Annotated in this window: 51 protein-coding genes (1 of these 51 only partly in view); 33 read left to right on the forward strand and 18 right to left on the reverse strand. The window is 66.9% G+C overall.

The window, feature by feature from the left end:
• The first annotated feature begins 254 nt into the window (after positions 1-254).
• Entirely contained in the window at positions 255-1,265 is a 1,011-nt protein-coding gene (locus ADE01S_RS23595; RefSeq protein WP_062684177.1) for an aldo/keto reductase, read from the forward strand.
• Positions 1,266-1,305: 40 nt separating this feature from the next.
• Here the strand turns inward: ADE01S_RS23595 and ADE01S_RS23600 are convergent, their stop codons facing one another.
• Positions 1,306-2,640: an MFS transporter gene (locus ADE01S_RS23600; protein WP_062684178.1), complete on the reverse strand. Its 1,335-nt coding sequence runs from the start codon at positions 2,638-2,640 to the stop codon at positions 1,306-1,308.
• Between the two features lie 59 nt (positions 2,641-2,699).
• The gene (locus ADE01S_RS23605; RefSeq protein ID WP_062684179.1) at positions 2,700-4,337 is read right to left on the reverse strand and encodes a GMC family oxidoreductase; all 1,638 of its coding nucleotides are present in this window, start codon (positions 4,335-4,337) and stop codon (positions 2,700-2,702) included.
• A 201-nt stretch (positions 4,338-4,538) separates the two neighbouring features.
• Here ADE01S_RS23605 and ADE01S_RS23610 point away from each other — a divergent pair, with 201 nt between their 5' ends.
• Positions 4,539-5,390, forward strand: coding sequence for an IclR family transcriptional regulator (locus ADE01S_RS23610; protein ID WP_062684180.1), 852 nt, complete (start codon positions 4,539-4,541; stop codon positions 5,388-5,390).
• A 13-nt stretch (positions 5,391-5,403) separates the two neighbouring features.
• Here the strand turns inward: ADE01S_RS23610 and ADE01S_RS23615 are convergent, their stop codons facing one another.
• Complete coding sequence (locus ADE01S_RS23615; RefSeq protein WP_062684181.1) at positions 5,404-6,120, reverse strand: GntR family transcriptional regulator; 717 nt, start codon at positions 6,118-6,120, stop codon at positions 5,404-5,406.
• Positions 6,121-6,260: 140 nt separating this feature from the next.
• Between ADE01S_RS23615 and ADE01S_RS23620 the strand changes: the two genes are divergently transcribed.
• Entirely contained in the window at positions 6,261-7,355 is a 1,095-nt protein-coding gene (locus tag ADE01S_RS23620) for a Bug family tripartite tricarboxylate transporter substrate binding protein (RefSeq protein ID WP_242663432.1), read from the forward strand.
• 96 nt (positions 7,356-7,451) lie between these two features.
• Complete coding sequence (locus ADE01S_RS23625) at positions 7,452-8,648, forward strand: M20 aminoacylase family protein (RefSeq protein ID WP_062684182.1); 1,197 nt, start codon at positions 7,452-7,454, stop codon at positions 8,646-8,648.
• Between the two features lie 72 nt (positions 8,649-8,720).
• On the opposite strand, the gene ADE01S_RS23630 is transcribed toward ADE01S_RS23625, so the two are convergent.
• The 5 genes from ADE01S_RS23630 to ADE01S_RS23650 form a co-directional block, all read right to left on the reverse strand.
• Positions 8,721-11,204 carry a TonB-dependent siderophore receptor gene (locus ADE01S_RS23630; RefSeq protein WP_062684183.1) on the reverse strand — a complete coding sequence of 828 codons (2,484 nt, stop codon included), beginning with the start codon at positions 11,202-11,204 and terminating at the stop codon, positions 8,721-8,723.
• Between the two features lie 158 nt (positions 11,205-11,362).
• Positions 11,363-12,346 carry a FecR domain-containing protein gene (locus tag ADE01S_RS23635; RefSeq protein WP_062684184.1) on the reverse strand — a complete coding sequence of 328 codons (984 nt, stop codon included), beginning with the start codon at positions 12,344-12,346 and terminating at the stop codon, positions 11,363-11,365.
• Positions 12,343-12,855 carry a sigma-70 family RNA polymerase sigma factor gene (locus tag ADE01S_RS23640; protein ID WP_062684229.1) on the reverse strand — a complete coding sequence of 171 codons (513 nt, stop codon included), beginning with the start codon at positions 12,853-12,855 and terminating at the stop codon, positions 12,343-12,345. The genes ADE01S_RS23635 and ADE01S_RS23640 overlap by 4 nt, the downstream gene beginning before the upstream one ends.
• Before the next feature lie 169 nt (positions 12,856-13,024).
• The gene (locus ADE01S_RS23645; protein WP_062684185.1) at positions 13,025-14,470 is read right to left on the reverse strand and encodes an MFS transporter; all 1,446 of its coding nucleotides are present in this window, start codon (positions 14,468-14,470) and stop codon (positions 13,025-13,027) included.
• 34 nt (positions 14,471-14,504) lie between these two features.
• Positions 14,505-14,933, reverse strand: a complete 429-nt coding sequence (locus ADE01S_RS23650) for a VOC family protein (RefSeq protein ID WP_062684186.1) — start codon at positions 14,931-14,933, stop codon at positions 14,505-14,507.
• A gap of 94 nt (positions 14,934-15,027) precedes the next feature.
• Here ADE01S_RS23650 and ADE01S_RS23655 point away from each other — a divergent pair, with 94 nt between their 5' ends.
• The 11 genes from ADE01S_RS23655 (at position 15,028) to ADE01S_RS23705 (ending at position 24,920) form a co-directional block, all read left to right on the forward strand.
• Entirely contained in the window at positions 15,028-15,372 is a 345-nt protein-coding gene (locus tag ADE01S_RS23655; RefSeq protein WP_062684187.1) for a GFA family protein, read from the forward strand.
• Between the two features lie 251 nt (positions 15,373-15,623).
• Positions 15,624-16,508 (forward strand): nitrilase family protein, encoded by an 885-nt coding sequence (locus ADE01S_RS23660; protein WP_082775882.1) that lies wholly within the window; start codon positions 15,624-15,626, stop codon positions 16,506-16,508.
• A 35-nt stretch (positions 16,509-16,543) separates the two neighbouring features.
• Positions 16,544-17,713, forward strand: coding sequence for a substrate-binding protein (locus ADE01S_RS23665; RefSeq protein ID WP_062684188.1), 1,170 nt, complete (start codon positions 16,544-16,546; stop codon positions 17,711-17,713).
• Positions 17,714-17,756: 43 nt separating this feature from the next.
• Positions 17,757-18,590 carry a branched-chain amino acid ABC transporter permease gene (locus ADE01S_RS23670; protein WP_062684189.1) on the forward strand — a complete coding sequence of 278 codons (834 nt, stop codon included), beginning with the start codon at positions 17,757-17,759 and terminating at the stop codon, positions 18,588-18,590.
• The gene (locus tag ADE01S_RS23675; protein WP_062684190.1) at positions 18,583-20,400 is read left to right on the forward strand and encodes an ABC transporter permease subunit; all 1,818 of its coding nucleotides are present in this window, start codon (positions 18,583-18,585) and stop codon (positions 20,398-20,400) included. Before ADE01S_RS23670 ends, ADE01S_RS23675 begins: the two co-directional genes overlap by 8 nt.
• A complete protein-coding gene (locus ADE01S_RS23680; protein ID WP_062684191.1) occupies positions 20,397-21,110 on the forward strand; it encodes an ABC transporter ATP-binding protein in 714 nt (237 codons plus the stop codon). Before ADE01S_RS23675 ends, ADE01S_RS23680 begins: the two co-directional genes overlap by 4 nt.
• A gap of 23 nt (positions 21,111-21,133) precedes the next feature.
• A complete protein-coding gene (locus ADE01S_RS23685) occupies positions 21,134-22,297 on the forward strand; it encodes a transporter substrate-binding domain-containing protein (protein ID WP_062684192.1) in 1,164 nt (387 codons plus the stop codon).
• 2 nt (positions 22,298-22,299) lie between these two features.
• On the forward strand, positions 22,300-22,935 hold the full coding sequence (locus ADE01S_RS23690) for an ANTAR domain-containing response regulator (protein ID WP_062684193.1): 636 nt from the start codon (positions 22,300-22,302) through the stop codon (positions 22,933-22,935).
• 93 nt (positions 22,936-23,028) lie between these two features.
• Positions 23,029-23,436: a carboxymuconolactone decarboxylase family protein gene (locus tag ADE01S_RS23695; protein WP_062684194.1), complete on the forward strand. Its 408-nt coding sequence runs from the start codon at positions 23,029-23,031 to the stop codon at positions 23,434-23,436.
• A gap of 9 nt (positions 23,437-23,445) precedes the next feature.
• Entirely contained in the window at positions 23,446-24,057 is a 612-nt protein-coding gene (locus ADE01S_RS23700; protein WP_062684195.1) for an LON peptidase substrate-binding domain-containing protein, read from the forward strand.
• Positions 24,058-24,080: 23 nt separating this feature from the next.
• Positions 24,081-24,920: a ParB N-terminal domain-containing protein gene (locus ADE01S_RS23705; RefSeq protein ID WP_062684231.1), complete on the forward strand. Its 840-nt coding sequence runs from the start codon at positions 24,081-24,083 to the stop codon at positions 24,918-24,920.
• Between the two features lie 152 nt (positions 24,921-25,072).
• Here ADE01S_RS23705 and ADE01S_RS23710 read toward each other — a convergent pair whose 3' ends face one another.
• From ADE01S_RS23710 to ADE01S_RS23725, 4 genes are all read right to left on the reverse strand, one after another.
• Positions 25,073-26,272, reverse strand: a complete 1,200-nt coding sequence (locus ADE01S_RS23710) for a PepSY-associated TM helix domain-containing protein (protein WP_207554424.1) — start codon at positions 26,270-26,272, stop codon at positions 25,073-25,075.
• Entirely contained in the window at positions 26,272-28,803 is a 2,532-nt protein-coding gene (locus tag ADE01S_RS23715) for a TonB-dependent siderophore receptor (RefSeq protein ID WP_062684196.1), read from the reverse strand. Before ADE01S_RS23715 ends, ADE01S_RS23710 begins: the two co-directional genes overlap by 1 nt.
• Positions 28,804-28,906: 103 nt before the next feature.
• Complete coding sequence (locus ADE01S_RS23720) at positions 28,907-29,920, reverse strand: FecR domain-containing protein (protein ID WP_062684197.1); 1,014 nt, start codon at positions 29,918-29,920, stop codon at positions 28,907-28,909.
• 16 nt (positions 29,921-29,936) lie between these two features.
• On the reverse strand, positions 29,937-30,449 hold the full coding sequence (locus ADE01S_RS23725) for a sigma-70 family RNA polymerase sigma factor (protein ID WP_062684198.1): 513 nt from the start codon (positions 30,447-30,449) through the stop codon (positions 29,937-29,939).
• Positions 30,450-30,609: 160 nt separating this feature from the next.
• On the opposite strand from ADE01S_RS23725, the gene ADE01S_RS23730 reads away from it, so the two are divergent.
• Positions 30,610-31,113 (forward strand): CreA family protein, encoded by a 504-nt coding sequence (locus tag ADE01S_RS23730; protein ID WP_062684199.1) that lies wholly within the window; start codon positions 30,610-30,612, stop codon positions 31,111-31,113.
• Between the two features lie 163 nt (positions 31,114-31,276).
• On the opposite strand, the gene ADE01S_RS23735 is transcribed toward ADE01S_RS23730, so the two are convergent.
• From ADE01S_RS23735 to ADE01S_RS23745, 3 genes are read right to left on the reverse strand one after another with little or no spacing between them, the layout of a single operon-like run.
• A complete protein-coding gene (locus tag ADE01S_RS23735) occupies positions 31,277-32,488 on the reverse strand; it encodes an MFS transporter (RefSeq protein WP_062684200.1) in 1,212 nt (403 codons plus the stop codon).
• Positions 32,485-33,507, reverse strand: coding sequence for a class I SAM-dependent methyltransferase (locus ADE01S_RS23740; RefSeq protein ID WP_062684201.1), 1,023 nt, complete (start codon positions 33,505-33,507; stop codon positions 32,485-32,487). Before ADE01S_RS23740 ends, ADE01S_RS23735 begins: the two co-directional genes overlap by 4 nt.
• 41 nt (positions 33,508-33,548) lie before the next feature.
• Positions 33,549-35,540, reverse strand: a complete 1,992-nt coding sequence (locus ADE01S_RS23745; RefSeq protein ID WP_062684202.1) for a TonB-dependent receptor — start codon at positions 35,538-35,540, stop codon at positions 33,549-33,551.
• 164 nt (positions 35,541-35,704) lie between these two features.
• On the opposite strand from ADE01S_RS23745, the gene ADE01S_RS23750 reads away from it, so the two are divergent.
• The 5 genes from ADE01S_RS23750 (at position 35,705) to ADE01S_RS31655 (ending at position 41,443) form a co-directional block, all read left to right on the forward strand.
• Complete coding sequence (locus ADE01S_RS23750; protein ID WP_062684203.1) at positions 35,705-36,625, forward strand: helix-turn-helix domain-containing protein; 921 nt, start codon at positions 35,705-35,707, stop codon at positions 36,623-36,625.
• A 413-nt stretch (positions 36,626-37,038) separates the two neighbouring features.
• Positions 37,039-37,584: a sigma-70 family RNA polymerase sigma factor gene (locus ADE01S_RS23755; RefSeq protein ID WP_198317949.1), complete on the forward strand. Its 546-nt coding sequence runs from the start codon at positions 37,039-37,041 to the stop codon at positions 37,582-37,584.
• On the forward strand, positions 37,581-38,570 hold the full coding sequence (locus ADE01S_RS23760; protein ID WP_062684205.1) for a FecR domain-containing protein: 990 nt from the start codon (positions 37,581-37,583) through the stop codon (positions 38,568-38,570). The genes ADE01S_RS23755 and ADE01S_RS23760 overlap by 4 nt, the downstream gene beginning before the upstream one ends.
• 376 nt (positions 38,571-38,946) lie before the next feature.
• A complete protein-coding gene (locus ADE01S_RS23765) occupies positions 38,947-41,253 on the forward strand; it encodes a TonB-dependent siderophore receptor (protein ID WP_207554425.1) in 2,307 nt (768 codons plus the stop codon).
• A 25-nt stretch (positions 41,254-41,278) separates the two neighbouring features.
• Positions 41,279-41,443, forward strand: a complete 165-nt coding sequence (locus tag ADE01S_RS31655; protein WP_156494260.1) for a hypothetical protein — start codon at positions 41,279-41,281, stop codon at positions 41,441-41,443.
• A 139-nt stretch (positions 41,444-41,582) separates the two neighbouring features.
• On the opposite strand, the gene ADE01S_RS31355 is transcribed toward ADE01S_RS31655, so the two are convergent.
• The gene (locus ADE01S_RS31355) at positions 41,583-42,524 is read right to left on the reverse strand and encodes a LysR family transcriptional regulator (protein WP_075873361.1); all 942 of its coding nucleotides are present in this window, start codon (positions 42,522-42,524) and stop codon (positions 41,583-41,585) included.
• A 140-nt stretch (positions 42,525-42,664) separates the two neighbouring features.
• On the opposite strand from ADE01S_RS31355, the gene ADE01S_RS23775 reads away from it, so the two are divergent.
• Entirely contained in the window at positions 42,665-43,888 is a 1,224-nt protein-coding gene (locus tag ADE01S_RS23775) for an FAD-dependent monooxygenase (RefSeq protein WP_062684233.1), read from the forward strand.
• 170 nt (positions 43,889-44,058) lie between these two features.
• Here the strand turns inward: ADE01S_RS23775 and ADE01S_RS23780 are convergent, their stop codons facing one another.
• Entirely contained in the window at positions 44,059-45,054 is a 996-nt protein-coding gene (locus ADE01S_RS23780) for an alpha/beta fold hydrolase (protein WP_062684207.1), read from the reverse strand.
• A gap of 73 nt (positions 45,055-45,127) precedes the next feature.
• On the opposite strand from ADE01S_RS23780, the gene ADE01S_RS23785 reads away from it, so the two are divergent.
• The 4 genes from ADE01S_RS23785 (at position 45,128) to ADE01S_RS23800 (ending at position 50,042) form a co-directional block, all read left to right on the forward strand.
• Positions 45,128-45,544: an RrF2 family transcriptional regulator gene (locus tag ADE01S_RS23785; RefSeq protein ID WP_062684208.1), complete on the forward strand. Its 417-nt coding sequence runs from the start codon at positions 45,128-45,130 to the stop codon at positions 45,542-45,544.
• 307 nt (positions 45,545-45,851) lie between these two features.
• The gene (locus ADE01S_RS23790; protein WP_062684209.1) at positions 45,852-46,358 is read left to right on the forward strand and encodes an RNA polymerase sigma factor; all 507 of its coding nucleotides are present in this window, start codon (positions 45,852-45,854) and stop codon (positions 46,356-46,358) included.
• Positions 46,345-47,337: a FecR family protein gene (locus ADE01S_RS23795; protein ID WP_062684210.1), complete on the forward strand. Its 993-nt coding sequence runs from the start codon at positions 46,345-46,347 to the stop codon at positions 47,335-47,337. The genes ADE01S_RS23790 and ADE01S_RS23795 overlap by 14 nt, the downstream gene beginning before the upstream one ends.
• 248 nt (positions 47,338-47,585) lie before the next feature.
• The gene (locus ADE01S_RS23800) at positions 47,586-50,042 is read left to right on the forward strand and encodes a TonB-dependent siderophore receptor (protein ID WP_062684211.1); all 2,457 of its coding nucleotides are present in this window, start codon (positions 47,586-47,588) and stop codon (positions 50,040-50,042) included.
• 7 nt (positions 50,043-50,049) lie between these two features.
• On the opposite strand, the gene ADE01S_RS31660 is transcribed toward ADE01S_RS23800, so the two are convergent.
• Entirely contained in the window at positions 50,050-50,223 is a 174-nt protein-coding gene (locus ADE01S_RS31660) for an alpha/beta hydrolase family protein (protein WP_156494261.1), read from the reverse strand.
• Positions 50,224-50,630: 407 nt separating this feature from the next.
• On the opposite strand from ADE01S_RS31660, the gene ADE01S_RS23805 reads away from it, so the two are divergent.
• From ADE01S_RS23805 to ADE01S_RS23835, 7 genes are all read left to right on the forward strand, one after another.
• A complete protein-coding gene (locus ADE01S_RS23805) occupies positions 50,631-51,311 on the forward strand; it encodes an RraA family protein (protein ID WP_062684212.1) in 681 nt (226 codons plus the stop codon).
• Complete coding sequence (locus ADE01S_RS23810; RefSeq protein WP_062684213.1) at positions 51,308-52,531, forward strand: aminotransferase class I/II-fold pyridoxal phosphate-dependent enzyme; 1,224 nt, start codon at positions 51,308-51,310, stop codon at positions 52,529-52,531. Before ADE01S_RS23805 ends, ADE01S_RS23810 begins: the two co-directional genes overlap by 4 nt.
• Positions 52,532-52,612: 81 nt before the next feature.
• The gene (locus ADE01S_RS23815) at positions 52,613-53,434 is read left to right on the forward strand and encodes an ABC transporter substrate-binding protein (RefSeq protein WP_062684214.1); all 822 of its coding nucleotides are present in this window, start codon (positions 52,613-52,615) and stop codon (positions 53,432-53,434) included.
• Between the two features lie 121 nt (positions 53,435-53,555).
• Positions 53,556-54,245 (forward strand): amino acid ABC transporter permease, encoded by a 690-nt coding sequence (locus ADE01S_RS23820; RefSeq protein ID WP_062684215.1) that lies wholly within the window; start codon positions 53,556-53,558, stop codon positions 54,243-54,245.
• The gene (locus tag ADE01S_RS23825) at positions 54,238-54,927 is read left to right on the forward strand and encodes an amino acid ABC transporter permease (protein WP_062684216.1); all 690 of its coding nucleotides are present in this window, start codon (positions 54,238-54,240) and stop codon (positions 54,925-54,927) included. The genes ADE01S_RS23820 and ADE01S_RS23825 overlap by 8 nt, the downstream gene beginning before the upstream one ends.
• Before the next feature lie 32 nt (positions 54,928-54,959).
• Positions 54,960-55,694, forward strand: a complete 735-nt coding sequence (locus ADE01S_RS23830; RefSeq protein WP_062684217.1) for an amino acid ABC transporter ATP-binding protein — start codon at positions 54,960-54,962, stop codon at positions 55,692-55,694.
• Positions 55,695-55,738: 44 nt separating this feature from the next.
• A protein-coding gene (locus tag ADE01S_RS23835; RefSeq protein WP_087881421.1) for a LysR family transcriptional regulator crosses the window boundary here: on the forward strand, positions 55,739-56,229 show its 5' portion. It continues 475 nt past the right edge of the window; only the first 491 of its 966 coding nucleotides appear in the window; its start codon is at positions 55,739-55,741; the stop codon falls past the right edge of the window.

A 56,229-nucleotide genomic window follows, 5' to 3' on the forward strand; every position in this document is an offset into this window, starting at 1 on the left:
CCCAGGTGCTCAACGCGCGAAACCCATGCGGCCGTGTGCAGACTGTTTTCCGGCCGACACAGGGGCACTGTCTGCACACGGCCGCATGGGTTTCGCGCGCTGGATACTTGGGTTCTTCCTTAAGAACTCTCGCGCTTCACCCATCCTACGGCCGGCCCGGCGTCGGTGGAGCGCGCTAAGATCATGCGAAGGCCCGCCGCTGAAGGCGCGCCGCCCATCGCACCCCTAAAGCAACCCGCCATAAAGGACCACCCATGAACTACCGCCGCCTCGGCCGCAGCAATCTCCGTGTCTCCCCGCTCTGCCTGGGCACCATGATGTTCGGGGAGCAGACGCCCGACGAAGAGGCCGCCCGCATCGTCGCGTCGGCGCGCGACCATGGCCTGAATTTCATCGACACCGCCGACGTCTACAACGGCGGCCGTTCGGAAGAAGTGGTGGGCCGGCTTCTGAAAGGGCAGCGCCACGACTGGGTGCTGGCCAGCAAGATCGGCAACGCGGTCGGCAAGGGCCCGAACCAGTCGCACTACTCGCGCCAATGGCTGATCCGCGGCGTCGAGTCCAGCCTCGCCCGGCTGGACACCGACTTCATGGACATCCTCTACCTGCACCGCGACTACCACGAAGAGAACCTGGAAGAGGCGCTGTGGGCGCTGGGCGACCTGATCCGCGCCGGCAAGCTGCGCAGCTTCGGCCTGTCGAACTTTCGCGGCTGGCGCATCGCCGAAGTGATGCGCTTGTGCGAAAAAATGGGCGTGCCGCAGCCGGTGGTGTGCCAGCCTTACTACAACATGCTCAACCGCGGCCCCGAGGTGGAAATCCTGCCGGCCTGCCGTCACTACGGCCTGGGCGTGGTGCCCTACAGCCCGATCGCGCGGGGCGTGCTGACCGGCAAGTACCAGCCGGGCCAGGCGCCGGCGGCCGACACCCGCGCGGGGCGCGGCGATACCCGCATCCTCGCCACCGAATTCCGCGAAGAGTCGCTGCAGATCGCGCAGCGGCTGGTGGAGCACAGCGCCGCGCGCGGCGTGAAGCCGGGGCATTTCGCCACCGCCTGGGTGCTGGCCAACCCGGTCGTCACGGCCGTCATCGCCGGCCCGCGCACGCTGGCGCAGATGGACGACTACTACGGCGCGCTCGACGTTTCCATCACGGCCGAGGACGAAGCCCTGGTGAACGGCTGGGTCACGCCCGGCCATGCCTCCTCGCACGGCTACAACGACCCCAACTATCCCTTCTACGGCCGCCCGGTAGCGGCGGCCTGAGGGGCGCCGCGCCGCCTTTCCCGGCGGCGCGGACCCGGCGTCAGGCCTTGCGCAGGCTCGCGGGGGGCAGGGGCGCGGAAGCGTTGTCCTCCACGGGCTGCCTGCCGCGTCCGATCAGCCACGCGCAGATCGCCGACACCACGCCCGCGAACAGCACGTACAGGCAGATCAGCCACGGCTGGCCTCCGCCGGTCTTGAGCAGCGCGGTCGCGATGATGGGCGTGATGCCCGAGGCGAAGATCCCCGAGAACTGATATACGAACGAGATGCCGGTGTAGCGCACCTTGGCGTCGAACAGCTCGCAGAACAGGGCCGCCTCCGGCCCGTAGACGGCGGCGTAGAGAATGCCGAAGGGCACGATGATGGCCAGCCAGATCAGCATCACGCTGCCCTGGCTGTTGAGCATCAGCCAGAAGCCGGGGAACGATGCCGCGGCGGTGATGAGCGAGCCCCAGAAATACACCCGCGTGCGGCCGATGCGATCCGACAATCGCCCGAAGAAGGGGATGAAGAAGCACATCACCAGGGCCGCGGCCATCACGCCCATGAGCGCCTCGGTACGCGTGATCTGCACGGTCTGCGTGAGGTACGAGATCGAGAACACGCCGAACACGTTGAAGAACACCCCGTCGATGTAGCGCGCGCCCATGCCCTTGAAGACGTTGCCCGGGTAGCGCTTGAACATGTCGGCGAAGGGGATGCGGCTTTCGGCGTTGTTCTGCTTCACCGCGGCGAACTCCGGCGTTTCCTTGATGTTCAGCCGGATGTACATGCCCACCAGCACCATCGCGGCGGACGCCAGGAAGGCGATGCGCCAGCCCCAGGCCATGAACTGCGCGTCGGTCAGCAGGGTGGACAGCAGCGCCACCGTGCCCGAGGCCAGGCACAACCCGATCGCCAGCCCGATCTGCGGCAGCGAGGCGTAGAAGCCCTTCTTGCCGGGCGGGGCGTACTCGTAGGCCATCAGCACCGCGCCGCCCCATTCGCCGCCCAGCCCGATGCCCTGGAACACGCGCAACAGCAGCAGGAGGATGGGCGCCCAGATGCCGATGCTCTCGTAGGTGGGCACCAGGCCGATCAGGAAGGTGGCCACGCCCATGATCATCAGCGTCATCACCAGCATGCTCTTTCGGCCGATGCGGTCGCCGAAGTGGCCGAAGATCAAGCCGCCCAGCGGCCGCGTGACGAAGCCCACGGCGAAGGTGGTGTAGGCCAGCATGGTGGAGACCACGGGGTCGCCGGCGGGGAAGTAGAGTTTGTTGAATACGATGCCTGCGACCACGCCATACAAGAAAAAGTCGTACCACTCGATGGTGGCGCCGATCAGCGACGCGGCGACGACTCTGCGCACCGCGGCTTCGTTCTGCTTGGCCATGTCTAGTCTCCTTTGGGGGTGGCGGCCGGACACTCTGCGCTGTCCTGGCCGTTGGGGGTTCAGGCGGCGACCTGCAGCGTCTGCGGATGCGCCTGCCTGAGGTCCTGCAATATGAAATCGGCCGCGCGCTCGGCCAGCATCACCACGGGCACGTTGGTGTTCCCGGAAACCAGCGTGGGCATGATCGAGCAATCGACCACGCGCAGCCCGGCCACGCCGTGCACGCGAAGGCGCTCGTCCACGACCGCCATGGGATCGCTGCGCGGGCCCATCCTGGCGGTGCCGGACGGGTGGAAGATGGTGGCGCCGTACTCGCGGCAGAAGTGCAGGATCTCGTCGTCCGCGCGCACGTCGGGCCCGGGCCGGAACTCGCGCTTCATCATCGCGTCCAGCGGCGGGGTCGCGGCGATCCGGCGCGCATACTTGACGGCGGCCACCGCCATGCGGCGGTCCAGTTCGGTTGAGAGATAGTTGGGCTGCATGGAGGGCGCCTCGAACGGGTCCGCGCTGCGCAGCCGCACGCGCCCGCGCGACGAAGGCCGCAGCTGGCACACGGAATAGGTGCAGCCCGAAAAGGGATGCACCTTGCCGCCGGCCATGTCGGCGGACAGCGTGGCGAAATGGAATTGGGTGTCGGGCGTGCGGCTGGCGGGATCGACGCGGCAGAACAGCCCGCCCTGGTTGATGCCCACGGCCAGCGGGCCGCTGCGGAACAGCAGCCACTCCAGGCCCATGCGGGCGCGGCCGCGCAGCGTGCGCAGCTGGTCGTTGGTGGTGATGGGGCGGGCCGTTTCGTAGATCAGGCGGATCTGCAGGTGATCCTGCAGGTTCTCGCCCACGCCCGGCAGGTCGCGCACGATTCCGATGCCGAACTGGCGCAGCAGCCCGGCGGGCCCCACGCCCGAGAGCTGCAGCAGCTGGGGCGATTGCAGCGCGCCGGCGCACAGGATGACCTCGCGGCGGGCGCGCACGGTTCGCACCTGACCGTGCTGCCGGTAGCGCACGCCGCAGGCGCGGGTGCCTTCGAACAGGATGCCCATGGCGTGCGCGCCGGTTTCCACCCGCAGGTTGGCGCGCCCCTGGGCGGGTCGAAGATAGGCGACGGCGGTGGAGCAGCGGCGGCCGTTGCGCGTGGTGAGCTGGTAGTAGCCCACGCCTTCCTGGTCGCCGGTGTTGAAGTCGTCCACGCGGGGGATCCCCAGGCTTTGCGCGGCCGCGATCAGCCCCTCCACCAGCGGATGCGGCGTCTTGATCGAGGTGGCGTTGAGCGGGCCCTCGGTGCCGCGGGTCGGGCCCGGGCCCAGGTCATTGTTTTCCAGCTTGCGGAAGTAGGGCAGGCAATCGTCCCAGCTCCAGCCCGGGTTGCCGGCGGCGGCCCAGGCGTCGTAGTCGCGCCGCTGGCCGCGGATGTAGATCAGGCCGTTGACCGAGCTGGATCCGCCCAGCGTGCGGCCGCGCGGCCAGTAGATGCGCCGGTCCAGCATATTGGGATCGGGGTCGGTGTAGTAGCCCCAGTTCACGACCTTGTGGAACATGGTCTTGCCGTAGCCGATGGGGATGTGTATCCACGGGTAGCTGTCCCGGGGGCCGGCTTCCAGCAGACAGACGGAATGCGCGCCGCTGGCGCTCAGCCGGTTGGCCATCACGCAACCGGCCGAGCCGGCGCCCACCACGATGTAATCCACGGTATCGGACATGTCCGCAAGCTCTCCCTGAAGCGGGGCGCGGCGCGCCCAGGCCGGAGCCGGACGGCGCGTTTACCCTGCTTGTCGTTGTGGGGCGCACTTATATACTGGATCGATGACTCGGGTCCGACGCAGCGCGGACCTTCGTGCATTTGTGGCGATTCTAGGAAGCGGGCGCGAGGAACAAAGCACAACGCGCGCGGGGGCGGAAAAGTGGAACAGAATATGCAGATTCGGTTTCAAAATCGCAGTGCAGCATCGGCGCCGGCGACGGAAAGCGCCGCCGCGGGAGGCACGCGCGAGGCCTCGCGTTCGCTGCGCGCGCTGCTGGTGCTGGAGCACCTGGCGCGGGCCCAGCATCCGCCCACCCTGGCGCAGCTCGCGCAACGGCTCGATATGCCCAAGACGACCCTGATGCGCCTGCTGGCCGCCATGCAGCGCGCCGGCTTCGTGGCCGCCACGCCCACCGAAAACGGCTACGTGCCGGGGCCCCAGGCGTCCATGCTGGCGCTTTCCACCTTGCGAGCGTCCGCCTTCACGCGAGCCTGCCGCGCCGTGCTCGCGCAGCTGGTCGGCACGCTAGGCGAAACCTGCAATCTCACCGCGCCCGACGGCGACCGCGTGGTCTACATGGAACGCGTCGAAACCGAGGAACCGCTGCGGCTGTTCTTCGCGGTGGGCAGCCACGTGCCCATGCACTGCACCGCCAGCGGCAAGCTGTTTCTGGCTTCCATGAACCGCCTGGAACGCGGGCGGGTGCTGGCGCGCCTGCCGCTGACGCGCAACACGCCGCGCACGCTGACCGATCCTGTCCGCCTGGAAGAAGAGCTGGAGCGCCTGGCCGCGCGCGGCATCGGCATCGACAACGAAGAGTTCGTGCGCGGCATGAGCGCGGTGGCGGTGCCGGTGCGCGACGCGGACGATCGCGTCGTGGCGGCGGTGGCCTGCCATGCGCCCACGGCGCGGGTGATGCTGGATGATCTGCTGCGCGCCGTGCCCATCCTGGAACGCGCCGCGCAATCCATGCGCGAGGTGCTGGCGCAGCACCGGGCCGGCGCGGGCTGATCCCGGGGAGCCCTCAGGCCGATGGGGTGAAGAGTTCCGCGGGCAACTTGGCGACGGCGTCGTAGGTGAGGCGGATGTGGCTGGCGAGCAGCGCGCAGGCGCGGTCGGCGTCGCGGGCGAGCGTGGCGTCGAGAATGCCCTGGTGCTCGTCGTGCAGGTCGCGGGCGATGGGCCGGCGGGTGACGGTCAGGCGGCGGTAGCGCTCGGCCTGCTGGTACAGGATGCCCAGGAAATGGTGCATCCACCGCGACGGACAGGCGCGGATCAGTTCGCGGTGGAACTCGCGGTTGCGCTGCTCCCATTCTTCGAAGCGGGCGTCGGGGTCGGCGGCCAGGCGCTGCTCGGCCTTGCCGAGGCGATGGAAGGCGGCGAGCACGGCGCTTTCCCAGTCGTCGTCGCCGACGGCGATGGACTGGCGCAAGGCCTCGGTTTCGAGCAGCACGCGGTTTTCGGTGATGTCGCGGAAATCTTCCAGCGAGATGGGCGTGACGTGGAAGCCGCGCTGGCCGTGGGCGACGACGAGCGCATCGGACACGAGCAGGGCGAGGGCTTCGCGCAGCGTGCCGGCGCCCACGCCGTAGTCGTCCTTCAGGTGTTCGACCCGCAGGCGCGAGCCGGGCGGAAGCCTGCCCTGGATGATGTCGCGGCGCAGGCTGACGTAGGCCGCGCCCACCAGGGTGTTGGCGGAGGCGGAATGGGCGAGCGGGGGGAGGGTGGCGCCGTCTGACATAGGGAGTACTTTATCACTGCGCTTGAAAAATCTCGATAAAAATTATTGACGCCGAGATTTATGCTGCTTATCGTAGAAAAAAAGGCGTCGAGATGACGACCGGCATGCAGCCGGCGGCAGGCGCAACCAGGAGACAAGCAGTGATACGGCTACACGATGTCCGGCTGGCCCGGCTGCGCACCCGCAATCCGTCCGAAACGCCCGTCCGCCGCATCGTGCCGCGGTCGATGTCGTGGTCGATGTTGCGTCCGGCGGCGCGCTCGCTGTTGCGTCATATGGCGGCCTGCGTGGCCGCGTTCACGGCGCTGGCCGCCAGCCCGTCGGCCAGCGCCCAGGACTGGCCCGCGCGGCCCGTGACCATCCTGGTCAATGGCGGGCCCGGCAGCCTGCCGGACCTCTTCGCCCGGCCGCTGGCCGAACGCCTGCATCACGCCTTGGGCCAGCCGGTGGTGGTCGAGAACAAGCCTGGCGCCGGCGGCATGCTGGCAATGCAGCAGCTCAAGTCCGCGCCGGCCGACGGTCATACCCTGGCGCTGGTCACGAATGCGCATCTGGTGTGGAACCCCTATATTTTTCCGGCGCTGACCTACGATCCGGCGCGCGACCTGCAGCCCGTCAGCCCGCTGGCGGTCATTCCCATGGCGCTGACGGTCAACGACAAGCTGCCCGCGCAGTCGCTGGACCAGTTGCTGGCGCTGGCGCGCCAGAAGCCCGGCCGGTTGAACTATGCGTCCTCGGGCAACGGCAGTCCGCCCCACGTGCTGTTCGAAATGCTGCGCGAGCAGGCCGGGGTCGACATCATGCACGTGCCGTTCAAGACCGGCACCGGCGCGCTGAATTCCGTGCTTGCGGGCGATACGGAAATCTACTTTGCGGGCACTGCGCTGGTGGAGCCCATGGTCAAGGAAGGACGCCTGCGCGTGCTGGCCATGAGCGAAACCGTGCCCGACGCGGCCTTCGGCAATGCGCCCACGCTGGCGGCCAGCCATTTCCGCGGTTTTGAAGGCGCGGTGTGGCTGGGGGTGGCGGCGCGCGCCGGCACGCCGGAGGCCATCGTGCAACGGCTCAATGAAGAGATAGGCCGCGCGCAACAGGACGGCGCGCTCAAGCAGATGTACGCCAGCCACGGCTCCTTGCCGTACCATCTGGCGGCGCAGGCCTTCGCCCAGCGCGTCGCGGCGGAGCGGGATGCGTCCGGCCCCGTGTTGCGCAAGCTGGGCATCAAGCCCGATTGAATTCCCTCTTACCAACCCGGGCGCCTGTCCACACCTCGTTTCGGCGTGGACAGGCCCCACTATTCCGGGCTCCGCTTGCGGGGCCCGCAGCCGCTCATGAACCTGATCGAAGAGATTGTTGAAAACTCCCCGTCCATCCGCGAAATCCGCAGGGACATCCATGCGCATCCGGAGCTGGCGTTCGAAGAGAACCGCACCTCCGACCTGGTGGCCAAGCTGCTGGAAAGCTGGGGCATTCCAGTGCATCGCGGATTCGGCAAGACCGGCCTGGTGGGCGTGATCAAGAACGGCGATTCGCCGCGCACGGTGGGGCTGCGCGCCGACATGGACGCGCTGCCCATGCAGGAGGTCAACCAGTTCAACCACGCCAGCAGGCATCCCGGCGTGATGCACGCCTGCGGCCACGATGGCCATACCGCCATGCTGCTGGGCGCGGCGCAGCACCTGGCCCGCCATCGGAATTTCGACGGCACCGTGTACCTGATCTTCCAGCCCGCCGAAGAGCGCGGCGGCGGCGCGCGCGAAATGATGCGCGACGGCCTGTTCGAGAAATTCCCGATGGAGGCGGTGTTCGGCATGCACAACATGCCGGGCATCCCGGTCGGCTGCTTCGCCTCGTCGCCGGGGCCGGTGCTGGCGTCCAACAGCGAATTCCACGTCACCATCCGCGGCAAGGGCGGCCACGCGGCCATGCCGCACCTGGCCATCGATCCCATTCCCGCGGCAGCCCAGATGATCGAGGCCTTCCAGACCATCATCAGCCGCAACAAGAAGCCGCTGGAGACGGCGGTGATCTCGGTGACTACGGTGCAGGCGGGCGGGGTCGTCAACGTCATTCCCGACACCTGCGAACTGCGCGGCACGGTGCGCGCCTACACCCGCGAAACCCTGGACCTGATCGAGCGCCGCATGGGAGAGGTCGCGCAGCATGTGGCCGGCATGTTCGGCGCGCAATGCGATTTCGTCTTCACGCGGCACTATCCGTCGACGATCAACCACGAGGCCGAGACGGCGTTCATGCGCGACGTGCTGGCCGAGGTCGCGGGCCGGGAGCAGGTGCTGGCGCAGACGCCCATCATGGCGGCCGAGGATTTCTCCTTCATGCTGGAAGCGGTGCCGGGCAGCTACTGCTTCATCGGCAACGGCGACGGCGACCACCGCGAATCGGGCCACGGCGCGGGCCCTTGCCTGGTCCACAACACCAGCTACGACTTCAACGACGAACTGCTGCCCATCGGGTCCAGCGCGTTCGTGAGGCTGGCCGAAGACTGGCTGCGGCGGCCCGTCGCCTGAGCGGGGCCGGGCGCGGCGGGGATCGCGGCGGCGCCATGCCGCGCGCCGCCGCGATCCCGCTTCGTTCCGGCCTCAGAACCTGCCGCGCAGGGTCAGCGTCGCGTTGCGGGGATCGCCGTAGAAGCTGCCCCATCCCGGCGCGCCGATGGTCTGGTAATAGGTCTTGTCGAACACGTTGTTCACGTTCAACGCCGCCGACCAGTGCTTGTTGATGTCGTAGCCGATGCGCGCATTCCAGACGGCATACGGCGCTTGCGACACCCGCACCGACCGCGTTTCCGTATAGCTGCCGGTCTGGTAGTTCACCCCGCCGCCCAGCGTCCACGCGGACCACTCTCCCGGCAGCCGGTAATCCGACCACAAGCGCAGAATGTGCTTGGGCGTGACGGTGCGGCCGAAGTTGGTGCTCAATACGTTGGTATCGTCCAGGAACTTCAAGGTGTTGAACGTATAGCCGGCAAACAGTTGCCAGCCTGGAGCCACCTCGCCGCTGATCTCGGCATCCACGCCCTGGCTGCGGACCTTGCCGCTGGACACATAGCAGATGTCGCCCACGGTGCACGCGCCGACCAGGTCCTGCTGCGCCCAGTTCTTCTGGTCGACGCGGAACAGGGCCAGGGAGGCATTGACCCGGCCGTCGAGCAGTTCGCCCTTGATGCCCGCTTCGTAATTCTTGCCCAATATGGGGTCCAGCAGCTTGCCCGACGCGTCCAGGGCGTTCTGCGGGTCGAAGATTTCCGCGAAGCTGACGTAGGCGGACCATTGGGGGTTGAACGCGTAGATCAGGCCGCCGTAAGGCGTGACGACGCCGTTTTCCTTGTAGGGATCGGTGTACTGGTCGCCGCCGTCCCGGTAATTGCCGGTGCTCTCATACCAGCTGACGCGGGCGCCTGCGACGAGGGTCAGCGGGTCGGCCAATCGGAAGCGGCCGACGCCATAGACGCCGGTCTGCTTCATCTTGATGATGGTCGCATCGCCTCGGTAGGCATTCTCGCGCAGCCATTGGTCCGTAGGTTCGGGCACATGGTGATCAGGGTTCCAGACGTTCATGGCGCGGTTCAGGCGCGCCGTCGCGAAATCGTTCTTGCTGGTCAGCTCATTGAAGCTGGCGCCGACGCTCACCGAGTGCTTGCGGCCCAGCGCCTCGAAGGCGCCATCCACGTCCAGGTTGAGCGCCTTGTTGTGCGTCGAGAAATCGAAGATGCCGGCATACATCGTCGGCCCGAGCCCCGTGGCCGGATTGACCGCGCCTTCGGTGAAGGCGTACTTCGAATCGTTGGACTCCTGCGTCGAGGTGGCGGTGAGCTTCGTCGACCAATCCTGGTTGAAGCGATGCGCCAGTTCGGCGAACACCGTCGTCTGCTTGCCGTTCCACCGGTTCCAGTCCTGCGCCAGCGAGGTCGAGCGCTTCAGCCCGATGTCGTCGCCGTTGACGTAGTGGGGCAGGCCGTGGAAGAACGGCGTCGAGCGCAATTCCTCGTAGCTCACGCCGCCGGTCAGGGTGGTGGCGGGGCTGAAATCGTAGCTGAGCACGCCGTACAGCACGCCGTTGCGGCTCTTGGCGACGTCGTAGAAATAGTCGCGGTCGTTGTAGCTGGCCACGGCGCGGCCCCGCAAGGATCCGGATTCGTTCAACAGCCCGCTGGCGTCGATGTCGGCCCGATAGTTGTTCCACGAGCCGCCGCTGGCCATCAGCTGCACCTGGTTTTCGGCGAGCGGGCGCTTGCGCACCAGGTTGACCGCCGCGCTGGGCGAGCCTGCGCCTTGCAGCAGCCCGGTCGCGCCGCGGATGATCTCCACGCGGTCCAGGATCACGGTGCTGCTGGTGAAGCTGTTGGCCTGCGGATAGTAGAACGCGCGGTTGACGCCGTCGAACTGATAGCTGTCGACCCGGAAGCCCCGCGAGAACACGTAGTTGCCGCCCATGGGGCTCTTGTAGAGCGTCATGCCGGTGCTGTTGGCCAGCACGTCGTCCAGCGTGTTGGCATTCTGGTCGTCCATGCGCTGGCGCGTCACCACCGTGACCGACTGCGGGATTTCCTTCAGGCTCTGCTGGCCCTTGCCGATGGTCACGAACCCGCTGGTATAGCTGCCGCTGCCTTCGGTGACGGCGCTTTCGGGCGCGCCCGTGACCGTCACCGGCGCCAGCGTCGACACGCCCGGCGCTTCCTGCGGGGCGCGGCGCAGGTGGTAGCCCTCGCCATTGGCGTTGGCCACCGCCTGCAGGCCCGTGCCCGCCAGCAGCAAGGCCAGCCCTTGCTCGGCCGTATAGCGGCCCGACAGCCCCTGCGTCATCACGCCGCGCGTCAAGGCCGGCGACGCCGCCACCGTCACCCTGGCCGAGACGCCGAACTGGCCGAGCGCCTCGTCGAGCGTGGTGGGCGCGATGGCGAACGCGATGCCGCCCGCGGCGGCGGGCTGGGCCCATGACGCCGCGGGCGCGGCCAGCGCCGGCAAGGCGGCCAGGGCGAGGTGAACGGCGAGGCGCAGGCGCGTCGGCCGCGCCCGTCGCGTCGGGAATGCGGCAAGAGTAGGGAAGGACTGGCGTGGTGCCATGACTGGGTTTCCTGGTTCGTCGATTGGATGAGCAGGCCTCGGGCGCCTCGGGGTCTGTCTCTATGTCTAACGAACCAGAATCGATAATCTTCGCGGCCGTTACAAATTGGGCCGCGAGCCGCCGGGGCGGCGCGGTCCGCATAGGCGCCGCGGCGCCCTCAGGCCGCGCCGACGCTGACCCAGTAGCGCGTGCGATACCGCAGCGTCAGGTGCAGGACGTTGGCAAGCACGTCCAGCGTTTTGTCGGTGTCGTCGATGCGGAAGGCGCCGGTCACCTCGCGAGCGGCCACCGCCGGATCGCAGCGCAGGATGCCGGCGCGGTACCGGCCCAGCTCGGCGAGGAAGCGATCCAGCCGCATGCGGTTGGCCACCAGCATGCCCTCCGTCCAGGCGGGACCCTTGCCGTCCACGAGGGTTGCGGGCGAGAGCGAGCGGTCGTCGAATTCGGCCTGCTCGCCGGCATGCACCACCCGCGCCGCCTGCGCGCGGGCGGCGGGCTCGGCGCGCACGGCGCCTTCGAACACGGTGAGGCGCGTGGCGCCGTTGCCGTCCTCCAGCCGTCGCACCACGAAGCGGGTGCCCAGCGGCGTCAAGAGGCCGTTTGGCGTCTTTACGCTGAACGGGCGTCCGGCCGCATCGGCCGCCGTGGCGATCAGGATCTCCCCGTTGCGCAGGTCGATGCGGCGCTGCCCGGCGTCGTAGCGCAGCGCCACCACCGTATCGGTATTCATCGTCAGCACGGTGCCGTCGGGTAGCGTCACGGTCTGCTGCTCGCCGGTTGCCGTGCGGTAAGTGGCGGCCCCGTCGAACAATCCCTGGTGAGCGCCCAGCCAGCCCAGCGTGCCCAGGCCGATGCCGCCCGCCGCCCATTTGAGCGCGCTGCGGCGCGAGCGCTGCTCGCAATACCGCAGGATGGTCTGGCCCGCCGTCGCGCCGGACACCGGCCCGCCCGCGGCGCAATGCAGATCCCGGCTGATGCCCTGCAGGCGTTGCCAGGCGAGTTCGTGGCGCGCGTCGGCCAGGCGCCAGCGGGTACAGGCGGCCTCGGTGGCCGCGTCGGGCGCATCCCCGGTGCGCATCATCCACTCCGCCGCCTGCTCGATGATGTCGGGATGCAGCCGTTCGGTGCGTGCCGCACTCATGCGTACAGCACCGCGTAGCACTGCTGCCAGGCCTTGACCATGTCGCGTTGCACGGCCTGCACCGAAATGCCCAGCGCCTGCGCCACCTCCTGGTAGGGCAGCCCTTCCACCTGCGCCAGCACGAACACCCGGCGCACGCGCGGCGGCAGCTGTTCCATCATGCGGCAGATCGCGTCCAGCGCCTCCACCACCAGCGCATGCGTCTCGGGCCCGGGCTCGACGTCCTCGCTGCGCGCGGCCAGCGTTTCCAGGTACGCCTGCTCGATGGCCCGGCGGCGTGACTGATCGATCAACAGGCGCTTGGCGACCGTGGTCAGGAAGCCGCGCGGCTCGGCAAAGGCCGCGAGCGACTCGCTGCGCATGACGCGCTCGAAGGTGTCGTGCGCCAGATCGGCGGCATTATCGGCGTTGCCGTTGAGCCGGCGGCGCAACATCTGCACGAGCCAGCCGTGATGCTCTCGGTACAGGCTGACAAATTCGTCGGAGGACGCATAGTTGACAGGGGGCACGGGGGTCTTCTGCACAAACGCTAATGGGAATGATTTCTAATTGTAGATGATCATGGCCCCCACCGCCCATGCCCACTGTTGTTTTCGCAACGGGGCGGGCGACAAGCCCGCTCCCGGCTCGGGCCTGTTAACACTAAAAGGGGCCTCGCACAGGCCCTAGTCCGCGGTGTCAGGCTTCGCCCGCGGCGTCTCGCCCGACCGGCACCTCGCGATTCCGGGTGCGCAGGAACACCGCGCTCAGCAAGGCCGCCAAGGCGGCGATCGCCGCCCCGGCCAGGAACGTCACTTGATAGCCGCCATTGAGCGCCTGGACCGGGCTCGCGCCCGCCGCCGTCAGCCCCGCGCTGCGCATCGCCGCCAGGCTGGCCAGCACCGCCAGTCCGAGCGAGCCGCCCATCATGAAGGCCGTGTTCACCACGCCCGAGGCCAGGCCCGACTGGCTGGGCTCCACGTCGCTCATCGCCGCGAGCAGCATGGGGTTGAAGGCCACGCCCGCGCCCAGCCCCAGCAACAGCATGCCGGGCAGCACGTCCGCGGCGAAGGCGCCGTCCACCGGCGCCCGCGCGAACAGCGCCAGCCCCAGCGCCGCCATCGCCAGGCCGACCGCCAGCGGCGCGCGGATGCCGAAGCGCATCACCAGCTTGGCCGACAGCCCCAGTGAGAACGCCGCCATGATGAGGTTGGCGGGCAGGAAAGCCAGGCCGACCTCCATGGGGCTGTAGCCCAGCACCAGCTGCATGTACAGCGCCGACACGAAGAACCACGCGAACATGGCCGCGGCCCACAGCACGCCGACCACGTTCGCGGTGGCCACGTTGCGCAGCCGGAACAGCGACAGCGGCATCAGCGGGGCGGCCACCCGCGCCTCGATGGCCAGGAACAGCGCCATCAGCGCGGCGGCCGTGCCCAGCAGGACCAGCGATTGAACGGAAGTCCAGCCCGCCTCGTTGCCGTTGACCACGGCATACACCGCCAGCATGAGCGACGCCGTGACCGAGAGGGCGCCGGCCACGTCCAGCGGCGTATCGCCGGCGGCGGGCGCGGCGGGCGGGATCAGGCGCAGGCACAGGGCGTAGACGAGCAGGCCGATGGGCAGGTTCACCAGGAAGATCCAGTGCCACGACAGCGCGCTGGTCAGCAGGCCGCCCAGCAGCACGCCGATGCTGCCGCCGCCCGCGCACACGAAGCCGTACACGCCCATGGCGCGCGCCCGCTCGCCGGTCTCGGTGAAGAGATTCATGATGAGCGACAGCGACACCGCCGACACCACCGCGCCGCCCAGTCCCTGGGCCGCGCGCGCGCCGATCAGCAGGGCCTGGCTCTGGGCCAGCCCGCAGGCGAGCGAGGCGATCGTGAAGAGCGTCAGCCCCGCCAGGAACATGCGGCGATGGCCGAACAGGTCGCCCAGCCGCCCGCCCAGCAGCAGGAAGCCGCCGAAGGTCAGCATATAGGCGTTGACGACCCACACCAGCGAGGTCTCGGTGAAATGCAGATCCTGGCGGATCGAGGGAAGGGCGACGTTCACGATCGTGGTGTCGAGCACGATCATCAGCACGCCCAGGCAGAGCACCAGCAGCGCCCACCATCGTTGCTTGCCGTGGATTCCATGCGTCATCGGATAAGGGTTCCTTGGAGTGTAGGGGCCGGGATCACTGCGACAGGCGTCCGCCGCTGACCATCCAGCGGGTGCCGTATCGGTCGATCAGCGCGCCATAGGCTTCGGCCCAGAAGGTTTTCTGCAGCGGCATGGTAATGCTGCCGCCGTCGGCCAGCATGTCGAAGACGCGCTGCGCGTCCGACACGGTGGGATAGGCGAGCGAGAGCGCCACGCCCTGCTTGCCGGGGTAGGGATGGCCGGCGGTGGCGTCGCTGCCCATCAGCATCTGCTCGTCCAGCCCCAGGCGCGCGTGCATGATGCGCCCGGACTCCTCGGCGGACAGGGCGGGCATGGCGGCGTCGGGCGGGGCGTCCGCATAGCGGACCAGCGCCTCCAGCCGCCCGCCCAGCACGCGTTCGTAGAAGCGCATGGCCTCGGCGCAGTTGCCGTCAAAGCTGAGATAGGCGGATAGTTGGGGCATGATGTCTCCGGAAAAGTTTGGCGCAAGCGGCGCCAGGACGGCCGCCGCCGCTCTATGATGGAAGCCCGACCCAAGATACCGAAGGAGCCCGGCCATGCACAAAGGAAGTTGCCACTGCGGACGAATCGCATTCGAAGTCGACGGCGATGTGTCCCAGGTCCTGGAATGCAATTGCTCGCATTGCAGCCGCAAGGGCTACCTGCTGTGGTTCGTGCCGCGCGCGAACCTGCGCATCACCTCGTCCACGGACAGCCTGTCGACCTACAAATTCAACAAGCACGTGATCGCGCATCACTTCTGCGCCCACTGCGGCTGCGCGCCGTTCGGCTTCGGCGCCAGCCCCACGGGCGAAGAGACGGCGGCGGTGAACGCCCGCTGCCTGGAAACGGTGGACCTGAACGCGCTGACCCGGATTCCCTACGACGGGCGCAGCGCCTAGGACCTGTCGGCGCCTAGCGCTATTCTCGCATCCGGGCGCCGTCCGGGAAACCTCTTATTGTTCGGGGCGCCGTCGCATCCCTATTATTTGTGCTCGATCAGCATTGATCCCGGCGCGGCGCGTTCCGCGCCCCTGCCGCACCCCGCAGCAATGATTGCTGCCTGAACATTCCGTCTGGCTATAACAGCCCCCGACTTGCACGCACTGCGTGGTCGGGGGCTTTTTCGTTTGTTTTCCGAAAAGGAGATCGCATGCAACCCTTGGATCCGCAGCCTGTGCCCACGACTTGCGTGGCCAGCGTGCAGATGGCCCCGGCGATAGGCGAAGTCGCCGCCAACGTGGCGCGTTCCATCGAACTGGCGGAAGAAGCCGCCGGGCAGGGCGCGCGCCTGGTGGTGCTGCCCGAGCTGGCCAACACCGGCTACATGTTCGCCAGCCGCGAGGAAGCGTACGCGCTGGCCGAGCCCGTGCCGGAGGGGCCGTCCTCGCGCGCCTGGATCGCGCTGGCCGAGCGCCTGGGCATTTATCTGGTGGCGGGCATCGCGGAACGCTGCGGGGACCGCCTCTACAACTCGGCGCTGATCGCCGGCCCGCAAGGCTATATCGGCACCTACCGCAAGCTGCACCTGTGGGGCGACGAGAACCTGTATTTCGAGGCGGGCGACCTGGGGCTGCCGGTCTTCCATACCGAGCTGGGCCGGCTGGGCGTGGCGATCTGCTACGACGGCTGGTTTCCCGAGGTCTACCGTCTGCTCGCGCTGGGCGGCGCGGACCTGGTCGCGGTGCCCACGAACTGGGTGCCCATGCCGGGCCAGACGGCCGACGGCCCCGCCATGGCGCACGCGCTGACGATCGCGGGCGCGCACAGCAACGGCCTGACGGTGGTGTGCGCCGACCGGGTCGGCGTGGAGCGCGGGCAGCCCTTCGTCGGGCGCAGCCTGATCGTGGGTTCGCAGGGCTGGACCGCGGCCGGGCCGGCCAGCGCCGACCGGGAGGAGGTCCTGGTCGCCGAGGTCGACCTGAAGGCCGCGCGCCGCGGGCGGCAGTTGAATGCATTCAATCACGTGCTGCGCGACCGGCGCTGCGATGTCTACGACGAGCGGCTGGGCGCGGCGGATGCGCCGGCGCAGCGTTGAATAACGGCGGATAGCCGACCCCCAAGGAGAAAACCATGAAATTCCCCTCCCGCAGTTTTCTTACCCGTTTGTCCTTAGCGGCGCTGCTGTCCGGCGCGGCCGGCGCGCAAGCCGCCGAGCCCTTGCGGATCGGCGTGCCGGTCGGCCTCTCGGGCGCCAACAGCGTGGTGGCGCCCGGCGTCGTCCAGGCCTCGCAGCTGGCCGCCGACGAGATCAACGCCGCCGGCGGCATCCTGGGCCGCCGGATCGAGCTGGAGATCGCCGACGACGCCTCCGGCGCGGTCGGCGCGCAGAAGGCCTACGACACGCTGGTGTTCCAGAAGAAGGTGGATGCCGTCATCGCCATGGAGACCAGCGCCGCGCGCAACGCGGCGCTGCCCATCATCGCGCGCGGCAAGGTGCCGTACCTCTACACCTCCTTCTACGAAGGGCGCTCGTGCAACCGCTGGATGCACGTGAACGGCTGGGTTCCGGAGCAGCAGGTCGCGCCGGTGGTGGACCACTTCATGAAAACCCGCCAGGCCAAGACCTTCTTCCTGATCGGCAGCGACTACGCCTTCGGCCGCGGCATGCTGAAGTTCACGCGGGAATACATCGAGAAGCAGGGCGGCAAGGTGGTGGGCGAGGAATACCTGCCCATCGACGGCTCGGACTGGACCGCCGTGGTGTCCAAGGTGCGCTCGGCGCAGCCCGACGCGCTGATCAGCTCGACGGCGGGCGGCAGCCCCAACGTCAGCCTGGCCAAGCAGATCCAGGCCGCGGGCCTGACCATGCCCTACGGCAACCTGGCCATCGACGAAGGCACGGCCAAGACCATGGGCGACACCGCGGCGGGCATGTACCTGTCGTCGTCCTACCTGACCAGCATCCATACGCCGCAGAACCGCAAGTTCCTGGACGGCCTGAAGGCGAAGTTCGCCGGCCAGGCCAAGACGGCCAACGAATTCTCGGCCGCCCAGTACGAAGGGTTCTTCCTGTACAAGGCCGCGGTCGAGAAGGCCGGCGGAACAACCGACCCCGCGAAGGTGGTGCAGGCCTTGAGCGAGGTGTCGGTGGACGGCCCGCGCGGCCCGGTCCGGATGGACCGACAGCGGCACGCGGCGCTGACCATGCGCCTGGGCCAGGTGCAGCAGGACGGGTCCATCCGCATCCTGCAGACCTTCGACCAGGTGGACCCGGGCGCCCAGTGCCCCGACCTGAAGTAGCGCTTGCCCGCCGCCCGCCTAGCGGGCGGCAAAGGAGACCTCGATGGGATTGCTGCTGGACATCCTGAGCACCGCGGCCATGCTGTTCATCGTGACGGCCGGGCTGATGATCATCTTCGGCGTCATGAAGATCGTCAATTTCGCGCACGGCGCCATCATCACGCTGGGCAGCTACGCCAGCCTGGTCGTGACGCAACTGGGCCTGAACCCGTGGCTCGCACTGCCCCTGGCGCTGGCCGTCGGCGCGGCGGTGGGCGTGGGCGTGGAACGGCTGATCGTGCGGCCGCTGTACAAGCGGCCGCTGGACGCCATCCTGGCCACCTGGGGCCTGGGCATCGTGATCGGGCAACTGATCACCATGGCCTTCGGCCGCGAAGTGCAGTTCGCCGACGCGCCGGTCAAGGGCGCCGTGGCGTTCCTGGGAACCGACTACTCCGCCTATCGGCTGCTGCTCATCCCCGCGGCGCTGCTGGTGTACGGCGCCACGCTGCTGCTGCTCAACGGCACGCGCTTCGGCGTCAGGACGCGGGCGGTGATCATGAACGAGAACCTCGCGCGCGGCCTGGGCATCAACGCCGAGCGCATCCGCTTCGCCACCTTCGGCCTGGGCGCCGGCCTGGGCGCGCTGGCCGGCGCGCTGATCACGCCGCTGTCCAGCGTGGATCCGAACATGGGGCTGACCTGGCTGATCAGCGCCTTCATGCTCGTCATGGTGTCGGGGCATTCCATCACCGCGCTGCTGCTGACCTGCCTGGTCTACGGCGCGTGCCAGGTGCTGGTGAGCGTGCTGGTCAGCCCCATCCTGGGAGGCGTCACGATCGCCGTGCTGGCGGCGCTGACGCTGCGCCTGCGTCCGCAAGGATTCGCCCATGACTGATACCTTGCTCACCCAACCCGCGCCGCAAGCCGCCGCGGCGGCGCGCCGGGCCTCCCGCTCCCGCGACCTGCTGTGGCTGGCGGGCCTGTGCCTGGTCCTGACGGCCGCCGGCCCCTGGCTGTTCGACACCTACCTGCTCAACGTGCTGATCAAGGCGCTGTTCTTCGCGGTGGCCGCCGTCACGGTGGACATATTGTGGGGCTACACCGGCTACCTCACCTTCGGGCAGTCGGCGTTCTTCGGCGTGGGCGCCTACGCGGCGGGCCTGGCGTTCACGCACTACGGCTTCTCGCCGGCCACGGCGGGGCTGGCCGCGCTGGCGGCGGTCGCGGTGGCGGCGGCGCTGGCCCTGGTCACCGGCTGGCTGTCGTTCTATCGCGGCGCTTCGCCGTTCTTCGCCACGGTGATTTCGCTGGTGCTGCCCATCGTGCTCACCCAGCTCGTGCTGTCGGGCGGCACCTGGACGGGCTCGTCCTCGGGGCTCACGGGCTACGAGACCTTCGACCTCTCGCTGGAAGCCTGGTACGTGATCGCGGCGGGCGGGCTGTCCGTCGTGGCGCTGCTGGGATGGGTCGCGGCGCGCAGCGACGGCGGCCGCATCCTGGTGGCGCTGCGCGACAACGAAGCGCGCTGCAGCTACCTGGGCCTGAACACCGCGCGCTGGCGCATCCTGCTGCTTGCGATCTGCGGAGTCGTCGCCAGCCTGGCCGGCTTCGGCTACGGGGCCTTCAGCGGCGTCGTCGCCCCGGAGCTGACGGGATTCGTGTTCGGCACGGAGCTCATCATCTGGGTGGCGCTGGGCGGGCGCGGCACGATCTGGGGTCCGGTGCTCGGCGCCATCCTCATCAATGTGGCCGGCTCGTATCTCAGCGGCAACATGCCCTTCGTGTGGCAGCTGCTGCTGGGCATCACCTTCATCGTGGTGATCCTGCTGCTGCCGCGCGGCCTGCTGCCCCTGCTGCTGGCGCCCTGGCGGCGGCGCGAGGCCGCGGCGCCCGTGCCCGCGCTGACGGCCAGGGAAGGGCGGTCCGGCACGGCCGACGCCGGGGAGATGGCGCTGGAGCTGGAAGGCGTGGCCAAGCGCTTCGGCAGCCTGAAGGTGCTGGAAGGCATAGACCTGCGGGCCCGCGGCGGCGAACTGGTGGGCCTGATCGGGCCGAACGGCGCGGGCAAGACCACGCTGATGCGCTGCATCGCCGACGGCGCCGAGCGCTCGGAAGGGCGGGTCGAGCTGTGCGGCCACGCCGTGCGCCGCGACGACCCGGCGCGCTGCGTGCGCTACGGGCTGGGGCGCAAGTTCCAGAACGCCAACGTGTTCGACACCATGACGGTGGCGGAAAGCCTGCGCATCGCCACCACCCTGCGGGAGTGGCCCTCGTGGCGGCGCCGTGCGCCGTCCCTGGCGCTGCCGTCCTATGCGCTGGAGGTATTGCGCATGACCGGGCTGGACCAGCGGCTCGACAGCGTCGCCCGCGACCTGTCCCACGGCCAGCAGCAGGCCCTGGAACTGGCCATGGTGCTGGCGCTGGAGCCGCGCGTCATCCTGCTGGACGAACCCACTGCCGGCCTGAGCAAGGCCGAGCGCACCCAGATCGGCGTCGTGCTCTCGTCGCTCGCCCGCCGCCACGGCCTGTGCTGCCTGCTGGTGGAGCACGACCTGGATTTCGTGGCCGAGGTCGCGACGCGCATCGTCGTGCTGCACCAGGGGCGCATCGTCATGGACGGCAGCTTCCGCGAAGTGGCGGAATCCGAACTGGTGCGGACCATCTACGCGGGCGGCGCGCCGTCGGCGCAAGGAGCGGAACAATGAAAAGCGTCGCGCCGGCCTTGCGCCTGGAAGGCGTGTCCAGCGGCTACAAGGCCTCCATGGTGCTCAACGACGTGTCGCTGTCGCTTCCGCGGGGCGCCTGCGCGGCGCTGCTGGGCAAGAACGGCATGGGCAAGAGCACGTTGCTCAAGACCGTGATGGGTTACCTGCCCAAGCTGCGCGGCCGCGTCCGGGTGGGCGAGGTGGACGCCACGCACCTGCGGCCGCACGAAGTGGCGCGCTGCGGCGTGGCCTACGCGGCCCAGGAACAGCCGCTGTTCCCCGATCTCAGCATCCGCGACAATCTGCGCCTGGGCCTGGCCCGCGACAGCCTGTTCGACGAGCGCTTCGAAGAGATCGCCGAACTGTTCCCCGTGTTCGCGTCCCGCCTGCGCCAGCATGCGGGCACCCTCTCGGGCGGCGAGCAGAAAATGCTGCTGGTGGCGCGCGGCCTCATGCAGCGGCCCGCCTTGCTCATGCTCGACGAGATCACCGAAGGGTTGCAGCCCTCGGTGATCGAGCGGCTGGCCGGCGCCCTCAACTGGGAGCGCGAGCGGCGCGGCACCAGCATGTTCATCGTGGAGCAGAACGTGGCCTTCGCCCTGAGGGTGGCCGACAGATACCTGGTGCTCAAGCAGGGCGCCATCGTCGATGAAGGAGATGCTGGCGCGCCGGGGGCGGCGGGCCATATCATTGACCACTTGAAGGTATGAGCGCACCCTCCAGGACCCCATCCATGGCTTCATCCGTCTCCCCGCCCAGCCACGCCGGCGCTTCCGCCCCGGGGTGGCGCATCGGCGTGCTGTATTCGCGCAGCGGCGTCAGCGGCACCACCGAATCCCAGCATTTCTTCGGCACGGTGCTGGCCGTGGAAGAAATCAACGCGCTGGGCGGGGTGCTGGGCCGCCCGCTGGAGCCCATCGCCTACGACCCCCGCAGCGACTGCGAGGAATACCGCCGCCTGGCCGCGCGCCTGCTGCTGGACGACGAGGTCAACGTGATCTTCGGCGGCTGCACCTCGCATTGCCGCAAGGCCATGCTGCCGGTGGTGGAGCGCAGCAATTCGCTGCTCTGGTACGCCTCGGTCTACGAGGGCTTCGAATACTCGCCCAACGTCATCTACACCGGCGCCGCGCCCAACCAGGGCAGCATGCAGCTGGCCGCCTACCTCATCCAGCACTGCGGCTCGCGCATCTTCCTGGTGGGCGCCGACTACATCTACCCGCGCGAAACCAACCGCATCATGCGCGAAACCGTGGAGGAGCACGGCGGCGAAATCCTCGACGAAACCTATCTGCCGCTGGACTGCGATGAGAGCGACATCCTGGAAGTGGTGAAGGACATCGCCCGCATCCGGCCCGACGTGGTGTTCTCCACGCTGATCGGCTCGGACGCCCAGCGCTTCTACCAGCGCTACCACGAAGCCGGCCTGGCCGCGGCCAGCATCCCCATCGCCAGCCTCACCATGACCGAAGCCGAGGTAGCCGAAGTCGGGCCGGCGCTGTGCGCCGGGCACATCACCGCCGCCACCTATTTCAACACCGTGGCCACGCCCGGCAACGCGCACTTCCTGGCGCGCTGGCGCGAACGCTTCGGCGACCGTCCCGCCAACGTGTACGCCGAAACCTCCTACAGCCAGGTGCACCTGTTCGCGCGGGCCTTGCAGCGCGTGGGCGCGCTGGACACCCGCAAGCTGGTGCAGGCGGTGCACCAGGTGGGCTTCGACGCGCCGGACGGCCGCCTGTCCATCCTCGCCGAAAACAACCATTGCGTGCTGACGCCGCGCATTGGCGTGTGCAGGCCGGACGGCAGCTTCGACATCGTCTGGGAAAGCGGCGTGCCGGTAAAGCCGGACCCCTACCTGACGGCGTTCGGCCTGGACGAGTTCTGGTTGAAATGAGCATGGACCATAGCCTACGCCGCCTCTACGAGGACCTGCGCAGCGTGGCGGTCGCCGTGGTGTACCCGCCCGGCGAAGACCGCGACCTGCTGGTCGAGCAGCTCAAGCGCATCGGCTGCCGCATCCATCTGCATTGGCCGTTCCCCGAATGCCCGCCGGCCGGCGCCGACGTGGTGTTCTTCCAGGTTTCCCAATGCGGCCGCAACAGCGCCGCCTGGACCGCCAGCGAGGTCGAGGCCACCTTGATCGCGCTCTCCGAATACGAAACCCCCACCACCCTCAAGCAGCTCCTCAAAACCAATGCCCACGGCGTGCTCACGCGCCCGTTCCGCTCCGCCGGCATCCTCAGCACCCTGGTGCTGGCGCGCTCCGCCCGGATGTTCCAGCTGCGCCAGCAGAACAAGATCGACAAGCTGGAAAGCACCATCAAGTCCCGGCGCGTCATCGAAAAGGCCATCCGCGTCCTCATGGACCACCAGCGCCTGGACGAACGCGAAGCCTACGAGCACATGCGCGGGCGCGCCACCCGCCTGCGAGTCAGCGTGGCCGAGGTCGCCGCCATGATCGTCGACGCCAGCGAAGCCATGGAAAAACTGGGCCTGGGCGGCGGCCGCCCCGGGTCGTCCGGCGGCGCTTGAACCCGCGGCCGCTTTCCAGTCCAATGAGGGTCTGTGCGGACGGACCGTGCCGGTGCTTCCGCGTCCTCTCACACATGGATGGAGCGTAGTGCCATGACAACGGTGCGATTGCTGTCGGACGAGGAAATCCGCCGGAATCCGCGGGCCTGGGCGGTGTTCGAGGACATCCGCGCCACGCGCAAGGCGGATTTCGTCAACAACTTCTGGCGCGCCCTGGCCAATGACCCGCCCCAGCTGGAGCGGGTCTGGGGGCAGCTCAAGCAGGTCATGATGGCCGAAGGAGAGCTTTCGCCCCTGGTGCGCGAGCTGATCTACATCGCCGTGTCCACGGCCAACGGATGCACCTATTGCATCCATTCCCACACCGCCGCCGCCCGTGCCAAAGGCATGACCGACGGCCAGCATGCCGAACTGCTCTCCGTCATCGGCATGGCGGCGCAGACCAACGCGCTGGTGACCGCCATGCAGGTGCCGGTCGATGAGGCCTTCATCGTGAAATAGGAGGCGGCCATGTCGCTGATCCCACTGTTTCCGTTGTCCAACGCGCTGTTTCCCGCCGGAGTGCTGCACTTGCGCATCTTCGAAGTGCGCTATCTGGACATGATCCGACGATGTATCGCGGACGGCAGCGAATTCGGCGTGGTGGGCCTGCTGTCTGGCAGCGAGGTCCGCACGCCCGAAGGCGTCGAAACCCTGGCCCCCGTCGGCACGATGGCCCGCATCGACGCCTGGGACGCGCCCATGCCCGCGCTGCTGGAGCTGCGCTGCGTCGGAACGAGCCGTTTCCGGCTGCTTTCCAGCGAGGTGGCAAAATACGGCCTTTGGATGGGCCAGGCCGAGCCCATCCCCGACGATCCGCCCATGCCCGTGCCCGAAGCCATGCAGCCCAGCGCCGACGCCCTGGGACGCCTGATCGCCCAGTGGCAGCAAGATGGCGTGCCCGCCGAAAGAATGCCCCTGGGCCCGCCGTTCCGGCTGGACGACTGCGGCTGGGTCGCCGACCGCTGGTGCGAACTGCTGCCGCTGCCGCCCGACGACAAGGCCACCTTGCTCGCCATGACCGATCCGGTGGCGAGGCTGGCGGCGGTCCAGGACGTGCTGCGGGGGCAGGGGCTGGCGTAGGCGTAAAACCGTATTTGGACACCATGGAAATCAGGATAGACGAAGGCCTGCGTGCCTATATTGACCCCTTGACCGACGACGAGCGGGACGCGCTGGAGCGCAGCCTGCTGGCCGAAGGCTGCCGCGACGCCCTGGTGCTGTGGGGCGACCTGCTGGTCGACGGCCACAACCGCCACGCGCTCTGCATGAAGCACGGCATCCCCTTCGAAACCCGCCAGAACACCTCCTTCAAATCGATGGAGGACGTGCACCTCTGGATGATCGAAAACCACCTGGGCCGGCGCAGCGTGTCTGACTTCCAGCGTGGGGTGCTGGCGCTGCGCAAAAAGGAGATCCTGCAAGCGCGAACCGCCTCGGCGCCGGCGCCAGATGATCCGCCTTGGGACGAAGACTCCGGCGAACCGCCGCCGGTCGCCGCCGCGCCCGTGCCGCAGGCGCTGAGCCGCCAGGCCCTGGCCCGGGCTGCGCGTATCAGCAGCAATACGCTGGGCCAGATCGAGAAGATACAGAAGGCTGCGGCGCCGGAGCTGGTGCGGGCCGTGAAGGATGGCGCCATCTCCATCAACGCCGCGGCGGCGGTGGCGACGTTGCCGCCTGAACGTCAGGCCGCGGCCGTGGCTGGCGGCAGGAAGGAACTACAGCAGGCGGCTCGTGAAGTCCGCCAGGCCAAGGCGCCTCCGCCACGCGAGGCGGTGCCGGATATTCCCATCGAGAATATTGCGGATCTGCCGGCGGAGGTGGCGCGGTTGCGCGACCTGCTGACGCGGCTGACGGATGAGCGGGATCAGTTGAAGAAGAAGGTGATGCATTTGACGGTGGCGCTGGCGGAGGCGAGGAGTGAGGCGGGGGGAGGGGATGACTGAGTGCCTCGGAGAAAGGAACCTCGCACAGGCCCTGGTCGAATCGTCTGCCGGTGTCCACTTTCGGCTGTGCAGACGTTCTGAATCCCGCTACGGCGCCTTTACCATTTCCGCATGTTGCGCTCCAACCAAATAGTGGCAGCCAAACGACTAAGTCATACGGATTTTCCGGTTCGTGCCCGACGTTTGCGCAGCCAGATCAGCAGGCCGGTCACGCTCAGCGTCGCAACAAAAACTCCCATGAGCGATATCAGCACGCGCCCCGGCGTGCCCAGCAGCCGGCCGGAGTGCAGCGGCAACTGCGCCTGCATGAATACGTCGCCCCAGGTGCCTTGACCCGGCACCCTTTCGCCGATGATCGTACCCGTATCGCCGTCCAGGTAGAGTACGTTGTTCCCCATGCCGTTCTCATCACGGTCTTCTTCCGGCGTGTAGAACGTCACGCCATAAATACCGAAGCGCTGCGCATAGAAAAGAGACCCGGCGGGAGCAGTCCAGCCTCGGCGGCGGCCCTCGGCCTCGGCTGCCGCGATAGCCTGCTCTCGACGTAGCAGCGGGTCGGCCAGCTCCCGCTCGCGGCTGCCCTGGCGCGACTGAAATGGCGAGGGCGTGAGCGTCGAGAAGACCGACACCAGCGGCTGCATCACTTGCGTTCCCAGGTTCAGCGACACCGAGGTCACAGCCAGCATCAGCAACAGACCCCATACCCACACGCCACCCGAGCGATGTGCGTCGAAAGTGAGTTTGGCGCCGCCCTGGCGCAGCCGGAAGCTCAGCGATTTACGCCAGCTGCGCACATTGGGAAATGAGATACAGAGCGCCAGGAAACCGTCGACAATCCAGACCGCCGACACCACACCCATCAGCCACACCCCGAATTCGATTCCCCAGCCTTTGGGAATGTGCATGGTGTAGTGCAGCTTGTAGAGAAAGGGTAGCAAGTGCTCGCGCGACAGCGATATTTGGCCCCATTGCCGCTGCCCCTGGATCTGGCCGGTGGCGGGATCCACGGCCAGTTGATTAAAGCCGAGGACGTACGGCGTGCCGGTGGCGGGATCGATGCGCGCGGCAACACCCAGCATCGCCGTATGGCCCTGCTCCAGCGTTAGCGGCACAAAGCTGACCCGCAGGCGCGGATCAGCCGCCTCGACCCGGCGCGCCAACTCCAAAGGAGCAAGCGCACTGGCTGCAGCGCCGGAGGCGGCCACGTACAGCTTGGGATTGGCCCACTCATCGAGTTCGTGATTCCACGCGATCACGGCGCCGGTCAAGCCGGCGACGAACAGGAAACCCGCGATGAACAGGCCGCACCAGCGGTGCAGCACCACCATCGCGCCACGCATGCCGCCGCGCATCAGAACTGGTAGCGTGCCGACAGCGTCACGCTGCGCGGCTCGCCATAGACGTTGCTCGGAAAGCTCACATTGCCGGACAGCGCGTTGTAGTACTTCTTGTCGAAGATATTGTTGACGTTGAGCTGCACGTCCAGTTTCGGCGTCGCCTGCCAGCCCACCACCAAGTCGGCCAAGGTGTAGGCGTTCTGGGTGATGCGGAATGGCACGCCGCTCGTGGTGCCCTCGTTGTAAATGGAGCCCTGGCGGTAGACCGAGCCGCCGATGCGCCAGCCCTGCAGGGCGCCAGACAGCCGGTACATCGTCGATAGTTTGAACAGGTGTCGCGGCGTGTCAGTGTCGAACAGCTCGCCCACATTGTCGGGATTCGCATCCTTACGATAGCGCGCGATCGCCACCGTGTAGCCCAGGCTCACCTGCCAGTTGGGGGTGATGGCGCCCTGCAACTCAAACTCCACGCCCTGGCTGCGTACCTCGCCTGCGGCCGAATAGCAGGTGACAGTCGGGTAGCCGGCGCATTGGGTCTGATCGGTGCTGCGGAAGGCACGGTTTTTCTGATCCATGCGGAACAATGCCGCCGACGCATTCAGCGCGCCATCGAAGTATTCGCCTTTGATACCGACTTCATAGTTTTTCCCGATCACCGGATCCAACAGGTTGTTGCTGGCATCCATGTAATTTTGAGGCTTGAAAATGTCCGTGTAGCTGACGTAGACCGAATGCTGGTCGTTCAAGTCGTAGACGATGCCGGCGTACTTTGTCAGTTGGTTATTGATGCGGTAGCGGTTATGCGCACTGACGGATGGCGTATTGGCGGTAAAGCTCGGATACGTGTTGACGGTGTCGTTGTAGTCGAACCAGTCCAACCGTCCGCCCAATATCAGTTTCAGCCGATCGGCCAGGTTCAGGCGGGTCGTGGCGTATAAGCTCTGCTGGGTGATGTCGGCGTCCATCCAGTCCCGCAGCGGGATGTTGGGATTGGCGACGGCGCTCGGGTCGAAGTCGTAGAGATCGAGGTTGTCGTAGAGAACCACGCCTTGGCGGCTGTTGCCGTCGAAATCGACGTTACGGTAGCTGGCGCCCAGTACCAGTTCATGCGTGCGGCCCAGCAATTCAAAGGGACCGTTGGCATACAGGTCCACGCTGCTCTGCTTTTCCTTATGGGCGTTGCGCGCGCCTAATTGGCGGTATTTGTCGGTGGCGACGTTGTAATTTAGGTAATGGCCCAGCATGTCGACCTCGGCCTGCGCGTAATAGGCCGAGAGATGCGTCCGCCAGCCATTGCCGAATCGGTGGTCGAGCCCCACGAATGCCGAGGTGGTGTTCTTGTTCCAATGTTCCCAATCATTGGCATAGGATGTGGATCGAGGCAGATCCAGATCACTGCCGTCGCGGGCCACGGGCAAGCCGGTAAAGCCATTGCCATGCAGCCGGCTCTCTTGATGCAGCGCGCTGAGCGTGAGGGTTGTGGAGGCAGCCAGATCCTTTTCCAGGATCCCGTAAAAAGTCTGGCCACTGCTGTTTTCGCCGCGCTTGTAGCTTCCGTAATCCTGAGTGGCGATCACGGCGCGGCCGCGCAGGCTGCCGTCCTTGGATAGCGGCCCGGAGGCGTCCAACTCGGCTCTATAGTGGTCCCAACTGCCGGCGCTCACGTCGGCGGACACCTGCGGCACATCGGTCGGCCGCTTGCGCACCAGGTTGATGGCGGCCGACGGATTCCCTGCGCCCTGCACCAGCCCGGTGGCGCCACGCACGATCTCCACGCGGTCATAGATGGCCATATCGGTGGACAACAGGTCCTGCGACAGATTGGAGCTGTCCAGGCTCACGGGCAGGCCGTCGAACATGATGTTGTCCACATACATGCCGCGCGCATAAAAGGAAGCGCGCTCTGGCCCGAAGCGCCGGTAGGTCAGACCGGGGGCAGCCTGCACCACGTCGTTGATCGTCTGCAGGTTCTGATCCTTGATGAGCTCGCTGGTAATGACGGTGATCGACTGCGGCGTCTCGCGCATGGACAGGTTGAGCCGGGTGGCCGTGCTCATGCTGCTGGTGGTGTACGAATCGGTGCCCTCGGTGGTGCCGTCGGCCACCGTTGCGCCGGTTACCGTGACCATGGGCAGCGTGGCGGTGTCGGACGCGGCGGGCGCGAGCGTTTCGTCGACTCGCAGCACGAACGCGCCATTGTCCAGTTGCACGGCCCGCAAGCCGCTACCCGCGAGCAAAAGGCTCAGCGCGCCCGCGGTGGGATGGCGGCCGTTCACGCCGGCCGTGCGTTTGCCTTCGGTTTGCTCGGCGGTAAAGGTCAACATGATGTTGGCCGTGCTGGCCAACTGACGCAAAGCCGGTGCCAGTGGCCCGGCGGCAATCCTGAAGTCGACCACGGCGGCCCCTGCTGCAGCAGGCGCGGCGCCTTGCGCCAGCACGGCGGCCGGCGCGCCGGCCGCGAGGGCGACGGTCAGCGTCAGGGCGGCAAGCGCGGTAGACGATGGATAGGGGCGCTCCGAATCGTGGGCGCGGTGCAGGTTCGGCATGTTCTTCCTCTGGATTGGACCTCCGAAATTTCCGGTCCCTCTCAGATAGGTGCCCCGAACACGCCAATCGGGCAGTCAATTCGAGAAATTTTTTCGCCAGGCCTCAATCGGCCGGTACGATCGTCGCCCAGAAACGGGTGCGCCATTGCACGCGTACCGGCAGCACGCTGGGCAGCGTGGCCAGGATCCGGTCCGTGTCCGCCAGTGGAAAGACACCCGAAAGGCGCAGACTCGCGATTTGCGGATCGACGCGCAGCACGCCCGTCCGATAGCGATCCAGTTCGGCCGCGAACTCGGCCAGCCGCTGCTCGTCGGCCACCAGTTGCCCCCGCGCCCATGCGTCGGTCTGTTCATTGATCGAGCGCGGCTCCTCGACGGCATCGCGGCTGAACCGGGTCTGCTGGCCGGCGTGCAGCACGCTCGCACTGCCGGCCCCGGCCCAGGGAGCGACTTCCACTGCGCTTTCCAGAACCGCCACACTGGTTCGTCCAGCGTGCTGCCTTACGATGAACCGTGTACCCAGCGAACGGATGCTGCCTTCCGCGGTCACCACCGATAGTGGCCGCGGATCGGCCAGCCCCGGCCCGTGGCGAGTCGCAATCATGATCTCGCCCGCCACCAGCAGGATACGGCGCAGGTTCGCATCAAAGCGCACATTTGCCGCGCTATCCGTGTTCAGCGTCAGCCGCGTACCGTCCTCTAGCGTGAAGTCGCGTTGCTCGCCAGTGTTGCTGCGGTAGTCGGCCGTGCGGGCCTGCCAGGTGTCAGTGCGCGAAGCGAGCAGCCCGGCGCTGGTGGCTATCCCTCCCCACAGGAGCATTCGGGTGACCCGTCGGCGGGCGGTGGAGGGCGGCTGGTCGGCGTTGACGTAGGACGACAAGGCCGCGTAAGCCGGCGCACGCTCCAGCGATTTCATCCGGCCAGTGACAGATTCGACGTGCTGCCAGGCGGCCTCATGATCGGCGTGTGCCTGGCGCCATAGGCGCCATTGGCGTTGCTGTTCATCGCCAGCCTCTCCGGACATCAGCAGCGTAAGCCAGTCCGCCGCAGCATCCGCGGTGGCCCGGCTGATGATCCGGCCGCTAGGCAGGGTCAGCGTGTCTCTGTGAGAAGCCATGTGAGAGGCCCTGGGTTCAGGTCGCCAGCGCGAACATGCATTCGCGGTTGGCCCTGGTCAGATATTGCTTTACCGAACTGGTCGAAGTGCCCAAGCGCTCGGCAATCTCGGCATAGCTTAGTTCGACCAAGTGCGCCAACAGAAAAGCTTCTCGAACCTTGGGAGGCAGGCCATCGAGCACGCGGTCGATCTGTTGCAGGCTTTCGACGGCCATCAACTGTGCTTCAGGCGAGGGAGCGACTTCTTCCGGCAGGCAGGCGAGGGCCTCAAGATAAGCGGTTTCGAGCAGTTGCCGGCGGTGGCGGTGCGCGAGGAGCCGCCGCGCAACCGTCGCCAGAAACGGACGTGGCTCCCGAATATCGAGAGCCGCGGTCTTGCGGTCCAGCAGGCTTAGAAAAGTGTCTTGCGCCAGGTCGGCTGCTGCGAAAGTGTCGCCGACGCGCCTGCGCAGCCAGCCCTGGAGCCACTTGCCGTGCTCGACATACAGTCCTGCCAAATCATCGGTAATAGGTAGATCCTGGGCTGGCATGAGGACAGAATATGGAAACAGCGAATCAAATGAGAATTGATCGCATTATACATAGTGAACTAATGGCGCATCGCATGGATCACGTCCTCTTACGAACAGCCGCTTTCCTTGCTCGCGCACAAGCGCCATGTTGCATACTCGCAAACTTCAGACAACTCCGATGCGTACCGCCATGAAATTTCTCTCCATCGTCCTGGCCGCTGCAGCGGCAGCCGTGGGAACTCTAGCCCTTGTAGACGTCAGCCATGCTGAACAGATCGGCGCGGTGGATACCGTCTTCAAATTGATTGGCCCGGACCACAAGATCGTGGTCGACGCCTATGACGATCCCAAAGTGCAGGGCGTGACTTGCTACGTCTCGCGCGCCAAGACCGGCGGTATCAAGGGGGGGCTGGGTCTGGCCGAGGACCGCTCCGATGCCTCCATCGTCTGCCAGGTCACAGCTGCCATACAGATTACCGAGCCGCTCAAACAGCAGGAAGAAGTGTTTACCGAGCGCACCTCGCTGCTGTTCAAGCGTCTGCGCGTGGTGCGCATGGTGGATGCCAAGCGCAATACTCTGGTCTATATGACGTATTCCGACCGGATCATCGAAGGCTCGCCCCAGAACAGCGTGACGGCCGTGGCCGTGCCCCACGGCACGCCCATCCCGCTCAAGAAATGAAGACAGGGCCGATTCTCGGCCTGCTGGCCAGCGCTCTAGCGGCTCATGGTTCCATGCCCAGCCCTCTGACCGCACCCTCCCTGGCAATGCCTCGGAGCACGGCATCAAGGTCAGTCTGGTGAAGACTGGTGCCGTCATGAGCGAGCAGACGCCGCAATCCGGCCTAGGCCCGCAGTTCCGGCGCGGTTCGCAAGGCCAGCCACAGCACGCCCGCCGCGGCGGCGGCAAGCGCCGCCAGCATCCAGGCCGGCCCGGCCCAGTCCAGCATCATGCCGGCGGCGACCGGGACCAGGATCCGGGTCAGCGAGAACACACTGGACTGGATGCCGTAGTCCAGCGCCTGCAGGCCGGGGCGCGCATGCGACATCATCAGGCCGAAGGCGAGCGCGGCGGTCGCGCCCATAGCGGCGGCGATGCCCAGCGCGCAGGCGATCAGCACCACGGGCGGCGCCTGCAGCGCAACGGCAGCGGCCAGCGCGAGCAGCGCGGCAAAGCTCGCCGCCGCATGGGCGGGCACCGCAAGGCGGGGGCCGGCGCGCTTTAGTCCGCGGGCGCCGACGACGCTGGCGGCGGCTCCGACGGCGCCGCCCGCCACGCCCGCCAGCCATGCCACGCGGTCGGCGGGCAGGCCCTGGTCCAGCAGCAGCGGCTTCAGGTAGAACCAGCCCGAACCGATGAACGGAAACAGCAGCGCCAGCAAGGGCAGCCAGCGACGGCTGGCGTCCAGCCGGAAGTACGCGCGCAAGCGGGCGGACGTGGCCGGCATCCGGGCCGGTTCGTCCGGCTGGCCGGCCTCGCCCTCGTTCCGGACCAGCAGGGTCAGCGCCGCGCCCACGGCCAGCGCGCTTGCCATGATGAGAAAGGGCGCATGCCAGCCCCAGCGCGACTGGGCCAGCAGCATCAGCCCGCCGCCGGCGATGGCGCCCAGGCACAGCGCCATGGAGCGGATGCCGCCGGCCCAGGCGCGGCCGGAGGCGGGCAGGATGCGGATCGCCAGGGCATTGACGGGCACGTCGGCCCAGGTGCCGGCGAGCGCGGCCGCGGCGGCCAGCGCGAACAGCGTCCATTGCTCATCGAGCAGTTCGCGCCAGCCCAGCGCGCACAGGATCGCCGCATAGGCCAGCAGCAGGCCGGCCGCCCAGCCGCGATAGGCGCCGGGCCGCCGGCCGCGGCCGTCCAGCGGCATCGCGAGCAGGAACTTGAACACCGTCGGCAGGCTGGCCAACTGGAACAATCCGATGGCGGTGCCTGTCCAGCCGTGCTGGCGCAGCACCAGCGGCAAGCCCAGCCATAAATACACGCCGGGCGCGGTCAGCGCCAAGTTGAGCCAACCGAACAGCGCCTGCCGCAGCCCGTTGCGCAGGGCCGGCGTCATGGCGCCGCCTTGCGCGCGGACAGCACCCGCAGCGGCGCCAGCGGGAACGACGCGGAGTCGAAGCCTCGCACCTCGGTGTAGCCGCAGTCGGCCAAGGCCTGCCGCAGTTCGCCCGCGCGCGTCACGTTCCGGCCCAGCATCATCATGGGCAGATAGAAGGGCAGCACGCGAGCGGCCGCGCTCGCGTCCTCGGGGATTTCGGCGTGCGCCATGACCAGCGTGCCGCCGGGCGCCAGCGCGTCGCGCATCTTGCGCAGCGCGGCGGCCGGATCGGGCAGGAAATGCAGCACCGACGAGCACCAGATCAGGTCGTAGCCCTGGCCGATGTCGTCGCGCGCCAGATCTCCGCCCCGTACCGCCAGCCTGTCCGCCAGCCCGGCGCGAGCGATGTTCTCCTGCGCCACCGCGGCGGTTTCCGGCCAGTCGAACACGACGCCGCTGGCATCGGGACGGCTTTCCACGAGCGCGATGGCGATCAGGCCGGGACCGCCGCCCAGGTCCAGGATGCGCCGCGCCTGGCGAGCCTCGGGCACGCAGTCCAGCGCCTCCAGCGCCGCGGGCACGGCCACGGCGCGCTGTTCCTGGCCGATCTGCACGCGCGCAGCGTCGGCCCAGCCGGCGGCGTTCGTCTGCACGTAGGGCGCCGGCTGCGGGGCGTCGCGCCGCAGCAGCCTGGCCAACTGTCCGCCGAAGCGATTCAGCGCGCCCAGGCGATAGCGCCATGCGTCCGCGCAGCAGGCGGGCTGGCCCGTGCAGAAGTATTGGCGCGCGTGGGGCCGGCACAGGTAAAGGATAGGATCTCCCTCCACGCGCTGCACCAGGTCCATGCTCCAGAGCAGGTCCAGCAGGTGGCCGGTGCGCGCCGGGTCCAGTGCCAGCGCGGCGGCGACTTCTTCGGCGCTGGCGGGTTGCGTCAGCCGGTCCAGCACGCCGAGTTCCAGCGCGGCGTCCAGCGCCTGGCCCTGGACCGGCGCGGCGGCCAGGTCCCAATAGTGTTGCAGGGGATGAGGGATAGGCATGGAACGAAGCTCCTTGTTGTTCAGGCCGTGCTTGGACAGCGCTAGATGCGCCAGGTAAGGCGCAGGCCGATTTCACGCGGCGGGCTGTAGACCGTGACAATGCCGTTCTGGTAGCCGACGGCGTCGTAGCGGCGGTTGGCGAGGTTGTTGACGTAGGCGGAGATCTCGACCTGGCGCACGGTCGCGCCGGCGGCCAGGTTGACCAGCCCGTAGCCGTTGCGGCGGTAGCGGTTGGCGGCGTCCAGGTAGACGCGGCCCGTGCCGGCGAGGGACGCCTGCGCGTACCAGCCGGCGGGCGCGTCGTAGCGCGCGCTCAGGTAGCCGTTGATGCGCGGCGCGAACGGGTTGTCGTTGCCGGCGTAATCGGCGGCGCCGTCCCGGAAGCTGGAGAAGCGCGTGCGGTTCAGCCCCAGGCCCGCCTGTAGCGACCAGCCGTCACCCAGCAAGTATTCCAGTTCGAACTCCGCGCCGATGGAGCGCGCCGACGCGGCATTGGTCACGTAGACCAGCCCGGGCAGCGGCATCTGCTGCACCTGCATGTTCTTCACGGTCATCACATAGACCGCGCCCGAGTAGCGCAGGCGGTTGCCGGCCAGCCAGCCCTTGGCGCCGAGCTCGTAGGAGCGCAGGGTTTCGGGCTGGTAGGGCGCGTAGTCGGCGGCCGGAGAAAATACGTTGAAGCCGCCCGCGCGGAAACCGTCGGCCACCGAGGCATAGACCTGCTGGCGCGGCGCGTACGCATACTGCACGGCGATGCGCGGGGTGACGCGGGTCCAGTCGGAGCGGCGCCGCGTATCGCCTTGCGGGCTGAAGCGGATGTCGTCGCGCTCGACGCGCGCGCCGGCTTCCAGCGTCCAGCGCTCGGCAAGCGGCAGCGTCCAGTGGGTGAAGGCGGCCGCCGAGTTTCCACGCAGGTTCACCACGCTCTGTGTCAGGCCCAGGGGCATCTTCTGCGTGTTGCGCAGGTCGTGGTCGTCTCCGTCCGCATACACGCCCGCCAGCCAGCGCGCGCCGCCCCAATCGCCTTCCAGCCGGAACTCCTGCGACAGGTTGCGGAATCGGTGGTCGCGGGCGATGTGCAGCAGGTCGGCGGGCAGGAAATCCGTGTCCTGCTGCACGCGGTCGCGGAAGTCGTTCCAGGCGGTCACGGAAGACAGGCGCAGGCCCGACTCGAAATCGTGGCGCACGGCCAGCGATGCGCTTCGGCCGACGGAGCGGTTCCAGCTGGGCGTGCCCGAGGCGACGGTCGCGCGCGGCGCGCCCGGCGAGCCCCACAGCGCGGCGCCGTCGCGATAGTCCTGCTGCGCATAGCGCAAGGTGGCGTCGGTGTGCGCCGACGGCGTCCAGCGCAGGGCCAGCTTGCCGCTGCGCAATTCGCGGTCGTCCTCAAGCTTGCCGGTGTAGGTGTTGTCGATGAACCCGTCCTGGCTGCGCCAGGTGCCGGCGACGCTGGCGTAGAGCCGGTCTTCCACCAGCGGGCCGCTGACGTCGAAGCGCAGCGCGCGCAGGTCGCGGCTGCCGGCCTCCGCGCTGAACTGGCCGCGGACGGTGTTGTCGGGTTGGCGACTGTGGATGTTGATGACGCCGGCCTCGGCATTGCGGCCGTAGAGCGTGGATTGCGGCCCCCGCAGCACTTCGACGCGGTCGATGGCCAGCAGGGGATCGTCATACCCTTGCGCGGTCAGCGTGGGCACCCCGTCCACCACCAGCAGGGTCGACGTCGAGAACGAAAAGAAATTGGCGGACAGCCCGCGCATCACGGGAGAATTCACGCCAGCCTGCCCAAAAGGCTGGAAGCTCAGGCCCGGCGTGATCGTCTGCAACGCTTGCAGGTCGTGGATGCCCTGGGATTCCAGAATGTCGCCGTCGAACACGGACAGGCTGGCGGGCACCGATTCGAGCGCGCGTTCCTGCTTGTCGGCGGTGACGGTGATGGCGGACAGCTCGGCGGGAGCCTGCGCCTGGGCGGCCGGCGCCGCGGCCAGCCAGAGCAGGGCGCAGGCGGCTGGCGCGTAGGGGAGGGGCTTCATCATCGGGATTCCTGTGCGGCGTCGCGGCCGCCATCGTTGTGCGGCCGTCCCGGAAATGGTATTTCTTTATGCGAACGAATATCATTAGCATCCGTATGCGTTCCGGATCCATTCGTATGCAAATCGGAGCGGCCGGCAGGATCCGGGCGCCGTCTCAGGAAAAAACCATGTCCCTGCGCATTTCTTCCACGCTGGCCCAGCCCGCCGCGAGCCCCCGTCCGGGCTGGCTGCGCCAGGCCCTCCCGCAAGAGCTGGGCGCCTGCCACGCGGACCGGCTGGAACTGGACGACGGCCTGACGCTGGTGCATTCGCGCTACGCGCCGGCGCGCGACCTGATCGAGGAGAACGCGGCCGGCTATGGCGCGCGCACGCTGGTCATCACGCTGGCCATGCAGGGCGTGTCTGCCTACCAGGGGGCGGACGGCTCGGCGCTGGACTTCCGCGGCGGCTACACCACGGTCACGGCGTTTCAGCGCAGCAAGGGAGAACGCCGCTACCTGGGCGCCGGCGTCGTATCGCAATTGAGGCTGCTGGTGGGCGAGCAGACATTGCGCCGATACGCGGGCGAGGAGCGCGCCGACGCGCTGCTGGGCGAGGGCCGGCTGCGCTGCCTGGCGCGTATCCGGACCAGCGCCGAATCGGCTGCGGCGGCCGCCGCGCTGGCCTCGGGCGCGGACCCGCTGGACACGCACATCCGAGCCTTGACGCTGCTGTCGCGCCAGCTGCGCGACCTAGCGCCGGCGCCCGGACCGGGCCGACTCAGCCAGGCCGACATTGCGCGCGTGGAAGCAGCGCGCGCCCTCATGAGCGAGCAAATGGACCGCGACCTCACCGTGCAATACCTCTGCATCGCCGTGGGGCTGAACGAATTCAAACTGAAGGAAGGCTTCCGCAAGTTGTACGGCAGCAGCCCGCACCGGCTGCTGACCGCGTTGCGCATGCAGCGGGCCTGGGAACTACTGGAAACCGGCTGCCAGGTGGCGCAGGCCGCCTACCGGGTCGGCTATCGCCACCCGGCCAACTTCAGCGCGGCCTTCACGCGCTTTCACGGCCGCGCGCCCAAGTCCGTGTTCGGCAAGCGCCGCTGAGTTCCCGATTGGCGGTGGCGCGAGTCCCGGCGGCTTATGACAGCGTATCCGCCTGCATGGGCGAATCGCGGTTGCTAGAGCGCTGCGGCATCGCGCTCAATGCGGCTGGGAAATGGGTGTCTGACTACGATTTCGCCACCTTGGGGCTGAGAAGTTGTAATCGGGCACTTTTTAAAGGCTTGGTGGCGTAGATCGTTGATGGGCTTAGTCGGGGCGTTCGCTGACGTCCGCTTTCGGCCAGGAACGGCCATTCTCACCTTGGCTTGTAGTATCTCCTGACGGCACGGCCTGTGGGCGGGTCGAACTGGCGCATTACGGCCGGTCGGGCTTGTCCGCTTTCTCCTCTGATTGCCATTAGTCACGGTTTGCTTAATAATTGCGAGTAATTCGTATTCGCAAGCACCCCAACCATCGTGCCTCCCCCTTCGCCTTCAGACAGCCTGGGCACGCTCTACGTCGCGCACCACTCCTGGCTGCAGGACTGGCTGCGCCGGCGCCTGGGCAACGCCTGGGAAGCCGCCGACCTCGCTCAGGAAGCGTTCCTGCGGCTGCTGGTCAAGCCCCGCGCATTCGCGGATGCCGGTCATGCCCGCGCCTACCTGCGCGGCATGGCCAGCAACATGTGCGCGGACCTGTGGCGCCGCCGGGAAGTCGAGCAGGCATGGCTGGAAACGCTGGCGCAGCGTCCCGAGGCCTATGCGGCTTCGGCGGAAGATCAGCTCATCGTGCTGCAGGCATTGCAGGAAATCGACGCCATGCTGCGCGCTCTGCCCGAACGCGCCGCGCGCGCCTTCGTGCTGGCCGTCGGCTGCGAGATGACGCATCGCGAAGTTGCCGCGGAAATGGGCGTGTCCGAACGCATGGTGCGCAAGTACGTGGCGCAGGCCACGCTGCACTGCATTCTGCACGAGGCCCACCATCCCGCGCCGGCCCAGGCCCAGACCGGCAACACGCCATGAGCGTGACGGTCGCATCCGTGCAAGACGCGCTGCCCCCGCACGCGGCGATGGAGCAGGCCGCGCAATGGTTCGCGCTGCTGTCCTCCGGCGTCGCGACGCCCGCCGACCAAGCGTCGTGGCGCGGCTGGCTGGAGGGACACCAGGACCACCGACGCGCCTGGAGCTATGTCGAAAGCGTCAGCCGGCGCTTTGCCCCGATGCAGGAGCAGCCCGATCCCCGGACCGCCGCCGCCGTCTTGCAGCGCGCACGCACGCAGCACCGGCCTCGACGCCGCGCGCTGGCATTGCTGGCCGGCGTCGGCGTGCTGGGCTTGGTGGCATGGCGCGTGCCGGCCGTACGCGACACCGCGCTGGCGATGACGGCGGACTATTGCAGCCCCACGGGCGCGACGCGTCTGGTGCGCTTGGCCGACGGCACGCAGGTCTGGCTGAATTCGGCCAGCGCACTGGACGTCGACTACCGCGCGGGCTTGCGGCGGCTGACGCTGGTCGCCGGCGAGATTCTCGTCGATACCGCCAAGGATGATCGCCCGCTGGTGGTCGATACCCCGCAAGGCCGCCTGCGGGCGCTGGGCACGCGTTTCACCGTGCGCCAGGAGACGGACGCGACGCTGCTGGCCGTCTACCAGGGGGCCGTCGAGGTCCTGACCGGATCAGGAGAGGCCCTACAGGTGGTGGACGCCGGACGCCAACTGCGCTTCACGCACGATCGCATCGGCAACAGCGCATCCGCCGACCCCGCGCGCGAGGCCTGGACGCGCGGCATCCTGCTGGCGCGCGACATTGCCCTGGCCGACGTGATCCGCGAACTGGGCCGCCACCGCCGCGGCCATCTGAGCCTGGACCCTGCCGTGGCAGACCTGCGCGTGTATGGCGGCTTTCCGCTGCACGACACCGATCAGACGCTGGCGCTGCTGGCTGACGTCCTGCCGATCCGGATCCGCCATCCATTGCCGTGGTGGACCAGCATCGACGCCCGGCCCTGAACTCTCTTCACTGCGCAGTTCCGCTTTTTTCCGACCTATCCGACTTACAGGGAAAGGAAGCGAGTCTTGCTGTCCCCGCCCACCGGTTCGACCGGCGCGCGGGCCCGCGCCTCCTCAACCCACCGTCATCTGGAAGCCGGATTTCATGCGTCATCCTCACACCGCCCCGCGCCTGCGGGCGACCCCGAATCCCTTGCGCGGATCGCGTCTTACCCCGGTCCGACACGCCGCGTCGGTCACGGCACTGGCCGCCGCGCTGGCCGCGACGATCGCACCGCCCGCGTTTGCGCAATCGGCAGTGGCACCCGCCGCCGCGCCCTCCGCATCTGGCGCAACCCGCCAATACGACATCCCGGCCGGCCCCCTGTCAGAGGCATTGACGCATTTCTCCAACCAGTCGGGCATTTACGTCGCAGGCGCCAGCGCGCTGGCCGACGGCCGCCAAAGCGCCGGCCTGCAAGGCGCTTACGCTCCGCAGGCCGCGCTGGACGCGCTGCTGGCGGGCACGCAACTGCAGGCCGTGCGCCGTGAAGACGGCGGCTATGTCCTGCGCCGCGCGCCCGCCGGTCCGCAGGCCGCGGTGCTGCCCGCAGTGACGGTAAGCGCGACCGCGCTCACCGGCCTGACGGAGGGCACGGGCTCGTACACCACGCGCGCGATGGGCTCGGCCACCAAGCTCGAACTGTCGCCGCGCGAAACACCGCAGACGGTCTCGGTCATCACCCGCCAGCGCATCGAGGACCAGGACATCGCGACGCTGGGCGATGCCGTCAAAGCGACGCCCGGCCTCACGGTGACCAAATGGGGCGGCGAACGCGAGCGCTACACCTCGCGCGGCTTCCAGATCAACAACCTGATGGTCGACGGCCTGCCGATCGAGTACGAAGAGGCCGCCCTGTCCACCGGACCCATGTCGATGTACGACCGCGTCGAGATCGTGCGCGGCGTATCCGGCCTGATGGAGGGCGCGGGCACACCGGGCGGTTCCATCAACCTGATCCGCAAGCGCCCCACGCGCGACTTCCAGGGCTCGTTCACCGCCGCCGCCGGCAGCTGGGACAACTACCTGGCCGACCTGGACGCGGGCGGCCCCCTGAATGAAGCCGGCACCTTGCGCGCGCGCGGCGTCATGTCGTACCAGGACAAGCATTCGTACATCGACAGCTACCGCAACAAGCGCACGCTGCTGTACGGCATCCTGGAGGCAGACGTTACCGAGCGCACCACCGTCAGCCTTGGCGCCTCGTACAGCAAGGAAGACAATCCCGGCGTCGACTGGAACGGCATGGGCACCTACCCCGACGGCCGCTTCCTGCCGATTTCGCGCTCGACACGCATGAGCCCCGACTGGTCGTACTGGAACAAGCGCAGCGTCACGATCTTCGGCGGCATCGACCACGAGTTCGCCAACGGCTGGAGGGGCAAGCTCGCGGCCGCCGCGATCCGCAGCAAGATGGACATGCTGGGCACGTACATTGGCCAGTCGACGTGGGACGAGAACGGCGACCCGTCCATGACGCTGCGCGGCGGGGGCTACAACTATGACCGCGACCAGGAGACGTTCGACGCTTCGCTCTCCGGACCGTACTCACTGTTCGGCCGTCAGCACGACTTGGTGGTGGGCGCGAGCCATCGCCGCAGCAGCTGGCACGATGTCGGCGGCGGCGCCACCCAGGACGGCGACTTCACCCTGGCGACATTCAATCCGCTGAACTGGAATCCGGGCGCGATCCCGCTGCCCACCATCGGTGAATACGGCGAATGGCGCAAGGAGCAGGAGGTGAGGCAGAGCGGCCTGTATGCCATGACGCGGATGCGTCCGACCGACAGGCTTTCCGTCATTTTGGGCAGCCGCGTGGACTGGTATTCCATGGACACGGTGCAGTACGACGGCGACTATCCCTACGGCGAAGGCAAGTACGACGTGGTGCGCAAGTTCACGCCGTATGCCGGCGTGGTCTACGACCTGGACGCGGCGCATTCGGTCTACGCGAGCTGGACGCGGATCTTCAACCCGCAGAACTACGCCACCGCCAGCGGCGGACTGCTCGCACCGCAGGAGGGCACCAACTATGAACTGGGCATCAAGGGCGAGTATCTGGAGGGCCGCCTGAACACGAGCCTGGCCGTGTTCCGCATCGACCTGGACAACCTGCCTGACCAATTGCCCAACGCGCAATGCCAGGGCGGCCTGACGAGCTGCTACGCGCCGGCCGGCCAGGTGCGCAGCCAGGGCTTCGAAGCCGAGATCTCCGGCGAGATCTTGCCCGGCTGGCAATTGGCGGCCGGCTACACCTACGCCTCGGCCAAGCGCCGCGGCGAGTCCTCCAGCTACGATCCGACCGGCACGTTCTCGGTTGGCGACCGCTACGGCACCAACATCCCGCGTCACCTGTTCAAGCTCTTCACCACCTACCGCCTGCCTGGCGAATGGAACCGCTGGCGCGTGGGCGGATCGCTGCACGTGCAGAACCGCATCTATACGCCGTGGGGCGTGAGCCAGGGCGGCTATGCGGTCGTGGGGCTCAACGCGGGGCTGGACGTGAACAAGCAATTGAACTTCGCGCTGAACGTGAACAACGTGTTCGACCGCCGCTACTACGCCAGCGTGGGCTCGATGACGGACGCCAACTTCTTTGGTGAACCGCGCAGCGTCACATTGACCGCGCGCTATTCGTTCTGACTCGGCTCGGCAACCCAGCAAGCGAGTGACCAGCGCCATCTGTTCCGGCGTCTGGCACCGCACCGACAGCAGGGCGGCGCTGGCGACCAGGATCGCCAGCGCCTACGCGCGCGACACCGCCACGAGCGGGCGGTTCCTGCTGAACAGGCCCTCCATGTCGCACGGCATGGTCTCGCCGCTGCCGCCGTGATTCGACCGGCGGAAATGGGTCGGAAGCTACCGTTCGACTACGACAGCTTGCGGCCAGGAACTGACATCGAGAAAGTCATACCGAGGGACTGCTTGCGCTCCGAAGGACTCCACTTTGAGCCCGGTGCACCACTTCGATCCTAGACCGTCCCACAAGGTTTGCGGGCCATGGAAGGGTTAATCGATCCAGCCAACCGCACTTGTATCAATTCCAGCAGCGCTCGGACACGCGCAGTCACGGAATGGCGATGGCTGTATGCCCCCAGCAATTGCAGTGGCGCGGGACACAGGTCCAGTGGTACCTCCTGCAATCGGCCCGTAGCAAGGTCTTCCTGGCAGGGATAGGCCGCCACAATCGCGAAGCCGATGCCTTGCCTTGCGCCTGCCACGGCCAGTTCTCCGCTGTTGACGCGGTAGCGGCTGCGGACCGGCACCTTGACGATTTCGCCCGCAGCGTCCTGAAACTGCCAGGGCTGGCCCTTCAGCGCACTGAGGGTGGTGATGCAGGGCAGAGACTTCAGTTCGCGCACATGGCGTGGCATGCCGGTCTTGGCCAGCAAGGAGGGGGCGGCAACCACGATGCTGGGCAGTGTGGCGAGTTCGCGGGTGATGAAAGCACTGTCCTCTTGATGGCCCCGATGGAAGACGATGGAAAGGTCGACGTCCTCTCGAAGGACCTCCAGCCCGGTCATCCGGGTATCGCATTCGAGCTCGATGCCTGGATGGAGGCTACAGAATTCGGCGAGGATGGGAGCCAGCAGCCTTGGTGCCTCCCCGGGCATGCACATCTTCAAAGGACCGCGCAGTTCGCGCTGTACCGCGCCAAGCTCTTCCTGCGTGGAGAGCAGGGCGTCGAGCAAGGGCTTTGCTCGTTCGTAAAGCAGTCGGCCGGCTTCCGTCATGCGCAGGTGACGGGTGCTTCGCTCCAGCAGGCGTGTGCCGAGTTTGCGCTCCAGTGCGGCAACGTGGCGGCTGACGTTGGACGAAGGCATGGCCAATAGACGCGATGCGCCAGCAAAGCTCTGCTCATCAACAACTGCCGCATAGACACGGACAGTATTCAGATCGAGTGCATCGCGCATTGATTATCCTGCTTGAGGTATGAAAGCGTCCCATTTTTGCATGCTAGTTCCCTGTAGTGGCGAAATCTAAGATGCCCTTTTGTCCGATGCGACGCGGTGGGCCATGCACCGGGCACTGTATGAACAAGGAGAGCTTCAGCGTGGAAATTGGAATACTGGGCGGCGGCATTGCGGGCCTGAGCGTGGCGCTGGCATTGCGCAAGCAAGGTTACAACCCTCGGGTGTATGAGCGCCGTGCGGTGCCGGCAACCATGGGAGCCGGCGTGACGCTCTGGCCCAACGCCAGCTTTGTGCTGGAAGAACTGGGGCTGCTGCAAGACATCGAGGCCACTGGCGGTCGGCCGCAAGCAATGCGTCGCCAGGATGCTGCGGGAAATGCACTGGGGGGCCTCGATATTGGTTTGCTGGACCGGACGATGGGATACCCAACCTACACGGTGCTGCGCAGGCACTTGCAGGAGGTGTTGCTGGACCATGCGGCACGGGCGGGGATTCCGGTGGAGTTCGGGCGCCGGGCGGTGGTCATTGAGCTGGATGCTCATGGCAGAGCCGTGGCCCATTTCGAAAATGGCGCGAGCATCCGCCCGGATCTGCTCATTGGCGCCGACGGCCGCATGGAGTCAGTGGCGCGCAAGTTTGTCGCGGGTGACAACACACCAATCTATCAAGGCTTTGTGAACTGGATCGGCGTGGCGCAGGGGCCGCATGCGCTGGTGGACGATATTTCGATTCAGGATTTCTGGGGAGCGGGTGAGCGCTTTGGTTGCGTGGCGATTCGACCCGAACTGGTGTATTGGGCTGCGGCGCAGGCACGGCCCCTACATGAGGCCACGCCCACCGCAGATATGCGCAAGGAGGTCGAGGACCTGTTCGCGGGATGGCCCGAGCCGGTCTCAGGCATCATCCGTGCCACGCCCGAGAATGCCATCCGGCTGATTGCGGTGCATGACTTGGAGCCGCTGCATACATGGAGCCGGGCGAATGTGCTGCTGGTTGGCGATGCCGCGCATGCGCCGTTGCCGACTTCGGGGCAAGGTGCGTGCCAGGCGCTGGAAGATGCATGGCATTTGGCCCGGTGTCTGGATGCAAGGGGTGGCTTGGACGACGTCTTCCAGGCGTTTGCGAGAATCCGTGCCCCCAAGACCGCAAGGCTGGCGGAACAGGGCCGGGTCTTCGCACGCGGATTGTTCGCCACCGATCCCGAAATCTGTCGCATCCGCAACGAGCGGGCCAAGGCGTCCGATCCTGTGAGTGATGTGCAGGTCTTGGCCGCCGGATGGGGACAGGGCCTGCCTATGCCTGGTTACGCCGACGGCACGCCAGCGCAAGGGGGTGGCTTAGGCAGCCTGTACCGTATCGAATGACGTGCGTGGGATGTACTGCATCGGGGGCGGAGGCAGGTTGCCAGGCGCGGGCTTTGCGTAGTCCCATTTAAAGGCGTGGATACGGGGGGCGCTGATGCGTTTAATCGGCGCGTCCGCGGGTGTCTGCCGTTGGCCAGAAGCGGGCGGTCAAGCTGGAGGCATCCAAGCACTTACCGAAGCAAACCGCTCGATCCGCTCTTAAGAAATTCGATTAGCGCTTTGTTGACCTCTTGCGGAGCCTCCTGCTGCAGCCAGTGCCCGGCTCCGGGGATAATTTTGGTCGCACACAGATGCGGCACAATTTGCGGCATGGCTTCAATGATGCGATCCATCCCGGGAATCGCCAGCCCGGTGTCCCGTTCCCCCACGAGATACAACGCGGGGACTTCCACATTCTTGCCCTCCAGGGCCGCCTGCAAAGCCCAATTCCGGTCCAGGTTCCTGTAGTAGTTCAGCCCGCCACGAAAGCCGCTGGTTTTGAAGCCCAGGATAAAGGCATCCAGATCGCCCTGGGTAAGCCATGGCGGCAACGCATCGGGAATTGGAAGCGAGGCGAGCAGGCCTTCCCCTTTCGCCACCATGCCAAACGGATTTGGCGTTCCCGGGTCGTTGCGCGGGCCAGCCTGACCTGACGCCGCCCAGTAGATCGCGCGTAGCGTTGCGCTGATGTCCCGTTCGAATTCTTCCTCGGCAACGCCGGGCTCACTGAAGTAGTGCGTGTAAAACACTGCGGAGTCTGTCTTGGGAAACAGTCTGCTCGGCATGACCGGAGCCCTGCGCATCATTGGAACTCCCAAGGCGACAACCGCCCGAAAGACATCGGGTCGCAATTGCGCGGCCTGCCAGGCGATGCTGGCGCCCCAGTCTCCGCCTACGATCACCGCATCTTCTGCTTGCTCACTCGCGACCAACGCGACCAGATCGCCGATCACATCCATCGTCGTGAAGGCAGCCACGTCCGACGGACTTTCGCTGCCGCCATAACCTCGCAGGTCCGGGGCCACCGCCCGAAAGCCCGCCTGTGCAAGCGCCGGCAGCTGATGACGCCACACATGGGAGGTTTCTGGAAAGCCGTGGCACAGCAGAACGAGGGGCCCTTTACCGAGCGCAGTCACGTGGATCTTGATGCCGTTAACGTTTACATCGCGCGTTTCGAGCTCAGTCATGGTGCCATCTGATAGGGAAGCTTACGGAGCGTCTATAATATCGTAACTCACACTGTTATGGAATCTGGCCTTCATGAGTTGCGACACTCGCTTTGCTCGCTTGTTGCACGTCCTGGTACACATGGACTTGCGCGGCGGCACGACGACATCGGGTACGCTCGCCAAGATGCTGCACACGAATGAGGTCGTTGTGCGGCGGACCATGGCGGCACTGCGCACAGCCGGCATGGTGAGCTCCGCAGGAGGTCGCAATGGAGGGTGGACGCTCGCCAAATCGTTGAACACGATTACCGCGCAAGATGTCTATGAAGCAATTTCCCACGGCGCCGTGTTTACCATGGGGCCTGCCAACGACAATCCCGCTTGCCCTGTCGAACTCGCTGCCAATCAATTGATTGTTGACGCCATGCGAGTAGGCGAAAGGGCGCTGCTGCAATACCTGGGCACTCGCTTGCTTTCCGATTTCGCTGCGCAGATTCGGGCAAGGTAGAAGCGCTTGGGACTCGCGATGATCATCCGCTGGGGCGGGGCACCCGGGTCGGCTACGATGGCATGCGGCCTGGAGCGGTCGTCGAGAAATTCCTGCGCTGAAAAAAATAGGCGTCGGAATACAAATTCGCTATCCAGGACTGCGAATTTGTAGTCTGACTCCTTTATTGCTGATGGGGAACCGGCTCTCGAAATCGAAATCCGTCGCGCGGACTAGTGCCACGGATCGTCGGCCATGTTATTGCCGTAATGAGAATCATGATTGATAATTCCGGCCTGTTCCCCCTGCAACCGCCTCCTGCCGTTCCATGCCCCGTCATCCGCCATCCGAAAAAGGTTGGCTCGCGCATTATCGCGAGCTGATCGGGACGTGGACGCGGCGCAGCGCCAGCCGGCACGATGCGGAAGACGCCGCGCACGACGTGGTGACGAACATGTTGCGCAACGGCGACGCCGCCGTGTTGGATCCGAAGGCCTACCTCTATGGCGCCAGCCAGAATCGATTGAATGGGGAATTCCGGCGCCAGTCGCGGCGCGAGGTGATCAGCCTTGAGGGGCTGCCGGACGCCGAGCATCCCGTGCAGACAGACCCCGAGTCCGCGATCCGGACCGCGCAACTGGCCGATGCGCTAAAGTCTGCGCTGGCCGAATTGCCGCTGAAATGCCAGCAAGTGTTCCTGTGGAACAAGCTTGAGGGCTACACGCAGGCCGAGATTGCACAGAAACTCGGGTTGACGCAAAGCACCGTCGAAAAGCACATGAAGCGCGCGTTAACCCACATCCACGACCGGTTGCAAGATCATGCCCCGCACTGATTCCCGCCCGGATCCTTCCAGCACGGTCCGCGACCAGGCCACACACTGGTTCGCGCGCGAACGCCTGGGCGCGTTGGATGCGGATGAACGCCAGGCGCGCGACGCCTGGCTGGCCGCCGACCCCGAACACCTGCGGCAGTACCAGTCGATGCAGGCCCTGTGGCGCGTGGCGGATGGACTGCCGGACGATGAGATGCGCGGCATCCTGGCGCAGTCCGATGGTATGCCTGCGTACCCGCGTCGCCGCCGATTCGCCATGGGGTTGACGGCCGCCTGTGCCTTGACGCTTGCCGCTGGCGTACTAGGCCCCCGGCTATGGTCGCCCACGCCGGAATTCAGCCAGACGCTGACGACGGCTCGCGGCGAACGCAAGCGCGTCGCCTTGCCGGACGGGTCCCTGCTGGAGCTGAACACGGATACGCAGGTCCGCGTCGTGCTGTACACGGACCGCCGCCAGGTGGAACTGCTGGCGGGCGAAGCCCTGTTCACCGTCGACCCCGACGCCGCTCGGCCTTTCACGGTGCAAGCGGGGGACGCGCAGGTCGTGGTGACGGGCACGCGCTTCAACGTCCGGCGCGACGGCGATACCGTGGCGCTGGCGGTGGACGAGGGCAGCGTGGCGTTTTCCGCCGGGTCTTGGTGGAACAGGACGACCCGCCACCTAACTGCCGGCTATGTGGCGCAGTACACACCCGGGGTCGCGCTGGCCGCGCCGCACCAGGAAAACGTGGCGGCAGTCACCGCCTGGCAGCGTGGCCGGCTGGTGTTCCGCGATACGCCCCTGGCGCAGGTGGCGGCGGAACTGAACCGCTACCTGCGCAACCCGCTGCGGATACGCGACCGGAAGCTCGCGCAGTTGCGCGTGGCGGGCACCTTGCCCATCGATGAGCCAGAATCCGTGCTAAACGTGCTGCCTCAGATCGCGCCGGTGACCGTGCTCTACCTCGGCGACGGCAGCGCCGTCCTGGTCCCGCGCTGAGCGCCGCTCCTCCTTATTCCTTTCAGGCATTCGTTCCGGCGGCCGCATTGCATGCCCGTTCACTGCGCGTCGGGTATGAATTATTTTGTTTCAAATTATCTATCGAGAATCATTCCGGTTTTCCCCCGTCTGCGGCGTCTAGGCATTGAAGGGGGACGTCGCAAGCCGATCTCGACCCTGAAAGCAACCTTAGGCCAAGGGTATCGGGCGCTAAATGCGCGGGCAGTTGAACGGGATTTTCTCTACTGATGATGAACAAGCAAGACAAGCAGCGCGCCTCGGCGCACGGCGCATGCGGCGCCCTGGCGATTTCCTTGGCGCTAGCGTGGGGCGGGATGCCTCGCGACGCGGTGGCGCAGACGGCGCCCGTGCAGATCAGCATCACGGCGCAGCCGCTGGGCGATGCGCTGCTCCAGCTGGGCGAACAGGCGTCGCTGGTGATCTTCTACCTACCCGAAACCGTGCGCGGCCGCTACGCGCCGGCGGTGTCGGGCCGCCTGACCCCGGACGATGCGCTGCGCCGCCTGCTGGCCGGCACCCAGCTGACTTTCCAGATCAGCGGCAACAGCGTCACGATCGTTCCGGCCGCGGCGCCGGGCGGCGTCACGACGTTATCGCCGATCTCGGTGACGGGCCGCGGGGAATCAGCCACCGGTCCGGTGGACGGCATGGTCGCCCGACGCAGCGCCACGGGCACCAAGTCGGACGTCAGCGTGCTTGAAACGCCGCAATCCCTGAGCATCATCACCCCCGACCAGATGGACGTGCAGGGGGCCACCAACCTCGAACAAACCGTGCGTTACACGCCCGGCATCCGCAGCGAAATCCTGGGCGCGGGCACCGAACGCGACAAGATCTACATCCGCGGCTTCGAGCCGAACTACTACCTGGACGGCATGATGCTGCCCTATGGCGCCGCCGGACAGGGGTCGCGCATCGAGCCCTACGGCCTGGAGCGCATCGAAGTGCTGCGGGGCCCGTCGTCCGTGCTGTATGGGCAGAACCCGCCCGGGGGCATCATCAACATGGTCAGCAAGCGCCCGACCGCGGAGCCGCTGCGCGAAATCGCCCTCGAAGGCGGGAATTTCGATCGTCGCCAGGTGGCCGCGGACTTCAGCGGCCCGATCGACGAGGAAGGCAAGTTCCTCTACCGCCTGACCGCGCTCAAGCGCAACAGCGACACGCAGGTGGACTACGCGCGCGACGACCGCGATTACGTGGCGCCCAGCTTCACCTGGAAGCCTTCCGCCGCCACCAGCCTGACCGTGCTGGGGCAGTACCAGCGCGACGACGCGGACGTGTCGGTGATGTACCTGCCGGCCTGGGGCACGCTGTACAAGAACCCGTACGGCGACATCCCGCGCGACCGCAATGTCGACGAGCCCGACCACGACAAGTTCAAGCGCTACTACCGGTCGATCGGCTATCTCTTCGAGCATCACTTCAACGACAAGCTCACCGTCAGGCAGAACCTGCGCTATGCCGACGTGGACGTCACGGCCTATTCCGTCTACGGCACGGGCCTGATCATGAACCCCGTCACGCAGCTTCCCAGCGACTACCGCACGCTGGCGCGCTACCAGTGGGACGTGGACCGCTATCAGTCGTTCTTCACACTGGACAATCAGGCGCAGGCCAAATTCCAGACCGGCGCGCTCAGCCACGACCTGCTACTGGGCCTGGACTACAAGCGCGCAACGCTGGACCAGACGGTGCACGGCGGCGTCGGGCCCACCATCGACATCTACAACCCGGTCTATCACGACATCGGCCGCGGCGCGAAGGTGGTCGACGGCTACGAAGAGCAGCACCAGATCGGCCTGTACCTGCAGGACCAGGTCAAGCTCGATCGCTGGCTGCTGACGATGGGCGGTCGCTATGACTGGACCGACAAGACCAACCGCAACCGCATGACCAACGTCAAGACCACCTCCGACGACAACGTCTTCACCGGCCGGGTGGGCCTGACGTACCTGGCGGAGTCCGGCCTGGCGCCGTACGCCAGCTATTCAACGTCGTTCGAGCCCGTCTCCGGCACCGGCTATGGCGGAACGCCGTTCGAGCCCACCAAGGGCCGCCAGTACGAAGTGGGCGTGAAGTACCTGCCGCACAACTCCAACAGCCTGGTCACGGTGTCGGCCTTCCATCTGACGCAGGAAAACGTGCTGACGCCGGACATCGAGCACCGCGACTGCGCGCTCTATCCCGGCACCTGCGGCAACTTCAACGAGCAGACCGGCGAAGTCGAGGTCAAGGGCCTGGAATTCGAGGGCCGCGCAAGCCTGACCGACAGCCTGAACCTGATCACGACCTACGCCTACACCACGTCGGAAATCACGCGCAGCAACACGGCCACCCTGGGCAAGCAGCAGCCGCTGATTCCGCGCCACCAGGCGTCGGCGTGGGCGGACTACACGATCGGCGGCGGGCCGCTCGCCGGCCTGCGCATCGGCGGCGGGGTCCGCTACGTGGGCACGTCCTATGGCGACAGCACCAACACCCTGAAAACGCCGTCGTACACGCTGGTGGACGCCGCCCTGCAATACGACCTGGGAATGCTGAACTCGCAGCTCAAGGGCGCGCGGGTGTCGCTGAACGTAAACAACCTGTTCGACCGCCGTTATCTGACGACGTGCGCCGCCGTCAGCGCGTGCTTCTTCGGCCCAGGCCGCGTGGTCGTGGCGCAGGTGCGCTACCGCTGGTAGCCGCCCGTCAGGCGCGCATCGCCCGGGCCAGCTCCCCGGCTATGCGCGCACAGGCCTCGCCGGCCTCGGCCACCATGTTCCCCATGCCCAGGAACTCGTGGATCATGCCGGCATACACACACAGCGACACCGGTACGTCCGTGTCTTCGGGCCTTGCCGCATATTGCCGTCCTTCGTCCATTAGAAACCTCAGTGTCAGACTACAAATTCGCTAGCCAGGGCTGCGAATTTGTAGTCTGACACCTCGTATCCCTGCATGGCGAGGACGATGCAGGTGCGGGCGGCGCGACGCACGAGGCGCCAGCGTCGATCCAGTAGCACCGATGAATGGTGTCAGCCTGAGGTTTCGACACCGAAGCGCAGGCTGCCACCACTTTCCCAAGCTGATGGTGACGTTGGCGAGACGGGCAGCACCAATGGCGGCGCTAGAAGTCCGAAGCACGAATAAGGGATAACCCTTAATGATGGAATGTACGAATAAAATTCCTGGATGAGTGGGAATTTATATCGTTTTGAGGAATGCACCGCAGGGCCTTGTAATGCGAGTTCGCTTAACGCCGTTCACGCATTTACCCAGCAGGCTTCCTCATGAATCCCATCGGATACCGCATTCTTCCTCGTTCCGCTCCGGCCGTCTCCCCCGAGGTGCTGGCCGGCTTCGCCGCCATTGGCTCGGCCCAGATCAGCGACTGCATGAATCGCCTATACGGCGTGGACGGGCTCCGTCCGCTGCACGCGGGCAACCAGCGCACGGTCGGTCTGGCGCTCACCGTCAAGACTCGTCCGGGCGATAACCTGATGATCCACAAGGCGATTTCGCTGGGCGGGGCGGGCGACGTGATTGTGGTGGACGGCGCAGGCGATACCAGTAATGCGCTGGTGGGCGAGCTGATGATGATGGATGCGCAGGCGCGCGGAATCGAAGGTTTTGTGATCGATGGCGCGGTGCGTGACCTGGATGTATTTGCGCAAGGGCAGTTCGGCTGTTTCGCGCGTGCCGTGTCGCACAAGGGGCCGTACAAGGATGGCCCGGGCGAGATCAATGTGCCGGTGTCGGTGGGCGGCCAGGTGGTGAACCCGGGCGACGTGGTGGTGGGCGATGCCGACGGCGTGGTGGTGATTCCCGCCGAGCATGCCGCGGCGGTGCTCGCCCTGGCGACGAAGAAGGAAGCCGACGAGGCGGTGGCGAAGGAAAAGCTGCGCGCCGGCACCTACACCAAGCCCTGGCTGGAGAAGACTCTGGCCGAGAAGACGGGAGCCGCGAAATGAGCCAGGCTTCGCAATCGACCGGCATCGTCGCCGACCGCATCAAGCGTATCAAACTGTCGCCCAGCGTGGCGGCGCGCGCCATCATTGCTGAGCTGCGCGAGCAGGGCCGACGCATTATCGATCTGACGATCGGGGAGCCGGATTTCTCCACGCCGGTGCACATCCGGCAGGCGGCCACGGCCGCCATGAACCGGGGTGAGACCAAGTATCCGCCGGCGCAGGGCACGGTGGCACTGCGCCGCGCCGCCGCGCAGCATTTGCTGGAAGCGACGGGGGTGGAGTATCCGGTGGGGCGCATCATCGTCAGCACGGGTGCGAAGCAGGTGATTTTCAATGGGTTGGCGGCCACGCTGAACGATGGGGATGAGGTGTTGATCCCGGCGCCGTTCTGGGTGTCGTACCCGGACATGGTGCTGGTCAACGGCGGCGTGCCGGTGGCGGTGGAGACTTCGCCGGCGACGGGCTACAAGGTGACGCCGGAGGCGCTGGAGCGGGCGATCACGGCGCGCACGAAGTGGCTGATGATGAACGCGCCCAGCAATCCGACGGGGTCGGTCTACACTGCCGACGAGCTGCGCGGGCTGGCGGCGGTGCTCAAGCGCCATCCGCAGGTCTGGCTGATGACGGACGATATCTACGCGCGCCTGAATTTCACCGATGAGCCGACTGTGCATCCGTTGCAGGTCGCGCCGGAGCTGGCCAGCCGCACGCTGGTGGTCAATGGCGTGTCCAAGGCCTATGCGATGACGGGCTGGCGCATCGGTTACGGCGCCGGGCCGGACGAGCTGATCAAGGCGATGGCCATTCTGCAGTCGCAGAGCACGTCGGGCGCCTCGTCAGTGAGCCAGGCAGCTGCGCTGGAGGCGTTGTCGGGCCCGCAGGATTGCGTGGCGGAGTTCGCCAAGGTGTTCCGCCAGCGCCGCGATCTGGCGATTGCGGAGCTGTCGGGCACGCCGGGCCTGGATATCGTCGTGCCGCAGGGCGCGTTCTATGTGTTCCCGGATTGCACCGGCCTGCTGGGCAAGAAGACGCCGGCGGGCGACGTGATCGCGACCGACACCGACCTGACGCATTACCTGCTGCGCGAGGCGGGGGTTGCCGTCATCGACGGCCATGCCTACGGCGCGCCGGGTACGTTCCGGCTGTCGTTCGCCGCCTCGCTGGATGATATCCGGCAGGGATGCTCCGCCATACGGGAAGCCTGCGCCAAGCTGGCCTGAGGCCAGCCGCGCATTCCATGAAGACGCCCCTTTCGGGGGCACCATTCCAGTCTGTTCACAACACAACAAGGGGAATCAACCATGAAACGCCAATCTCTATTCGCCGCCTGCATGGGCCTGGCCTCGCTGGTCATGGGCGGTGCCGCCCACGCCGACCAGTTGGACGACATCAAGGCGCGCGGCGAACTGGTCTGCGGCACGCTGGGCACCTCGCAGCCGTTCAGTTTCCAGGACGGCGCCACGCGGCAGCTGGTGGGCTATGACGTGGACGTCTGCAAGCTGGTGGCGGACAAGCTGGGGGTGAAGGTCAACTACAAGCTGCTGTCGGTGGCGGCGCGCGTGCCGGAACTGAACGAAGGGCGCGTGGACATCCTGGCTGCGAACCTGGGCTATTCGCCCGACCGCGCGCAGCAGATCGCGTTCAGCCACGCTTATTACGTCAGCCCGCAGAAACTGCTGGTCCGCAAGGATTCGGGCCTGGACTCGATCGAGTCCCTGAACGGCCGTCGAGTCGGCGCGACCAAGGGTTCCAGCTCGGAGCGCGAGATCAAGCGCATCCTGGACAAGTCGCAGGTCATCGGCTACGGCGACAGCTCGGCCACCTATCTGGCCTTGCAGCAGAAGAAGGTGGACGCGCAGTTCGCTTCCGAGCTGGTGCTGGTGCGCCTGGTGCTGCAAAGCCCGCCCACCGCGCCCGTCAGCGTGATCGCCAAGTCGGTGTTCGACGAGCCCTGGGGCCTGGGCGTGCGCAAGTCGGAGCCGCGCTTCCTGGAAGTGGTGAACCAGGCGCTGGACGAGGCGGAGAGCTCCGGCGCGGCGGCCAAGCTGTTCGAGAAATGGTTCGGCCCCGCAACGCCGTACAAGCTGGAGCGCGGCTTCAAGATCGGCCCCATCGCCGGCTGATCACCAGGGCCACGGCGCGGCCCGAGTTTCCCCGTCACGGTTGCCGGCGCCGCGCGCAGCGGTTCGCCGGCAACCGTGACGTTGGCCGTGGGCCGCGCGCACGCAGGAGATTTATCGTTCTATGAACTTACTTGACGCTACCCAATACCAGCAGCTGTTGAGCGGCATGGTGGTCACGGTGCAGCTGTTCCTGGTCGCGTGGGTCATGGCGTTCGCCATCGCGGTGACGCTGGTGGTGGTGCGCGCCACCAATCTGGCGCCTTGCCGCTGGCTGGTCGACGCCTATGTGGAATACCACCGCAACGTGCCGCTGCTGGTACAGGTGCTGTTCTGGTACTTCGGCATGCCCGAGCTGCTGCCGGAAGGTTTCCGCATGTGGCTGTACCAGCACAACGCCGAGATGTCGCTGGCGGCGATCGCGCTGGCGCTGGGGTCGGCCGCCTATATCGCGGAAGACATCCGCAGCGGCCTGCGCGCCATTCCCTTCACGCAGTTCGAGGCGGCGCGGGCGCTGGGCGCCAGCTACCTGCAATGCATGCGCTTCGTGATCGTGCCGCAGGCCGTGCGCATCTCCATCCCGCCGCTCGTCGGCCGCGCGCTGCTGCTGTTCAAGAACACCAGCGTGGCGATGGCGATCGGCGTGATGGAGCTGACTTACCAGGCCCGCGAAATCGAAAACGAGACCTACCGCACCTTCGCCACCTTCGGCGCCGCCACGATCATGTATCTGTTGGGATCCTTCCTGATCATGTTCATCGGATCGCGCATCTATGACCGTTACCGCCTGAGCCGGGGAGGCCGCAATGCTTGACGTCCTCTCGCAATACTGGCCCACGCTGCTGGTGGGCCAATATCCCAACGGCCCGCTGGGCGGGCTGGCGCTCACCCTGATCCTGGCCGCCTGCGGCCTGGCGCTGTCCTTGCCGCTGGCGCTGCTCATCGCGCTGGCCCGGGTGAGCCCCTACGGCTGGCTGCGCGCGGCGAGCAAGGTCCTGGTCAACGTGGTTCGCGGCATGCCGTTGCTGATGCTGATCTTCTGGGCCTACTTTGTGGTGCCCAAGCTGACGGGGCAGGTGGTCAGCGGCTTCTGGACGCTGATCGCCGCCCTGGTGGTCTATGAAAGCGCCTATCTGTCGGAAGTGATCCGTTCGGGGATCGAAGCGGTGCCGCGCGGCCAGATCGAGGCCTCGCGCTCGCTGGGCGTGGGCTATTGGACGACGATGCGCCGCGTGGTGCTGCCGCAGGCGCTGTTCAACGTGCTGCCCAGCATGACGAGCCAGTTCGTGTCCACGATCAAGGAAACCTCGCTGGGCTACGTGATCAGCGTCAACGAGCTGACCTTCGCGGCCAACCAGGTCAACAACCTGGTGTTGACCAAGCCGCTTCAGGTTTTCGGCATCCTGGCCATCATCTATTTCCTGGTGTGCTTCAGCCTGAGCCGCGGCCTGAGCTGGCTGGACCTGCGCATCCGCCGTTCGCGCGCCATGGCCTAGGGTGAACAGGCCCTGGCCTCAAGGAACAAAACATGATCAATCTAGAAAAAGTGAACAAGTGGTACGGCGAGCACCATGTGCTGAAGGACGTGGATCTTTCGGTGGCGCGCGGCGAAGTGCTGGTGGTGTGCGGCCCGTCGGGCTCGGGCAAGTCCACCATGATCCGGACGATCAACCGGCTGGAGCCCATCGAGAAGGGGCGCATCCGGATCGACGGCGCGGACATCTACGCCAAGGGCTCGAACCTGAACGCGCTGCGCCAGAAGATCGGCTTCGTGTTCCAGCAGTTCAACCTGTTTCCGCACATGAGCGTGCTGGATAACGTCATCTTCGCGCCGGTCAATATCCGCAAACAGTCGCGCAAGCAGGCCACGGAGCTTGCGCGCGGCCTGCTTGCGCGCGTCGGTCTGGAGCACAAGATAGACGCCTATCCGGGATCGTTGTCCGGTGGGCAGCAGCAGCGCGTGGCGATTGCGCGGGCGCTGGCTTTGCAGCCGCCGGTGATGCTGTTCGACGAGCCCACCAGCGCGCTCGATCCGGAAATGGTGGGCGAGGTGCTGCAGGTGATGAAGGGCCTGGCCAAGGACGGCATGACGATGGTGTGCGTGACCCACGAGATGGGCTTCGCGCGCGATGTCTGCGACCGGGTCGTGTTCATGGACGGCGGCGAGATCCTGGAGGCGGACACCCCTGAACGCTTCTTCAGCGCGCCGTCACATCCGCGCGCGCAGCGCTTCCTGGCCGACATCCTGCATCCGCGCGGCTGAACCGCCACGGATGATGCGGCGGCGATGGTAAGGTGAGGGTTTCCATGCGTTTCGCATCGACCGCCGCGATGTACACCCTCAAACAGCTAGAGGCCTTTTACTGGAGCTCCGAACTGGGCAGCTTCAGCGCGTCTTCCCGCAAGCTGCACACCACCCAGTCGGCCGTGGCCAAGCGGGTGGGGGAACTGGAGGCCTTCGCGGGCTCGCCGCTGTTCGAGCGCCGCGCCAGGAAGCTGATCATGACGCCGCAAGGCCGCAAGCTCTTCGAACTGGCGCGCGAAATGCTGGACCTGAACAGCCGCATCGTGCAGAACATGGCGGACCCGGCCAGCTTCGAAGGCGTGCTGCGGCTGGGCGTGACGGAACTGGTGGGCATGACCTGGCTGGCGCGGCTGATCAATCAGATCAGCCTGCGCTATCCCCGGGTGCAGCTGATGCCCGAGATCGACGGCGGCATCACGCTGTACGAAAGGCTGGAGCAGGATGAACTGGACCTGGCCATCATGCCGGGGCCGTTCTGGGGATACCAATACGA

Source organism: Achromobacter denitrificans NBRC 15125 (assembly GCF_001571365.1).
Lineage (GTDB): Bacteria > Pseudomonadota > Gammaproteobacteria > Burkholderiales > Burkholderiaceae_B > Achromobacter > Achromobacter denitrificans.

Bases quoted from the DNA above. Each gene is read 5' to 3' on its own strand.
- ADE01S_RS23680 (WP_062684191.1), top strand. From the start codon at position 20,397: ATGAAAAGCGTCGCGCCGGCCTTGCGCCTGGAAGGCGTGTCCAGCGGC.
- ADE01S_RS23695 (WP_062684194.1), top strand. From the start codon at position 23,029: ATGACAACGGTGCGATTGCTGTCGGACGAGGAAATCCGCCGGAATCCG.
- ADE01S_RS23795 (WP_062684210.1), top strand. From the start codon at position 46,345: ATGCCCCGCACTGATTCCCGCCCGGATCCTTCCAGCACGGTCCGCGAC.
- ADE01S_RS23635 (WP_062684184.1), bottom strand. From the start codon at position 12,346: ATGAGTGCGGCACGCACCGAACGGCTGCATCCCGACATCATCGAGCAG.
- ADE01S_RS23665 (WP_062684188.1), top strand. From the start codon at position 16,544: ATGAAATTCCCCTCCCGCAGTTTTCTTACCCGTTTGTCCTTAGCGGCG.
- ADE01S_RS23600 (WP_062684178.1), bottom strand. From the start codon at position 2,640: ATGGCCAAGCAGAACGAAGCCGCGGTGCGCAGAGTCGTCGCCGCGTCG.
- ADE01S_RS23660 (WP_082775882.1), top strand. From the start codon at position 15,624: ATGCAACCCTTGGATCCGCAGCCTGTGCCCACGACTTGCGTGGCCAGC.
- ADE01S_RS23725 (WP_062684198.1), bottom strand. From the start codon at position 30,449: ATGCCAGCCCAGGATCTACCTATTACCGATGATTTGGCAGGACTGTAT.
- ADE01S_RS23745 (WP_062684202.1), bottom strand. From the start codon at position 35,540: ATGATGAAGCCCCTCCCCTACGCGCCAGCCGCCTGCGCCCTGCTCTGG.
- ADE01S_RS23750 (WP_062684203.1), top strand. From the start codon at position 35,705: ATGTCCCTGCGCATTTCTTCCACGCTGGCCCAGCCCGCCGCGAGCCCC.
- ADE01S_RS23670 (WP_062684189.1), top strand. From the start codon at position 17,757: ATGGGATTGCTGCTGGACATCCTGAGCACCGCGGCCATGCTGTTCATC.
- ADE01S_RS31355 (WP_075873361.1), bottom strand. From the start codon at position 42,524: ATGCGCGATGCACTCGATCTGAATACTGTCCGTGTCTATGCGGCAGTT.
- ADE01S_RS23605 (WP_062684179.1), bottom strand. From the start codon at position 4,337: ATGTCCGATACCGTGGATTACATCGTGGTGGGCGCCGGCTCGGCCGGT.
- ADE01S_RS23760 (WP_062684205.1), top strand. From the start codon at position 37,581: ATGAGCGTGACGGTCGCATCCGTGCAAGACGCGCTGCCCCCGCACGCG.
- ADE01S_RS23675 (WP_062684190.1), top strand. From the start codon at position 18,583: ATGACTGATACCTTGCTCACCCAACCCGCGCCGCAAGCCGCCGCGGCG.
- ADE01S_RS23830 (WP_062684217.1), top strand. From the start codon at position 54,960: ATGATCAATCTAGAAAAAGTGAACAAGTGGTACGGCGAGCACCATGTG.
- ADE01S_RS23735 (WP_062684200.1), bottom strand. From the start codon at position 32,488: ATGACGCCGGCCCTGCGCAACGGGCTGCGGCAGGCGCTGTTCGGTTGG.
- ADE01S_RS23705 (WP_062684231.1), top strand. From the start codon at position 24,081: ATGGAAATCAGGATAGACGAAGGCCTGCGTGCCTATATTGACCCCTTG.
- ADE01S_RS23815 (WP_062684214.1), top strand. From the start codon at position 52,613: ATGAAACGCCAATCTCTATTCGCCGCCTGCATGGGCCTGGCCTCGCTG.
- ADE01S_RS23715 (WP_062684196.1), bottom strand. From the start codon at position 28,803: ATGCCGAACCTGCACCGCGCCCACGATTCGGAGCGCCCCTATCCATCG.
- ADE01S_RS23700 (WP_062684195.1), top strand. From the start codon at position 23,446: ATGTCGCTGATCCCACTGTTTCCGTTGTCCAACGCGCTGTTTCCCGCC.
- ADE01S_RS23790 (WP_062684209.1), top strand. From the start codon at position 45,852: ATGCCCCGTCATCCGCCATCCGAAAAAGGTTGGCTCGCGCATTATCGC.
- ADE01S_RS23645 (WP_062684185.1), bottom strand. From the start codon at position 14,470: ATGACGCATGGAATCCACGGCAAGCAACGATGGTGGGCGCTGCTGGTG.
- ADE01S_RS23780 (WP_062684207.1), bottom strand. From the start codon at position 45,054: ATGACTGAGCTCGAAACGCGCGATGTAAACGTTAACGGCATCAAGATC.
- ADE01S_RS23710 (WP_207554424.1), bottom strand. From the start codon at position 26,272: ATGCGCGGCGGCATGCGTGGCGCGATGGTGGTGCTGCACCGCTGGTGC.
- ADE01S_RS23825 (WP_062684216.1), top strand. From the start codon at position 54,238: ATGCTTGACGTCCTCTCGCAATACTGGCCCACGCTGCTGGTGGGCCAA.
- ADE01S_RS23805 (WP_062684212.1), top strand. From the start codon at position 50,631: ATGAATCCCATCGGATACCGCATTCTTCCTCGTTCCGCTCCGGCCGTC.
- ADE01S_RS23690 (WP_062684193.1), top strand. From the start codon at position 22,300: ATGGACCATAGCCTACGCCGCCTCTACGAGGACCTGCGCAGCGTGGCG.
- ADE01S_RS23820 (WP_062684215.1), top strand. From the start codon at position 53,556: ATGAACTTACTTGACGCTACCCAATACCAGCAGCTGTTGAGCGGCATG.
- ADE01S_RS23625 (WP_062684182.1), top strand. From the start codon at position 7,452: ATGAACCTGATCGAAGAGATTGTTGAAAACTCCCCGTCCATCCGCGAA.
- ADE01S_RS23685 (WP_062684192.1), top strand. From the start codon at position 21,134: ATGGCTTCATCCGTCTCCCCGCCCAGCCACGCCGGCGCTTCCGCCCCG.
- ADE01S_RS23630 (WP_062684183.1), bottom strand. From the start codon at position 11,204: ATGGCACCACGCCAGTCCTTCCCTACTCTTGCCGCATTCCCGACGCGA.
- ADE01S_RS23650 (WP_062684186.1), bottom strand. From the start codon at position 14,933: ATGCCCCAACTATCCGCCTATCTCAGCTTTGACGGCAACTGCGCCGAG.
- ADE01S_RS23655 (WP_062684187.1), top strand. From the start codon at position 15,028: ATGCACAAAGGAAGTTGCCACTGCGGACGAATCGCATTCGAAGTCGAC.
- ADE01S_RS23800 (WP_062684211.1), top strand. From the start codon at position 47,586: ATGATGAACAAGCAAGACAAGCAGCGCGCCTCGGCGCACGGCGCATGC.
- ADE01S_RS31660 (WP_156494261.1), bottom strand. From the start codon at position 50,223: ATGGACGAAGGACGGCAATATGCGGCAAGGCCCGAAGACACGGACGTA.
- ADE01S_RS23595 (WP_062684177.1), top strand. From the start codon at position 255: ATGAACTACCGCCGCCTCGGCCGCAGCAATCTCCGTGTCTCCCCGCTC.
- ADE01S_RS23730 (WP_062684199.1), top strand. From the start codon at position 30,610: ATGCGTACCGCCATGAAATTTCTCTCCATCGTCCTGGCCGCTGCAGCG.
- ADE01S_RS23785 (WP_062684208.1), top strand. From the start codon at position 45,128: ATGAGTTGCGACACTCGCTTTGCTCGCTTGTTGCACGTCCTGGTACAC.
- ADE01S_RS23810 (WP_062684213.1), top strand. From the start codon at position 51,308: ATGAGCCAGGCTTCGCAATCGACCGGCATCGTCGCCGACCGCATCAAG.
- ADE01S_RS23740 (WP_062684201.1), bottom strand. From the start codon at position 33,507: ATGCCTATCCCTCATCCCCTGCAACACTATTGGGACCTGGCCGCCGCG.
- ADE01S_RS23615 (WP_062684181.1), bottom strand. From the start codon at position 6,120: ATGTCAGACGGCGCCACCCTCCCCCCGCTCGCCCATTCCGCCTCCGCC.
- ADE01S_RS23720 (WP_062684197.1), bottom strand. From the start codon at position 29,920: ATGGCTTCTCACAGAGACACGCTGACCCTGCCTAGCGGCCGGATCATC.